At 61.7% G+C, this 54,803-nt stretch carries 52 protein-coding genes (1 of these 52 cut by a window edge); 20 read left to right on the top strand and 32 right to left on the bottom strand.

Annotated features, from left to right (window positions below):
- Positions 1–358, bottom strand: partial view of a cyclin-dependent kinase inhibitor 3 family protein gene (locus AB5Y83_RS08960; protein WP_368175044.1) — the 5' portion only. 161 nt of this gene lie to the left of the window's left edge; only the first 358 of its 519 coding nucleotides appear in the window; the start codon lies at positions 356–358; its stop codon lies off the left edge, out of view.
- Between the two features lie 143 nt (positions 359–501).
- On the opposite strand from AB5Y83_RS08960, the gene AB5Y83_RS08955 reads away from it, so the two are divergent.
- Complete coding sequence (locus AB5Y83_RS08955) at positions 502–972, top strand: Lrp/AsnC family transcriptional regulator (protein ID WP_005336001.1); 471 nt, start codon at positions 502–504, stop codon at positions 970–972.
- A 91-nt stretch (positions 973–1,063) separates the two neighbouring features.
- On the opposite strand, the gene AB5Y83_RS08950 is transcribed toward AB5Y83_RS08955, so the two are convergent.
- Positions 1,064–3,028 (bottom strand): LTA synthase family protein, encoded by a 1,965-nt coding sequence (locus AB5Y83_RS08950; protein WP_368175043.1) that lies wholly within the window; start codon positions 3,026–3,028, stop codon positions 1,064–1,066.
- 258 nt (positions 3,029–3,286) lie between these two features.
- Here AB5Y83_RS08950 and AB5Y83_RS08945 point away from each other — a divergent pair, with 258 nt between their 5' ends.
- Positions 3,287–3,544 (top strand): DUF2442 domain-containing protein, encoded by a 258-nt coding sequence (locus AB5Y83_RS08945; RefSeq protein ID WP_005335997.1) that lies wholly within the window; start codon positions 3,287–3,289, stop codon positions 3,542–3,544.
- Here the strand turns inward: AB5Y83_RS08945 and AB5Y83_RS08940 are convergent.
- A complete protein-coding gene (locus AB5Y83_RS08940) occupies positions 3,541–3,801 on the bottom strand; it encodes a hypothetical protein (protein WP_201996373.1) in 261 nt (86 codons plus the stop codon). The genes AB5Y83_RS08945 and AB5Y83_RS08940 overlap by 4 nt on opposite strands.
- On the opposite strand from AB5Y83_RS08940, the gene AB5Y83_RS08935 reads away from it, so the two are divergent.
- Together AB5Y83_RS08935 and AB5Y83_RS08930 are read left to right on the top strand one after the other, a co-directional pair.
- Complete coding sequence (locus AB5Y83_RS08935; protein ID WP_368175042.1) at positions 3,790–5,757, top strand: TonB-dependent copper receptor; 1,968 nt, start codon at positions 3,790–3,792, stop codon at positions 5,755–5,757. The two genes, AB5Y83_RS08940 and AB5Y83_RS08935, sit on opposite strands and share 12 nt — an antisense overlap.
- A gap of 109 nt (positions 5,758–5,866) precedes the next feature.
- The gene (locus tag AB5Y83_RS08930; RefSeq protein WP_368175041.1) at positions 5,867–7,495 is read left to right on the top strand and encodes an alpha-amylase family glycosyl hydrolase; all 1,629 of its coding nucleotides are present in this window, start codon (positions 5,867–5,869) and stop codon (positions 7,493–7,495) included.
- Between the two features lie 74 nt (positions 7,496–7,569).
- On the opposite strand, the gene AB5Y83_RS08925 is transcribed toward AB5Y83_RS08930, so the two are convergent.
- Together AB5Y83_RS08925 and AB5Y83_RS08920 are read right to left on the bottom strand one after the other, a co-directional pair.
- Positions 7,570–8,109 carry an MgtC/SapB family protein gene (locus tag AB5Y83_RS08925; RefSeq protein ID WP_042032827.1) on the bottom strand — a complete coding sequence of 180 codons (540 nt, stop codon included), beginning with the start codon at positions 8,107–8,109 and terminating at the stop codon, positions 7,570–7,572.
- 27 nt (positions 8,110–8,136) lie between these two features.
- Positions 8,137–9,579: a RimK family protein gene (locus AB5Y83_RS08920; protein WP_368175040.1), complete on the bottom strand. Its 1,443-nt coding sequence runs from the start codon at positions 9,577–9,579 to the stop codon at positions 8,137–8,139.
- 186 nt (positions 9,580–9,765) lie between these two features.
- Between AB5Y83_RS08920 and AB5Y83_RS08915 the strand changes: the two genes are divergently transcribed.
- The 3 genes from AB5Y83_RS08915 to AB5Y83_RS08905 are packed head-to-tail and all read left to right on the top strand — an operon-like array spanning position 9,766 to position 11,291.
- Complete coding sequence (locus tag AB5Y83_RS08915) at positions 9,766–10,245, top strand: GNAT family N-acetyltransferase (RefSeq protein WP_033115555.1); 480 nt, start codon at positions 9,766–9,768, stop codon at positions 10,243–10,245.
- Positions 10,242–10,487: a DUF3624 domain-containing protein gene (locus tag AB5Y83_RS08910; protein ID WP_108573586.1), complete on the top strand. Its 246-nt coding sequence runs from the start codon at positions 10,242–10,244 to the stop codon at positions 10,485–10,487. Before AB5Y83_RS08915 ends, AB5Y83_RS08910 begins: the two co-directional genes overlap by 4 nt.
- 57 nt (positions 10,488–10,544) lie before the next feature.
- Complete coding sequence (locus AB5Y83_RS08905; RefSeq protein WP_368175039.1) at positions 10,545–11,291, top strand: SDR family oxidoreductase; 747 nt, start codon at positions 10,545–10,547, stop codon at positions 11,289–11,291.
- A gap of 61 nt (positions 11,292–11,352) precedes the next feature.
- Here AB5Y83_RS08905 and AB5Y83_RS08900 read toward each other — a convergent pair whose 3' ends face one another.
- The gene (locus AB5Y83_RS08900; protein WP_368175038.1) at positions 11,353–12,825 is read right to left on the bottom strand and encodes a C69 family dipeptidase; all 1,473 of its coding nucleotides are present in this window, start codon (positions 12,823–12,825) and stop codon (positions 11,353–11,355) included.
- A gap of 465 nt (positions 12,826–13,290) precedes the next feature.
- Here AB5Y83_RS08900 and AB5Y83_RS08895 point away from each other — a divergent pair, with 465 nt between their 5' ends.
- Positions 13,291–13,746, top strand: a complete 456-nt coding sequence (locus tag AB5Y83_RS08895) for a hypothetical protein (protein ID WP_033115559.1) — start codon at positions 13,291–13,293, stop codon at positions 13,744–13,746.
- A 143-nt stretch (positions 13,747–13,889) separates the two neighbouring features.
- Positions 13,890–15,041 carry an iron-containing alcohol dehydrogenase gene (locus tag AB5Y83_RS08890; RefSeq protein WP_368175037.1) on the top strand — a complete coding sequence of 384 codons (1,152 nt, stop codon included), beginning with the start codon at positions 13,890–13,892 and terminating at the stop codon, positions 15,039–15,041.
- 89 nt (positions 15,042–15,130) lie between these two features.
- Here the strand turns inward: AB5Y83_RS08890 and AB5Y83_RS08885 are convergent, their stop codons facing one another.
- From AB5Y83_RS08885 to AB5Y83_RS08875, 3 genes are all read right to left on the bottom strand, one after another.
- Positions 15,131–15,589, bottom strand: coding sequence for a methylglyoxal synthase (locus AB5Y83_RS08885; RefSeq protein ID WP_005363178.1), 459 nt, complete (start codon positions 15,587–15,589; stop codon positions 15,131–15,133).
- A gap of 171 nt (positions 15,590–15,760) precedes the next feature.
- Positions 15,761–16,237, bottom strand: a complete 477-nt coding sequence (gene bfr, locus AB5Y83_RS08880; protein ID WP_005354959.1) for a bacterioferritin — start codon at positions 16,235–16,237, stop codon at positions 15,761–15,763.
- A 144-nt stretch (positions 16,238–16,381) separates the two neighbouring features.
- Positions 16,382–16,588 (bottom strand): bacterioferritin-associated ferredoxin, encoded by a 207-nt coding sequence (locus AB5Y83_RS08875; RefSeq protein WP_005335965.1) that lies wholly within the window; start codon positions 16,586–16,588, stop codon positions 16,382–16,384.
- Between the two features lie 136 nt (positions 16,589–16,724).
- On the opposite strand from AB5Y83_RS08875, the gene AB5Y83_RS08870 reads away from it, so the two are divergent.
- Both AB5Y83_RS08870 and AB5Y83_RS08865 read left to right on the top strand, forming a co-directional pair.
- Positions 16,725–17,036, top strand: coding sequence for an HlyU family transcriptional regulator (locus AB5Y83_RS08870; protein WP_139735494.1), 312 nt, complete (start codon positions 16,725–16,727; stop codon positions 17,034–17,036).
- Positions 17,033–19,099, top strand: coding sequence for a tRNA(Met) cytidine acetyltransferase TmcA (locus AB5Y83_RS08865; RefSeq protein ID WP_368175036.1), 2,067 nt, complete (start codon positions 17,033–17,035; stop codon positions 19,097–19,099). The genes AB5Y83_RS08870 and AB5Y83_RS08865 overlap by 4 nt, the downstream gene beginning before the upstream one ends.
- On the opposite strand, the gene AB5Y83_RS08860 is transcribed toward AB5Y83_RS08865, so the two are convergent.
- The gene (locus tag AB5Y83_RS08860) at positions 19,086–19,805 is read right to left on the bottom strand and encodes an SDR family NAD(P)-dependent oxidoreductase (RefSeq protein ID WP_368175035.1); all 720 of its coding nucleotides are present in this window, start codon (positions 19,803–19,805) and stop codon (positions 19,086–19,088) included. The two genes, AB5Y83_RS08865 and AB5Y83_RS08860, sit on opposite strands and share 14 nt — an antisense overlap.
- A 201-nt stretch (positions 19,806–20,006) precedes the next feature.
- Here AB5Y83_RS08860 and AB5Y83_RS08855 point away from each other — a divergent pair, with 201 nt between their 5' ends.
- The 3 genes from AB5Y83_RS08855 to AB5Y83_RS08845 all read left to right on the top strand — a co-directional run bounded on the left by AB5Y83_RS08855 (position 20,007) and on the right by AB5Y83_RS08845 (position 22,310).
- Positions 20,007–21,023 (top strand): chemotaxis protein, encoded by a 1,017-nt coding sequence (locus AB5Y83_RS08855; protein WP_005335957.1) that lies wholly within the window; start codon positions 20,007–20,009, stop codon positions 21,021–21,023.
- Between the two features lie 175 nt (positions 21,024–21,198).
- Complete coding sequence (locus AB5Y83_RS08850; RefSeq protein WP_005354955.1) at positions 21,199–21,678, top strand: hypothetical protein; 480 nt, start codon at positions 21,199–21,201, stop codon at positions 21,676–21,678.
- A 17-nt stretch (positions 21,679–21,695) separates the two neighbouring features.
- Positions 21,696–22,310, top strand: a complete 615-nt coding sequence (locus AB5Y83_RS08845) for a superoxide dismutase (protein WP_058059387.1) — start codon at positions 21,696–21,698, stop codon at positions 22,308–22,310.
- A gap of 83 nt (positions 22,311–22,393) precedes the next feature.
- On the opposite strand, the gene AB5Y83_RS08840 is transcribed toward AB5Y83_RS08845, so the two are convergent.
- From AB5Y83_RS08840 to AB5Y83_RS08800, 9 genes are all read right to left on the bottom strand, one after another.
- Positions 22,394–23,341, bottom strand: coding sequence for a vancomycin high temperature exclusion protein (locus AB5Y83_RS08840; protein WP_236354921.1), 948 nt, complete (start codon positions 23,339–23,341; stop codon positions 22,394–22,396).
- Between the two features lie 187 nt (positions 23,342–23,528).
- Entirely contained in the window at positions 23,529–26,288 is a 2,760-nt protein-coding gene (locus tag AB5Y83_RS08835; protein WP_368175034.1) for a collagenase, read from the bottom strand.
- A 218-nt stretch (positions 26,289–26,506) separates the two neighbouring features.
- The gene (gene menE, locus AB5Y83_RS08830; protein ID WP_368175048.1) at positions 26,507–27,934 is read right to left on the bottom strand and encodes an o-succinylbenzoate--CoA ligase; all 1,428 of its coding nucleotides are present in this window, start codon (positions 27,932–27,934) and stop codon (positions 26,507–26,509) included.
- The gene (gene menC, locus AB5Y83_RS08825; RefSeq protein WP_199416205.1) at positions 27,927–28,856 is read right to left on the bottom strand and encodes an o-succinylbenzoate synthase; all 930 of its coding nucleotides are present in this window, start codon (positions 28,854–28,856) and stop codon (positions 27,927–27,929) included. Before menC ends, menE begins: the two co-directional genes overlap by 8 nt.
- Positions 28,856–29,704, bottom strand: a complete 849-nt coding sequence (gene menB / locus AB5Y83_RS08820) for a 1,4-dihydroxy-2-naphthoyl-CoA synthase (protein ID WP_268844056.1) — start codon at positions 29,702–29,704, stop codon at positions 28,856–28,858. The genes menC and menB overlap by 1 nt, the downstream gene beginning before the upstream one ends.
- Before the next feature lie 4 nt (positions 29,705–29,708).
- Positions 29,709–29,834 carry a hypothetical protein gene (locus AB5Y83_RS08815; RefSeq protein WP_265114016.1) on the bottom strand — a complete coding sequence of 42 codons (126 nt, stop codon included), beginning with the start codon at positions 29,832–29,834 and terminating at the stop codon, positions 29,709–29,711.
- Positions 29,827–30,624, bottom strand: a complete 798-nt coding sequence (menH, locus tag AB5Y83_RS08810) for a 2-succinyl-6-hydroxy-2,4-cyclohexadiene-1-carboxylate synthase (protein ID WP_368175033.1) — start codon at positions 30,622–30,624, stop codon at positions 29,827–29,829. Before menH ends, AB5Y83_RS08815 begins: the two co-directional genes overlap by 8 nt.
- Positions 30,584–32,341: a 2-succinyl-5-enolpyruvyl-6-hydroxy-3-cyclohexene-1-carboxylic-acid synthase gene (gene menD / locus AB5Y83_RS08805; RefSeq protein ID WP_368175032.1), complete on the bottom strand. Its 1,758-nt coding sequence runs from the start codon at positions 32,339–32,341 to the stop codon at positions 30,584–30,586. The genes menH and menD overlap by 41 nt, the downstream gene beginning before the upstream one ends.
- Positions 32,342–32,373: 32 nt before the next feature.
- A complete protein-coding gene (locus AB5Y83_RS08800) occupies positions 32,374–33,696 on the bottom strand; it encodes an isochorismate synthase MenF (RefSeq protein WP_368175031.1) in 1,323 nt (440 codons plus the stop codon).
- A 208-nt stretch (positions 33,697–33,904) separates the two neighbouring features.
- Between AB5Y83_RS08800 and AB5Y83_RS08795 the strand changes: the two genes are divergently transcribed.
- A complete protein-coding gene (locus tag AB5Y83_RS08795; protein WP_005363134.1) occupies positions 33,905–34,810 on the top strand; it encodes a 1,4-dihydroxy-2-naphthoate polyprenyltransferase in 906 nt (301 codons plus the stop codon).
- A 73-nt stretch (positions 34,811–34,883) separates the two neighbouring features.
- On the opposite strand, the gene AB5Y83_RS08790 is transcribed toward AB5Y83_RS08795, so the two are convergent.
- Positions 34,884–36,278, bottom strand: coding sequence for a PepSY-associated TM helix domain-containing protein (locus tag AB5Y83_RS08790; protein WP_368175030.1), 1,395 nt, complete (start codon positions 36,276–36,278; stop codon positions 34,884–34,886).
- Between the two features lie 268 nt (positions 36,279–36,546).
- Here AB5Y83_RS08790 and AB5Y83_RS08785 point away from each other — a divergent pair, with 268 nt between their 5' ends.
- Positions 36,547–36,954, top strand: coding sequence for a hypothetical protein (locus tag AB5Y83_RS08785; protein WP_064339341.1), 408 nt, complete (start codon positions 36,547–36,549; stop codon positions 36,952–36,954).
- A 27-nt stretch (positions 36,955–36,981) separates the two neighbouring features.
- Here AB5Y83_RS08785 and AB5Y83_RS08780 read toward each other — a convergent pair whose 3' ends face one another.
- A complete protein-coding gene (locus AB5Y83_RS08780) occupies positions 36,982–37,272 on the bottom strand; it encodes a YkgJ family cysteine cluster protein (RefSeq protein WP_058059358.1) in 291 nt (96 codons plus the stop codon).
- An 89-nt stretch (positions 37,273–37,361) separates the two neighbouring features.
- A complete protein-coding gene (dbpA, locus tag AB5Y83_RS08775; RefSeq protein WP_128834241.1) occupies positions 37,362–38,741 on the bottom strand; it encodes an ATP-dependent RNA helicase DbpA in 1,380 nt (459 codons plus the stop codon).
- 542 nt (positions 38,742–39,283) lie between these two features.
- On the opposite strand from dbpA, the gene AB5Y83_RS08770 reads away from it, so the two are divergent.
- Positions 39,284–40,489 carry a NupC/NupG family nucleoside CNT transporter gene (locus tag AB5Y83_RS08770; RefSeq protein WP_005363118.1) on the top strand — a complete coding sequence of 402 codons (1,206 nt, stop codon included), beginning with the start codon at positions 39,284–39,286 and terminating at the stop codon, positions 40,487–40,489.
- Positions 40,490–40,553: 64 nt separating this feature from the next.
- Here AB5Y83_RS08770 and AB5Y83_RS08765 read toward each other — a convergent pair whose 3' ends face one another.
- Positions 40,554–41,054 carry a metal-dependent hydrolase gene (locus tag AB5Y83_RS08765; protein ID WP_064341727.1) on the bottom strand — a complete coding sequence of 167 codons (501 nt, stop codon included), beginning with the start codon at positions 41,052–41,054 and terminating at the stop codon, positions 40,554–40,556.
- 125 nt (positions 41,055–41,179) lie between these two features.
- Positions 41,180–41,629 (bottom strand): YaiI/YqxD family protein, encoded by a 450-nt coding sequence (locus tag AB5Y83_RS08760; RefSeq protein WP_005335916.1) that lies wholly within the window; start codon positions 41,627–41,629, stop codon positions 41,180–41,182.
- A 140-nt stretch (positions 41,630–41,769) separates the two neighbouring features.
- On the opposite strand from AB5Y83_RS08760, the gene zntB reads away from it, so the two are divergent.
- Together zntB and AB5Y83_RS08750 are read left to right on the top strand one after the other, a co-directional pair.
- Positions 41,770–42,735 carry a zinc transporter ZntB gene (zntB, locus tag AB5Y83_RS08755; RefSeq protein ID WP_005341467.1) on the top strand — a complete coding sequence of 322 codons (966 nt, stop codon included), beginning with the start codon at positions 41,770–41,772 and terminating at the stop codon, positions 42,733–42,735.
- 13 nt (positions 42,736–42,748) lie between these two features.
- The gene (locus tag AB5Y83_RS08750; RefSeq protein ID WP_005335914.1) at positions 42,749–43,261 is read left to right on the top strand and encodes a mechanosensitive ion channel domain-containing protein; all 513 of its coding nucleotides are present in this window, start codon (positions 42,749–42,751) and stop codon (positions 43,259–43,261) included.
- Positions 43,262–43,322: 61 nt separating this feature from the next.
- Here AB5Y83_RS08750 and AB5Y83_RS08745 read toward each other — a convergent pair whose 3' ends face one another.
- From AB5Y83_RS08745 to lpxL, 7 genes are all read right to left on the bottom strand, one after another.
- Positions 43,323–43,571 carry a hypothetical protein gene (locus tag AB5Y83_RS08745; protein WP_005363113.1) on the bottom strand — a complete coding sequence of 83 codons (249 nt, stop codon included), beginning with the start codon at positions 43,569–43,571 and terminating at the stop codon, positions 43,323–43,325.
- A gap of 64 nt (positions 43,572–43,635) precedes the next feature.
- Positions 43,636–44,208 (bottom strand): DNA-J related domain-containing protein, encoded by a 573-nt coding sequence (locus AB5Y83_RS08740; protein WP_323892962.1) that lies wholly within the window; start codon positions 44,206–44,208, stop codon positions 43,636–43,638.
- Positions 44,205–45,992, bottom strand: a complete 1,788-nt coding sequence (locus AB5Y83_RS08735; protein WP_323892959.1) for a sodium:proton antiporter — start codon at positions 45,990–45,992, stop codon at positions 44,205–44,207. The genes AB5Y83_RS08740 and AB5Y83_RS08735 overlap by 4 nt, the downstream gene beginning before the upstream one ends.
- Before the next feature lie 190 nt (positions 45,993–46,182).
- Positions 46,183–46,704, bottom strand: coding sequence for an MltR family transcriptional regulator (locus tag AB5Y83_RS08730; RefSeq protein WP_005335907.1), 522 nt, complete (start codon positions 46,702–46,704; stop codon positions 46,183–46,185).
- Positions 46,705–46,837: 133 nt separating this feature from the next.
- The gene (locus AB5Y83_RS08725) at positions 46,838–47,983 is read right to left on the bottom strand and encodes a mannitol-1-phosphate 5-dehydrogenase (protein WP_368175029.1); all 1,146 of its coding nucleotides are present in this window, start codon (positions 47,981–47,983) and stop codon (positions 46,838–46,840) included.
- Between the two features lie 37 nt (positions 47,984–48,020).
- Positions 48,021–49,943 (bottom strand): PTS mannitol transporter subunit IICBA, encoded by a 1,923-nt coding sequence (locus AB5Y83_RS08720; protein WP_021231686.1) that lies wholly within the window; start codon positions 49,941–49,943, stop codon positions 48,021–48,023.
- A 626-nt stretch (positions 49,944–50,569) separates the two neighbouring features.
- Entirely contained in the window at positions 50,570–51,493 is a 924-nt protein-coding gene (gene lpxL / locus AB5Y83_RS08715; RefSeq protein ID WP_368175028.1) for an LpxL/LpxP family Kdo(2)-lipid IV(A) lauroyl/palmitoleoyl acyltransferase, read from the bottom strand.
- A 204-nt stretch (positions 51,494–51,697) separates the two neighbouring features.
- Here lpxL and hldE point away from each other — a divergent pair, with 204 nt between their 5' ends.
- Positions 51,698–53,125: a bifunctional D-glycero-beta-D-manno-heptose-7-phosphate kinase/D-glycero-beta-D-manno-heptose 1-phosphate adenylyltransferase HldE gene (gene hldE / locus AB5Y83_RS08710; RefSeq protein WP_368175027.1), complete on the top strand. Its 1,428-nt coding sequence runs from the start codon at positions 51,698–51,700 to the stop codon at positions 53,123–53,125.
- Between the two features lie 116 nt (positions 53,126–53,241).
- Here the strand turns inward: hldE and tolC are convergent, their stop codons facing one another.
- Positions 53,242–54,561, bottom strand: a complete 1,320-nt coding sequence (tolC, locus tag AB5Y83_RS08705) for an outer membrane channel protein TolC (RefSeq protein ID WP_368175026.1) — start codon at positions 54,559–54,561, stop codon at positions 53,242–53,244.
- Positions 54,562–54,803: the final 242 nt, after the last annotated feature.

The following is a 54,803-nucleotide window of genomic DNA, read 5'->3' as shown; positions in this document are numbered from 1 at the left end:
CGCTGCCCCCTTTGCAGTGGATGACCAGATGTTTGCCATCCCCCAGCAGCTCGCGCAGCTGTGGCAGCGCCTGTTGCCAGGCAGCCTCGAAGTCGGCATCGGGGGCCAGATCATCCTCGATGGGCAGATGGAACCAGCGCATCCCTTCGTGCTCGACCTGTTGGCCGAGCTGCGCCAGTTTGAGTCGGATCAACTCGGCGCTTGTCATCAGGGTCACCACCCCGTGGGCACCGGCCAACCGCAGTTGATCGAGCGCCAGGGTCAGCGGCACCTGCTGGGTGCCGGGGCAGGGGGTCAGCAGCAGCTGACCGTCGACACGGGGAACCTCAAGGCTCCAGAAGGGGTGATACGGGTGCATGGCGGATCCTCGCGTGGTGGCCGCAGGGCTGCGGCCGGTGAATGGCGCCAAGGATAGGCGGGGCAGGGGGGATGTCAATGGCCGTTGTGTTTGCCCCGGTTTACGGGCAGAGTCTAAAAAATTGAGCGGTTCAAGGAGTTAAGATGAGAAACCTGGATCAACTGGATTTGGATATCCTGGCCCATCTGTTTCGGGATGCGGGCATGACCAACAAGGATCTGGCCGCGCTGGTGGGCGTTGCCCCCTCCACCTGTCTGGAGCGGGTGCGCAAGTTGCAGCAGGATGGCGTGCTCAAGGGGGCACACTGCGAAGTGGATTATCAGGCCCTCGGGGGTCACATTCAGGCAATGGTCTCCCTGCAGCTGGCCCGCCACAGCCGCCAGATCATCGATGCATTCCGCGATGCCATTCTGGCGCTGCCCGAAGTGATCAGCCTGTTCCACATGGGGGGGAAGGATGATTTTCTGGTGCACCTCTGTGTCTCCGATACCGAGCACCTGCGCAACTTCGTCTTCGATCACTTCACCTCCCGCGAAGAGGTGGTGCACCTCGAAACCTCGCTGGTATTCGAGCACAAGTTCAGCCGCTCCCTGCCCTGCTTTCCCCAGCCATAACGGCCTGTGGGCCGACGGTATGGATAGATGGAAAAAACCGCCAGCTGGCGGTTTTTTCCATTCTGCTATGGGTTGAAGCAGCACGAGCGGCTCAATTGGCGGCGGTGCGTTCATCCTTGGCCGTCTGATAGAGACTCTTCTGATAGGCCATGCTGCCCCACAGGGCAAGACCAAGCGCATCCTCCTTCAAGGCGTCCGGCTGCGCTGCCAGGGTCAGCTTCTCGTTGGCATTGTCGTAGACATAGCCCTCTGCCGCCCGTTCCGGTTGCAGGATCACCACATCCTTGCCGCGCATCAGGGCGAAGTTCTTGTCGTACTGCATGATGGCCCGACCCGGCCAGTCGGCGGGCATGCGGGTCAGATCCTTGCCGAGCATGGGGTAGTCGGCACTGATCCCCATCAGGGAGAGCAGGGTCGGCGCCATGTCGATCTGGCTGACGATGCGCGGATCCTTCCTCGGTGCAATGCCGTCACCCACAATGATGCCGGGGATATGGAAGCGGGGAATGGGCACCAGACTGGCGCCACCGACCCGGCTATCATGGTCGGCGATGACCAGGAACAGGGTGTCCTTCCAGTATTCGGACTGTTTCGCCCTCTTGAAGAACTCGCCGATGGCGTAATCCGCATACTTGGCCGCGTTGTTGCGGGTCTGCTTGGGCTGCTCGAACAGTTCGATGCGGTTGTCCGGGAATTCGAACGGATCGTGATTGCTGGAGCTGAACACCAGACTGAAGAAGGGTTTACCCTCCTTGTGCAACGCCTTGAAGGTCTCGTCGGCCTTGGCCATCAGATCCTCGTCGGAAGCCCCCCATGACCCTTTGAACACCGGATTGTCGAAATCCTTCTGCTCGACGATGGTGGTGAAGCCATTGCCGAGGAAGAAGCTGCGCATGTTGTCGAAGTGACTCTCGCCGCCATAAATAAAGCTGGTGTCGTAACCCCGCTGCTTGAGCAGATCAGCGATGGTGAAGAAGTTGGTCTGGCTCTTGCCGAGTTTGACCACCGACTGTGCCGGGGTAGGCGTGAAGCCGGTCAGTACCGCCTCGATACCACGCACCGAGCGGGTGCCGGTGGCGTAGAGCTGCTCGAAGGCCCAGCCCTGCTGCGACAGGGCATCGATGTTGGGGGTGAGCGGCAGGCCGCCGAGGGAGCCGACAAACTGGGCGCCCAGACTCTCCTGCAGCAGGATCACCAGATTCTTCGGTTTACCCTGGAAGCTCGCCTCATTGAAGGTCTGGCTGGGCAGCAGAACGGAGTTGAAATCACTGGCCGGACGGCCACTCTCCTTGCGCATGACCTCGAGCACCTTCTGCTCCGTCATCTCGCCGTAAAACTGGCCGGCATCCTCCTCGGCGCCCATCTGCTTGATGGCAAAAAAGAGGGAGTAGGCGGAGTTGACGGTGAGCGAGTTGACCAGCGGATCTTCGGCAAAGGCGACCATGGCCGGGTTCAGGGCGCGGTGGCCGAGACTGGAGCGGGCACCGAGAAAACCTATGGCCAGAATGAGCAGGGCGAAGGCAGGACGCAGATACCAGCGGGGGAAGCTGAGGCCACGCACCAAACGGCCGCTCAGCCACCAACCGCCGGCCAGCGCGGCGCCACTGAAGAGTAAGGCCAGCAGCAGCTCGGCTTTGCGGCCCGCCCACAGCATGGCGAACACCTCTTTCGGATAGATGAGGTACTCCACATAGAGGCGGTTGGGACGCACGCCATACTCGGTGACAAACGAGGGGGTGGAGATCTCGAGGAACAGCATCAGCCAGAGTCCGACGGTCAGCCAGACGCGCATCAGTTGCAGCCAGCCTCGGCCGATGGCATGGGGGCCTGCCAGCAGCAGAGTGAGCATGGCGGGGACACCCCAGACCCAGCAGAGGGTCGCAAAGTCGACCCGGATCCCTTGCAGCAGCATCTCCTGCCAACCGGCCACGGCATCCACCCGTTCCAGTTGCCAGAGGCCGAGGGCGATTCGGCTGAAAGAGAGAGAGAAAAGCGCGAGCGCGCAGAAGATGGCGAAGGGCCAAAACGGGCCGAGTCGCTGTTTTAGAACTGTCATGTTTGTTCCTGAATGAGACTGTAAGCGCCTGTCCACAGACGTTTTTTACTTGTTGTGAGGTTATGACAGATCGAACTGGTTAAGGTTGCATTCAATTTTGTTAAAAGCCGGAATTAACACATTTATCATCTAAAAATGTGATGTCGCGCGCTTAATGAGCACAGCATAACCTGCTGGATAAAATGTGAGCCACAGCGCGTATGGATGGGGGATGGGTGTTTATAATTGCCGCGAATTATCTCAATCGGAGCCGAAGGGATGCCGGTCTTTATCGATGTCGAGTATGTGCGGGGATGGCGCCTGTTTCTGGTGTTATCGGATGGCACCACGGGGGTGCTGGATCTGACCCCCTGGCGAACCCAGCCGCTGTTTGCAAAGCTGGAGAGCGAGCGTCATTGCGCCCGGGTCTTCATCAACCGTCACCACCAGCTGGAGTGGCCTGTTGGTTGCACGCTATCCGCCCATGAGGTCTATCACCTCATCTCTCCCATTGATGAGCGGGAAGCCTTCAGCTAATCCCCATTTTTTGTGAGCCAACGCCAGATTCCTGTTGCTGGAATGTTTGTCCGTTTGCCTTTCTGAGCCAACTTGGGTAAAACCTGCGCAACATTTTGCCAACTTGCCTTCGCTTCACCTGACAGAGGCTTGCCGCTTTCGCGCCGCAGGCCTTTTTTGCGGCCTGACGGCAAACCTTTCCCTTGCTGAAAGGTTTGGTTGGTTGAATGAAAATAACAAAACAAACAAATACATAAGGAAAATGTATGGCTTGTCATATGCGCACACCTCTTGCCCTGCTGGTTGGTGGACTCGCCTGTCACGGCGCTGCCGGTCAGGAATCGGTTCAACAGCTGGATCCCATGGTGGTGGTGGCAACCCGCCCCGCCAGCACCCTGGAGGTGACACTGGATCCCAAGAAGCCCGGTTCCCCCATGCCCGCTGCCGACGGCGCCGGTTATCTGAAGAATGTCACCGGCATGAGCATGGTGCGCAAAGGGGGGCTCGGTGGCGACCCTGTACTGCGGGGGATGGGGATGTCCCGCCTCAACGTGCAGATGGATGGCGGCATGTTGGCCGGTGGGTGTGGCGGCCGGATGGACCCGCCCACGGCCTATGTGTTCCCCCAATCCTTTGACCGGATCCGGGTGCTGAAGGGGCCGCAATCCCTGGAGCAGGGTGCCACCTTGGCGGGAACCGTGCTGTTCGAGCGTGACAGGCCCGAGTTCACCGCACCGGGCCTCAAGGCCGATGCCTCGGCCCTCTATGGCAGCTTTGGCCGTGATGATCAGATGGTGGATATGACGGCGGGCTCGACCGACGGTTATCTGCGCAGTCAGTTCACCCACTCCGATAGCGACGATTACCGCGATGGTCACGGCAACGAGGTGCGTTCTTTCTATCGCCGCGAGAACGGCACCGCCCAGCTGGGCTGGACGCCGGGGGAGCACACCTGGCTGGAACTCACCGCCGAGCGCAGCAATGCCCGCGCCGCTTATGCGGATCGCTCCATGGATGGCCCCATGTTTGACCGCGAATCCTTCGGGCTGAAGCTCAAGCAGGAGCAGATAACCCGCTACTGGCAGCGCAGCGAGCTGACCCTGTGGGACAACTACATAGACCACATCATGGACAACTTCAGCCTGCGGCAAAACAGCACCACCAAATCCCTGAGCAACCCTGATCGCCGCAATACCGGCGGCCGCTGGGCCAACGATATCGCCCTTCCTGCCGACTGGTTGTTGACCGCCGGGCTCGACAGCAACCGGGATCAACACAGATTTCGCAAGGATCTGGATTATGCAGACAAGCCACGCCAGCGCACCCTGCGTTTCGAGCAGCAGGGCGGCTTCGCCGAACTGGGTCGTCAGCAGGGGGCTCACAGCTACAAGGGCGGTTACCGTCAGGATAGGGTAGAGACCACCCGCTATGGCGCCGGTGAACAGACCCTCTACAGCGATACCCTGAGTCTTAACAGCGGGTTTGGCCGCTACGAATATCAGTGGTCGCCACGCTGGTCCAGCTATCTGGCCTGGGGGCAGGCAGAGCGGGCGCCGGATTACTGGGAGCGTAACAAAGACGTTACCCCCTTTACCCTCAACCCGGAGCGCAGTCGCCAGTGGGATGCGGGGCTGGCTTTGCGCAGTCGCGAGCTGGACCTGACCCTCTCTATCTTTAGTGCCGATATCAAGGACTACCTGCTCTACAACAGCAAGTCGAACAAGGTGCGCAATATCGATGCCCAGACCCGGGGTGGCGAGCTGGAGGGGCGCTGGCAGTTTGCCGAGCAGTGGCGTCTCGATGGTGGTCTGGCGGTGGTCTACGGCGAAAACCAGAGCGACAACAAACCGCTGGCCCAGATGCCACCGCTCGATGGCAAACTGGCGCTGGGCTGGCAGCCGGACGAAGCGCTGAGTTTCACCCTGCTGGGGCGCGCCGTGGCGGCGCAGGATCGGGTGGATGTGGGCTCCGGCACGGTCGCCGGCCAGGATCAGGGCGAGACCCCGGGCTTCTTCACCATGAACCTGAGCGGCGCCTGGCAGTTTGCCAAGGGGTGGCAGCTCTCGGCCGGGGTGGACAACCTGTTCGACACCTTCTACTACGAGCACCTCTCCAAGTCGGTGCACGCCAGTCAAGCAGGGCTGGGCTACGAGCAGAGCGGCCGCATCCCCGAGCCGGGCCGTTCCTACTGGCTCTCTGTCAACTACCGTTTTGCCTCGGCAGGGGTGCTCTAACCAGTTGAGTCAGATAACGTTTTCAGTCACAGACACCGCTGTGTGAGCATCGCTATCATGGTGAAAAACAGGCGTATCAGACGCCTGCTCTCACAGCGGGAACATAACAATGAAACAGGGAACGTTACGCTATGGCGGCCTGCTCGGGGCCGCCCTGTTACTTGCGGCTTGCGGCGGCAGCGGTAGTTCAGGTGGGGAGAGTTCTCCCCCCGTCGTCAATCCGCCGGTCACCCACCCTCCGGTCGCCACGGCCAGTCGTGCTTGCTATGGCGACGATCAACTCGCCTGCAACCTGCGCATCTATCAGGTAATGGTGGAGTCGTTTGCCGATGGTGACGGCAGTGCCAACTACGGCGTCGGCTATGGCCCCTCCCAGCACAACGGCGATCTGCAGGGGATCATCGACAGCCTCGATCACATCAAGAGTCTCAACGTCAACGCCATCTGGCTCACCCCGGTGTTCGACTCCTGCGCGGGGCAAGGCGGCGATAACAAGCTCGATGCCACCGGCTACTTCGCCTGCGACTTTTTCACCGTGGACCCCAACTTCGGCAGCAATGCCAAGCTCAAACAGCTGGTGGATGGGGCGCACCAGCGCGGCCTCTATGTCTTCCTCGACGGGGTGTTTGGCCACGTCAACAAGGTGGGGGTGAGCAAGCCCTCTCCAGAGGGGCGTCTGCCAGCCCTCACCAGCGGCGGTGCGGGTTATCCCGGCCAGCTGGTGGATTACAGCAAGCCGGAGAGCCTCGCCTACTTCAAGGAGGTGGCCCGCTACTGGATCGAGCAGTACGGTATCGACGGCTGGCGCCTCGATCAGGCCTATCAGCTTGGGCTGGATGATTGGCGCGCAATTCGCAGCGAGGTGGAGCAGGCCAGCGCAACGCGCAAGGCGGCAGGGCAGCAGTGGGGCACCCTTGGCTATATGGTGGGCGAGGTGTGGAAGGGGGCTGACGATATTCGCGCCCAGGCTTACGGCAGCAGCGACAATCCGGCGCTCTCCTCGGCCTTTGACTTCCCGTTGCGCTACGGCATCGTGCAGGCGCTGGCGGTCGAGGAGTCTGGCAAGGGCGGGCAGGGGGCCAGCGTGCTTGACGCCAGCTGGAACAAGGTGGAGAACTACCCGAATCACGCCATGCCGAACCTGATGCTGGGCAACCATGATCTGGTGCGTTTTGGCGATCTGCTGGAGCGCGGCAACTTCAAGCCGGCCGAGTACTGGCAGCGCCACAAGGCAGCCTTCAGCTTTATGGCGGCCCGCTCCGGCCCCATCACCTTCTACTATGGCGAGGAGTTTGGCGACGAGGTGCCGGGCTTTGCCGCCAAGGTTGGTGGTGACTGTGCGGCGCAGGGCTTGTGCGACGATCATGTGGCCCGCAGCGACGGCAAGGTGCCCGCTGTCACCGGTTTTGTGCCAAGTAGCGAACAGGTCGAGCTGAAAGAGTGGCTGGCCCAGCTACTGGCGATGCGTGCCGCCCACCCCGCTCTCTATCAGGGGGAGCGAGTCAAACTGGTGGCCGAGGGCAGTCTCTATGGTGACATCAAGCAGACGGCGGGGGAGCAGATAGTCTACCTGCTCAACCTCTCCACCACGGCGCTCAGCTACAACCTGCCGACGGGCAAGTTGCGCAGCGGCAGTGCGCTGGTAGACCTGCAAAGCGGCGAGAGTCTGGCCATTGGCGGCAGCAGCGTAACGGTGGAGTTGCCACCCCTCACCGGTCGCTTCCTGTTGCTGCAATAGCGTGACCACGCCCCAACGCAAAGGGCTCCATAACGGAGCCCTTTTTTCATGGCGATGCCCGTTGCGACGTCGTCCTACTTCTCGATGCCGCTGCCGAGCTCATCCGGGCGGGGAGCGGCTGGCGGGTGACCATTGCCGTTGCCATTGCGCCAGCTCTCCAGCCGGTTGTGCACCCCGCGGCGCAGGCTCTTGAAGCTGGTCTCCAGATAGTCGACACCGACCAGAATGGAGAGGGTGACACCGGTGAGCAGCAGCGCCTGATGGAGCATCTGCATGCCGATGAGGGCGCCGAGGGCGGCCAGCATCCAGACGGTAGCGGCGGAGGTGACCCCCAGTACCTGACCATCCCGGGTCATCATCACCCCGGCGCCGAGAAAGCCGATGCCGGTGATGAGCTGGCCCAGCACCCGCGCCTGATCGGCGCTCTGGGGGCTGAGGGCTGCGCCGATGGCGAGAAAGCAGTAGGTGCCGAGGATGATGAGCGAGGAGGTGCGGATGCCGACCGGCTTGCCGCGCAGCTGGCGCTCCAGCCCTACCAGAGTGCCGCACACCAGACAGACCAGGATGTTCTCCCAGCCAAGGGGCGCAATGTCCCACCAATCAGTCGTCATCATATCCACCTCTGCAATCGATGCTTGTTGTTATCCGGCCGCGCTCTGCCCCCGGTTCTCCAGCCGCTGGCGGAAGGCGCGGGCGAGGCGCTCGTAGAGGTCCTTTGCCTCTCTGTCCTCAATATCGCCACGTATCCAGGGATTGTCGATGATTTCCAGCAGCACGCAGTCGCGCCCCTGCTGGCGCAGGTCGACTCCGAACAGGCCGTTGCCGAGCTGATGCACGGCACGGCGAGCGGTCTGCAGTACCCGCTCCGGCACCTCGTTGAGTGGCAGCGCCTCGATCCGGCTCATGTCGAGAGGGTGCTTGCGGCGGCGGATGCGGTTGCCGGGGTCGGGGCGGAAACGGCGACAGGCGAACAGCGGCGAGCCGTCGAGAAAGCCGATGCGCCAGTCGAACTCGGCGGGGATCCGGCTCTGCACCAGCAGCAGGGCGGAGCGGCCCAGCCCCTCGTCCAGCAGGCGGGCCAGCTGTTGCTCGTCGCTGGCCATGGCCAGATCCCGTCCCTGCGCCCCGTCGGGCACCTTCACCATCAGCGGCAGGCCGAGCCGCTGCACCAGCTCATCCACATGGTGGCGGCCGCGGCGGGTCACCACCATGGTGGGCGGCATGGGCACGCCGCTGCGCACCATCAGCTCGTAGAGATAGAGCTTGTTGCTGCAGGCGAGGATGGCGCGGGAGCTGTCGATCACCGGCATCTTGAGCTGTTCGGCACGGTGGGCAAATTCGAAGGTGTAGTGGCCGACTGCGGTTTCGGCACGCAGCCAGAGGGTGTCGAACTCCGGCAGCCGCTCGATGGCTGACGGTGGCAGGATCTCGGCCCGGATGCCCTGGGCGGCGGCAGCCCGGATAAAGCGCTCCAGCGCCAGCCCGTCACTGCTGGCACGGCCATCATCGGGGTCGACCAGAATGGCGAGCTGGTAGAGCGGCGCCGCTTGCTCCTCATCACCGGTGCCCACCAGCGCTTGGGCGTGGTGCAGCATCAGTTCTTTCTCGCTCGGGCTCAGCTCCAGCGGTGACAGGCTCTGCTGCTGGCGTACCGACCAGCCGTGGCGGCCGCGCTTGAGGGTCAGCTCCTGCAGCGGCAGCTGGCTGAGGCCGTAGTAGTAGCGGGCCAGTCCCGCCAGCTCGCTCTGTTCGCACTGGCCGAAGATGGCGCGCACTCTAATCCGATCCTCGCTCTGCTGGGCCAGCCACCCCTGTGCCTTGCGCCACAGCTTGGCCGGTGGCTGCTGGGGTTGCAGCTGGCTGATGGCCTGCAAACCCGGCAGACAGTGGTGGCCGCGAGCTTGGGCCAGCAGTGAGCAGTAGTAGCCGGCGCTGAGGTGTTCCAGATTGCGGCAGAGGTTGATGATGCGGGGGCGGCCGCCGGTGGTGGGCACCCCGTGTTGCAGGTAGGTGCGGGCAGTCAGCAGATAATCGGCATGGCAGGGCCAGTCGCCCAGCTCTTCGACGATGACGTAGGTACTCATATTTTCGGCTCCACAGATGAAACTGCCTTAAGCGGCAGGATCCCCAGTGGGCTTCGATGCACCGGAAAGCACGACAATGGCGCGAGGGGAAACAAGAGGTTACAGTGCCTAATATTCTGCCTTGGTAACTTGTGATACAAGTCGCATTTTTGGTGCTGAGGATAAATAACCGAACAAGGACTCCCCGTGTTGACCGTCCGCGCCGCCCGACCCAACGATTTGGGCGCCATCGTTAAACTGGAACGCTACTGTTTTCCTCCCGAGGTCGCCTTTGGCCGCAGTCGCTGGCACTATCTGCTCGCCCAGGCCAGAGGCCGCACCCTGCTGGTGCTGGATGAGAAGGAGCAGCTGATGGGCTATCTCTGCCTGCTGGAGCACAAGGGGTGGGATCGCCTCATCGTGCAGACCCTCGCCATTCGCTGGACCATCCGCCGTCAGGGCTGGGCGCGGCGCCTGCTGGAGCAGGTGATCCGCGAAGGACAGGAGGCTGGCTGGGGGGCGATCCGGCTGGAGGTGGCGGATGCCAACGCTGAAGCGCTGGCGCTTTACCGTGGGCTGGGGTTCAAAGCCACCCAGCGGCTGCCGGACTACTATGGCCTGGGTCAGCATGCCCATCGGCTGGTGCTGAAGCTGGCCGGAGAGAGGAGAGAAGAGGAGAGGGGATGAGCTGCGACAACTGCCTCGCCACCGCCATCAGGGCCAAGCTGGGGCGCTGCCCGCTCTGCGCCGGCCAGACCTTTGCCATCGGCCTGGTCGGCTGGCTGGTCTGGTGGTGGTGTGGCGCCGACACCTCGGTCAACGCCCTCACCGGTCTGCTGTTTGCGCTGGGGGGATCGGGCCTGTTGCTGCTCCATCTGGTGGTATTTGTCTGGCGCAAGGTGACCGGACGTGAATTGAGCGATGAATAAATCAGATTGGTTTCAACAACATAAATAACAATATCGGTTGAGATAATGGAGGTTCAGATGATAGCAATGGTAACGGGCGCCTCGTCCGGTTTTGGTGAGTCCATCAGCCGTCAGCTGGTGCAGGCGGGCTACAAGGTGATCGGTACCGGTCGCCGCGCCGAGCGGCTGGCCGCGCTGGCCGACGAGCTGGGCGCGCAGTTCCTGCCGCAGGCGTTCGACGTGCAGGACAAGGCGGCCACCCGCGCTGCCATCGCCGCTCTGCCGGCCGAGTGGCGCGAGGTGGATCTGCTGGTCAACAACGCCGGTCTGGCGCTGGGGCTGGAGCCGGCCCACAAGGCGGATCTGGAAGATTGGGAGCAGATGATTGCCACCAACATCAGCGGTTTGACCCTGCTCACCCGCCTGCTGCTGCCGGGCATGGTGGTGCGCAATCGCGGCCACGTCATCAACATCGGCTCCATCGCCGGTACCTACCCCTATCCGGGCGGCAACGTCTACGGCGCCACCAAGGCGTTCGTGAAGCAGTTCAGCCTCAACCTGCGTGCCGATCTGGCGGGCACCGCCATCCGCGTTACCAACGTGGAGCCGGGCCTGTGCGGCGGCACCGAGTTCTCCAACGTGCGCTTCCACGGTGACGATGCCAAGGCGGCCTCCGTCTATCAGGGGGTGGAGGCGATCCAGCCGGAAGATATCGCCAATACCGTGCTCTGGGTGAGCCAGCAACCGGCCCACGTCAACATCAACAGCATCGAGATCATGCCGGTGGCGCAGACCTTCGGCCCGCTCAATATCAGGCGTCGCTGATCGCTGCATTGGCTGAAACGAAAGAGGCTCCCGTGGGAGCCTCTTTGCGTTGGCGAGCCGGTCACAGGCTCATGATCTTCTTGAACTCCTCCGGCGAATACTTCTTCTCGGTGCGCTTGGTGAGATCCGTCATCAGCTTGTAGCGCAACTCTTTGGCCATCTGATAGGTCTGCTCCAACTGACCGTAGGAGTAGTCGGCAGCCAGCCCGATGGCGGTAGCCTTGTCGCTGGCATAGGCCTGTTTCAGGCTCTTGTCGAGGACGGCGACCTCCTTGTAGAGCTTGCTGCTCTCCTTGCTCCAGACGCCGCGCAGCAGCGGCAGGTACTTGTCCGGATCGGCGCTGGCCAGTGCGGTCAGGCTGCGGAACTGCCAGTAGGCGGAATAGTCGGAGTAGCTGTCGCTGCCGGTGCGATAGGGCAGGGGGTAGGATTCCAGGGTGTTGTAGAGCGGCACCATCACGGATTCGGCCAGCACGCCGTAGCTCTGCCAGATCAATCCCTGCAGCTCTTTGGGCATCTCCTTGCGCAGCTGGATGACGTGGGATTCGAGTTGGCGATCGATACGGATCGGCCGCTCCGCTTTGCCCGCCAGCGGCGTGCCGTCATAGGTGGCGCTCAGCAGTTTGGCTACGTCCGGCACGGCGATAGGGGCATCCGGCTTCATAAAGAGCGGATATTGCGCCTGCCGGGTCAGCTGCGGGTGGCTGGCGGTCAGCATTTTCTGGCCGAGCCACTCCCGATCCACGTTATACGGGTCAGCGATGACCCCGAACGCCTTGGCGAAGTTGAACTCTTTCGGATCGGCGTTATCCAGCAGTTTGTGCTCGCGTACAAACTCCAGCAGTTTGGGCGAGTGCAGCACATCTGCGCTGTCGAGATTGACGCCGTGGATGCGCAGGCCGTTGGCCACCATGGCGTAGCTGTCGTCCGGCACCCGCACTGCGATCCAGTGGTGGCCGGAGCCGATCTCCATCAGCCAGGCCTCGTTCACATCCGCCAGATAGAGGCTGTTGCCCTCACCGGCGCCATATTGCTCCACATAGCGGCCAAGCAGCTCGACCCCCTCTTTGGCCGTTTTGGCCTGCGGCAGGATCAGGGTCGGGATGATGGCCTCGATGACCCCCTTCTCAATCAGCGGATCCGCTTTCTGGGCCTTGTCGTTGACCTCGGCACTGGTGGTGGCCGAAATGGCGACGTTGAACTCGTTGATGCCGCGCTCCTCGTAATACTTGCCGTCCGGGTCGCTGGTTGTGGCATCCCAGTCGTGGATGGCGGAGTAGGCGAAAAATGCTTTGGGCATCGGCACTTCCAGTCCGTTGCCCAGCTTCCAAAGTTTGCCCTCGTTCTGCTGCGCGGGCCGGAAGGCGAGGTACTTGTTCCAGTTGTTGACGCCAAAGTCCTCGTTTCTGGCGATCATTACGCTGCCATCGGCACTGGCCCCCTTGCCGACGATAAGGCCGGTACAGGCGTCGGCACTGGTGCCAAGCAGGGTGAGCAGGGTGGCGGAGAGAAGACTCAAGGTGTGTTTTTTCATAGTTATGCCCGAAAGGTTGCGGTAGATGCGCGTCAGGGGGCGGGAGAAGCGGCCGGGAGTAACCGGACTGGGTCGGAGATCCGACGGTAGACAGGTCTGCATCTGGTTGAATTCGCAAACATATCATCCATAACGCTGCTTGCTTGCCCGATGGTGCGCCAAAATTGTATGCCTCGCTGGTTGTTTGTTTTGTGATCGACGGAGCGTTCCTGCGGTTTATATGGTGCAGCGTTTTTGAGGCAGCGGTATGTGTCGGAAATCGGGGTAAAAGCAGCGGATGAGTCATGATTCTGACGCCGCATTGGGGCTGTAACCGCTGGCAAGCTCGCCAGAGCGGGGATCTCGCCCAATCTGACAAGTTGGCCTGTAACTTGCTGGTTTTCTTGTCAAAGGTGGGGCCAGACCCCATACCGCCGCATTCAGTCGGCCCGCTTCGGCGGGTCGGCACACAGAACGGGAGTCTTCATGGATATCAAACCCTACAGCCAGCAGCTTGCTCAGAGCGCCTCCAACAACCGCGCCCTCGCCACCCTCAACAGTGCCAGTAGCGGCGGTCAGGGTGGTGGCTGGGAGGAGATGGTCAGCCTCTCCACCCAGCGCATGACCGGTCAGGCCCAGCAGGTGCTGACCTACGAACATCTGGCCAAGAACAGCAAGCTGCCGCCCGCACTCGATATGAGCTCCGACAAGGGGGGCGTGGTACAGCAGTTGGTGGACAAGGCGCTCGGGTTTGATCGCAAGAAATTCAACGAGATAGAAGACAAGCTCAAGGCTATCGCCGATAACAAGAAGCTGACCCCGGAAGAGCGGGCGGAGCAGAGCAAGCCGCTCAACGAGCAGAAAGATGCAATGCTCAAGGAGGCGATGGATCGCCTGACCGGCAAGAAGAGCTCATCCAAAGATGAGGCCAAAACCGCCTGATCCTGCCACAGTTGTGCTCGCTACCCGGTCGACACCGATGGGCCAGTGTCGACCGCCGATGGGCAAGCTTCTGCCACCTATTTTGACCTCACCTCCCCACAGGCGCACAATGTCCGCGCATTGAGCCAGTCGAGGAGTCCGCCGTGTACAACTTCCAATATGCCAATCCGACCCGCATCTGTTTCGGTGAGGGGCAGATCGCCTGCTTGCCCGATCTGATCCCGCCCGGCAGCCGGCTGCTGGTGCTCTACGGTGGCGGCAGCATCAAGCAGAACGGGGTGTATGAGCAGTTGACCCGGGCGCTGGAGGGGGTGACGTGGCAGGAGTTTTCCGGCATCGGCGCCAACCCCAGATTCGAGTTGTTGATGGAGGCGGTGGCGCTGGTGAAGCGCGAGCGTATCGACTTCCTGCTGGCGGTCGGTGGCGGCTCCGTGGTCGATGGCACCAAGTTTGTCGCTGCCGCCGCCTGCTACGAGGGGGATGATCCCTGGGATATCTGCGGCAAACAGGCGAGCGTGCACAAGGCGCTGCCGATGGGCTGCGTGCTGACCCTGCCGGCGACCGGCTCCGAGAGCAATCCCACCTCGGTAGTGAGCCGGGGGGATGTGAAGATCTCCTTCAGAAGCCCGCTGGTGCAGCCGCAGTTTGCGGTGCTCGACCCGACCACCACCTACAGTCTGCCGCCGCGTCAGACCGGCAATGGCGTGGTGGATGCCTTTGTCCATATCGCCGAGCAGTACCTCACCTTTCCGGTGGGGGGTGAGGTGCAGGACAGACTGGCGGAGGGGCTGCTGCAGGTGCTGGTGGAGAACGGCCCCAAGGCGCTGGCGGAGCCGACCAACTATCAGGTGCGGGCCAATCTGATGTGGGCGGCCAGTCTGGCGCTCAACGGCCTTATCGGTTGCGGGGTGCCGCAGGATTGGGCCTCCCACGCCATCGGCCATCAGCTGACGGCGCTTTACGGGCTCGACCACGGCCAGAGTCTGGCAGTGGTGCTCCCCGCCCTGCTGCGAGAACGGGCAGCGCAGAAGCAGGAGAAGCTGGCCCAGTTTGCCGAGCGGGTGTGGCACTCCAGCCGCGAGGATTATGCCCTGCGCATCGAAGAGGCGATCATCCGCACCGAGCAGTTCTTCCAGCAGATGGGGCTTGGCACCCGGCTCTCTGACTATGGTCTGAGCGAAAGCTGCATTCCGGCGGTCTGCTCCAATCTCAAGCGGGTCGGGCGCACCGCGCTCGGGGAGCTGCAGGATATCGACCCGGATCAGGTCGCGCGCATTCTCGCCCGCGCGCTATAAGCCGGCGCCGGTTTGTGTCCCTGGCTGATTCATTTTCCCAATTAAAGAGGGCCGCTTGTTGCGGCCCTCTTGCATGACGGGTTAGCCGATCACTCGGTGCGCGCCTTGAGATAACCGGCGTAATCCGGGATCTGTACGCTGAACGCCTGCCGCATATGGGGGCTGTCCATGATGAAATCGGCGGTCGCCTCGTTGGTGGCGACCGGGATGTTCCAGACTGCCGCGAGGCGCAGCAGCGCCTTCACGTCCGGATCGTGCGGCACCGCATTGAGGGGATCCCAGAAGAAGATCAGCACGTCGATCTTCCCTTCGGCGATCAGGGCGCCGAGCTGCTGGTCGCCCCCCATGGGGCCGGAGAAGAGGCAGGTGATGGGCAGCTGCGCCTTCTTGCCGAGCATGGTGCCGGTGGTGCCGGTCGCATAGAGATGGTGGAGCTTGAGCTCCTCCTTGCGGCGCATCACCCAGTTCAGCAGAGGGGTCTTCATGTTGTCGTGAGCCACCAGTGCCACCCGTTTGTGGGGCGCCATCTCGCGTGCAATCTGTTCCATGGAAATCGTCCGTAGCATTGTTATTGGAAGAGAGTCGTATCCTAATCGAAAGCCATGACAGATGCTGTGTCGGGCGTATTAACTGTGATCCTGTCGAAAAGTTTTCGGGTCATGGCTGCTCAAATGAAGAGACCCGCGCTGGCGGGTCTCTTTGCTTGCTGACCTGCTGGCTCAGGAGCCGTGGTGCAGTTGCGACTGCTGGTAGTTCTCCAGCCCGATGCGATCGATAAGATCGAGCTGGGTCTCCAGCCAGTCCACATGCTCCTCTTCATCTTCCAGGATCTCCTGGAACAGGTCGCGGCTGATGTAGTCCTGCACCGACTCGGCGTAGGCGATGGCTACCTTGAGGTCGGGGATGGCATCCATCTCCAGCGAAAGGTCGCAGCGCAGCATCTCTTCGACGGTCTCGCCGATGCGCAGCTTGCCCAGATCCTGCAAATTGGGCAGCCCTTCGAGAAACAGCACGCGCTTGACCAGCTCGTCGGCGTGTTTCATCTCATCGATGGACTCGTGATACTCCTTGTGCCCGAGCGCCTTGAGGCCCCAGTCATCGTAGATGCGGGCATGCAGGAAGTATTGGTTGATGGCAATCAGCTCATTGGCCAGTACCTTGTTGAGGTGGGCAATGATCTTGGGATCTCCTTTCATCGACAGTGCTCCTTGGTTCGTGCCTGAGGCTTCGATCGTTAGAGCTTAGTCCAGAAAAGTGACAACAAGAGGTCCGGCGAGCCAGCTCGCCTGAGAAAAGGGGTGACCCTGTTGGCGGGTCGCATCAGAAAAGAGGTGTCCGGATCAGGCCACTTCGTAGTAGAGCACGGGTTGCTCCTGCTCCATCTTGTCGAGCTCGGCGGCGATGATCTCCATGGTCATGCGCACGCATTTGCCACATTGGGCGCCCACCTCGAGCGACTGCTTGAGCTGTCGGAATTCGCTTTTACCTGACTGCACCGCTTTGCGGATCTGGGTATCTGTGATGCCGCGGCACAAACAGACGTACATGATGGTCACCTCTTGTGGAATGAGATGAAATCTAAATGAGAATGGTTCGTAGTGCAAATAACCATTGGTAATAAGATCCCCTGCTTGCCACTGTGCAACCCCTTGGGGACAATGCTGGCAATCAGAGGAGATCACCATGCTCAAGAAACTGTTCAGCGCCCTGTTCGGGGGCGAGCCGACCAAGGTTGTGGAAGTGACCCCGACCGAATATGCCGGCTATCTCATCTATCCGGAACCCATGGCAGAAGGTGGCCAGTACCGACTGGCAGGGCGCATCACCAAGGAGCTGGACGGTGTGCTGCAAACCCACCGTTTCATCCGCTCCGATCTGTTTGCCAATCCGGCCGATGCCGAGCGTTTCATGGTGCAGAAGGCCCACACCTTTATCGATCAGATGGGAGATCGCATGTTCGAGCCCCGCAAACCGGCTGACAGCCAAGCTTCATGACACTGCAAGAGGTCACCCTGCAGCGCGAGGCGCTGGCCCGCGCCGGTGAGCGGCGCCTGATCTGGCTGGAGGGGGAGGAGGCCGACTGCATTGCCCGCGCCCAATCCCTGCTCGGCGAGACAGTCTTCTGGCTGGGCGCCGGGCCCGAGAGTTATGCCCCGCAACCCGCTGCCAAGGCGCTGCAGCGGCTCGGTCAGGAGTGCGACACGCTGGTGTTCAACGCCTTCAGCGGCTTTCATCCCGACGCCTTCGGGGCGCTGGCGGGCACTCTATGCGCTGGTGGCTTGCTGTTGCTGCTAACGCCGCCCAGAGCACAGTGGCCTGCATGGCCGGATCCTGACCGGATCCGGCTGGTGGCCCAGCAGGAAGAGGCGGGTCGGGCCGGTCACGGCTTTATCGCCCGGCTGGTACGGTTGCTGGAAGGTGATCCCGCCCTCTCTCTGGAGCCGCCGGTTTGCTCGCAGCCGTGGCAACCGATTGGGCCGGAGCGCAGGCTGAGCAGCGATCAGGCACGGGCACTGCCCGCTATCCACAAGGTGTTGCACGGCCATCGTCGTCGTCCGCTGGTGCTGAGCGCCGACCGTGGCCGTGGCAAGAGTGCGCTGCTGGGCCTGGCTGCCGCCGAGCTGCTGCGCCAGCAACCCTCGCTGAACATAGTGGTGACGGCCCCCTCGCAGGCAACGGTGGCGACCCTGTTTGCCCACGCCGCTCGCGGGCTAGATACTACGCCGGACCAGCTGGCTGGGCTGAGCTACTGTTCGCCGGATCGGCTGGTGCACGAGGCGATGAATCCCGATCTGCTGCTGGTGGATGAAGCGGCCGCCATTCCGACCCCGTTGCTCGAGGCCATGCTGGCCCGCCACAGTCGCATCGTGTTTGCCACCACCGAGCACGGTTACGAGGGGACGGGGCGCGGTTTTCACCTGCGCTTCAAGCGGGTGCTCGATAGCCAGACCCCGGAGTGGCAGGAGATCCACCTCTCTGAGCCCATTCGCTGGAGTGAGGGCGATCCGCTGGAGCCGCTGATCTTCCGCCTGCTGGGGCTCGATGCGGAAGTGGCGGCGCCTATGTCGCCGACCAGCCCGAGCTGGCGTCTGGTCAGCCAAGAGGCGCTGGCGAGCGACGAGGCGTTGCTCAACCAGCTGTTCGGCCTGCTGGTGCTGGCTCACTACCAGACCACGCCGAGCGATCTAAGGTCCCTGCTGGAGAGCCCGGATCTCGATATCCATCTGCTGGAGCAGGATGCGAGCCTGCTGGGTGTGGCCTTGGTGGCGCGGGAAGGGGAGATAGAGCCCGAGCTGGCCGAGGCGATCTGGGCCGGGCGTCGCCGTCCGCGCGGCCATCTGCTGCCCCAGTCGCTGCTGGCTCATGCCGGTTTCAAGACTGCGGGGGGGCGCAGCTACGCCCGGGTGATGCGTATCGCCATCCATCCCGAGCTACACCGCCACGGGTTGGGGTCGCTACTGCTTGGCAGGCTTGAAGAACATTATCGTCAGGCGGGGATCGATTACCTTGGCTCGGCTTTTTCGGCCAGCGCCGACCTGCTCCCTTTCTGGCGCAAGGCAGGGCTGGAGGTGCTGCGCATCGGCTTGCAACGGGATGCCGCCAGCGGATGCCACGCAGCCCTGCTGCTCAAAGCGCTGAAACCCGAGCATGAGATCGAGTTGAATCAATGGCAGCAGCGTTTCGTACGCCAGCTTCCGACCCTGCTGGCGGGCGAGCTGAAAGGATTGGAGCCCGAGCTGGTATGGCAATGTCTGCAAGGCAGTACCGTCACCGCAGCGGAGCTTGGCGAGTTCGAGCGCGATGAGGTTGAGTGCTTTGCCCTGCATCACAAGCCGTTCGAACTGAGCCAATCCAGCTTGCAGCTGTGGCTGGCGCGCAATCTGGCTGTGCTGGGTTCACTGACCCCTGACGAACGTGCTCTGCTGATTGCCCCCATCTGGCAATATGCCGATTGGGGAATGCTGGCTGCTAGGTTGCAACTGGCTGGCAAGCCCGCCGTGATCAAGAGTTTGCGGGCGCTGCTGGCGCGGCTCTTGAGTTCCTCTACCACTCGATAGGTTTGCCCTGCCAGTCGAGAAAGCTCAGCTCGCCATCCGGTTGCAGCCGGTTCATCAGGTTAATCAGATGGTCGGCTACCAGCTCGGGACTCTGCACATTTCCCGCCGGTACATTGGCGTGAAACGGGCGGGAGAGTTGGGTATCCACGGTGCCGGGATGGAAGGCCAGCAATTTGACGCCGGGGGCCCGCCGGGCCAGCTCGATGGCGGCACACTTGAGCAGCATGTTGAGGGCGGCCTTGGATGCACGATAGCCATACCAGCCGCCCGCTCGGTTGTCACCAATACTGCCGACCCGGGCGCTGAGAACGGCCAGAGTGCAAGGCTCGCGGCCAAACAGCGGTAACAACTGGCTGATCCAGCGCAGCGGCAGCAAGGCGTTGGTCTGGTAGAGGCGGGTCATGGCATCCAGATTGATTGCTTCGAGCCGCTTCTCTGGCTGGATTTCCCCCTGATGCAGTATGCCGTTGCAGATCACCACCCGATGTGGTCTCGGTGCCAACTCCGCGATGCGCGCCACCACTTCTGTCATCTGCTCATCGCTGTAATCACAACATAGCCAGTGCAGACCCGGCGATGAGAGGCCAGCAGGTGCGGGCTGACGGCTGATGGCAATTACTGGCCCGACACCCGCCGCCAACCAGTGTGTCACCAGAGCCGCCCCGATACCGCCAGAAGCGCCAATCACGACGATGCCTTCACTCATCTCAGGCTCCTTGTGAGTACATGATGGATTTCACCATCCGCCAATGTTGTCCTGATTGGCAGATACGCTCCCGCCAGCGTGCGGGATCAAGCGGTTAACGCTGCAATCTTGCCGAGATCCGAGCCGTTGGGTGAATTCCATTCCTATACTGAGGGAAAACCGCAGCGGTCTGCTGCCCGCGCAACCAGAATGAGAGTCACCATGATGTCCAAAGATGGGGAAGAGCGTAAATCTATCCTGACCGAAAGTGGCACCAACGAGCTTGAGATCATCGAGTTTCACCTCAAGAAGCAGCTACCGGACGGCCGTGAAAAAACCGCTTATTACGGGATAAACGTCGCCAAGGTGCGCGAGGTGATCCGGGTGCCTGAGACCACCGATTACCCCAATGCCCAGCGCCATATGGTGGGGGTCTTCTCCCTGCGGGATCGGCTCATCCCGCTGGTGGATCTGGCGGGCTGGCTCGGCATCAAGACCAACCCTGACCCCAGCCACAAGGTGGTGATCGTCACCGACTTCAACAAGATGGCCAACGGTTTTCTGATCGATAGCGTCAGCAGGATCCACCGGGTCTCCTGGGAGGATGTGGAGTCACCCAGCCAGTTTCTGGAAGCGGGGGAGAACGACTGCGTGGTGGCCGTGGTCAGGCGCGATGGCAACCTCATCATGATCCTCGATTTCGAGAAGATCATCGCCGACATCAACCCCGAGCTCAGCATGGAGAAGTACGACGTCACTCAGGACCGCAAAGTGCTTATCGACGATCGCATGATGGCGCTGCGTCAGGGCAAGACCATTCTGGTGGTGGATGACTCGGCCTTTATCCGCAAGATGATCGAAACCACCCTGCGCACCGCCGGTTACAACGTGATCACGGCCAAGGACGGGGGAGAGGGGCTGGAGATGATGACGGATTTCGATCGTCTGGCCCAGGAGGAGAGAATGCCGGTGACCGGCTTCGTCAATGCGGTGATCACCGATGTGGAGATGCCGCGCATGGATGGCATGCACCTGCTCAAGCGACTGCGGGATACCCCCTCCTACAAGGAGATGCCCATCGTGATGTTCTCCTCCCTGATGAGCGATGACAACCGCCAGAAAGCGCTGCAACTGGGGGCCAACGATACCATCACCAAGCCCGAGATAGGGCGCATGGTGGGGATGATGGATCACATGCTGCTGGGAATTGCCCCGCCTTCGCCCGCCAACAACATCTGACCTGCCATTAACTTGCCATTGGCCGGTCGAATTCACTGACCGGTTGCCTCAAGCGGCCACTCCTTGCCAGGGAGTGGCCGCGCTGTTTTGACTGTTTACTGCGATCCCGACGCCCCTTGTCTCCCGGATATGATTCATGTAATGATAATTATTATCATTTGTTGGTGTGAAGCATATGACAGCAACCTGGGTGAAGGGGTGGGTCGAGTCGACCGAAGGTGGCAGCAGCATGAGTCACTGGAAACAGCAGACCCGAGAGGGCAACCGGCTGTTTGACTGCGGCGAGTATCATCAGGCGCTAGCTCATTATCAGCAGGCGCTCTGGCTGGCTCGTCAGCAATTGGTGCAGTGGCATGACGCCGATGAGGCGGTGGCGGCGCTGGTTGTGGCTCACCACAATCTGGCGGATCTGCTGGTGGCCATGACTCTGCCCGATCGCGCCGCCGACCTGCTCTGCTATGTGCACGACTGCCTGCTGGCGACCTGTCACTCCCCCGCTTGCTCCTCTCGCCTGCGAGAGGCTGCTTTGCGCCATACCCGCACAACCCGTGCCGAGTTGCTGACGTTCGTACAGCGCCACGGCAGCCACGCCGGGATCATGCGTTCGCTCGGTCACTGCCTGTGTCAGAGCGAGCCCTCATCCCGGCTCCATTAATCCGAACAGAGGTCATCATGAGCCATACCCTGCCAGCCCTGAACTATGCCTACGACGCACTGGAACCCCATATCGATGCACTGACCATGGAGATCCACCACAGCCGTCATCACCAGACCTATATCAACAACCTCAACGCCGCGCTGGAAGGGGCGCCAGAGCTAGCCGCAATGCCGGTAGAGGCTCTGCTGCGCCGCTTCGATACTCTGCCTGCCACCTTGCAGGGGGCAGTACGCAACCATGGCGGCGGCCATGCCAACCACTCCCTGTTCTGGCTGGTGATGAGCCCGCAGGGGGGCGGTGAGCCGGGTGGTGAACTGGCTCTGGCCATCGAGCGGGAATTGGGGGGATTCGATGCCTTCAAGCAGGCTTTCACTCAGGCTGCCCTGAGCCGCTTTGGCAGCGGCTGGGCCTGGCTGGTGGTGGACAAGGCGGGCAGATTGCAGGTGGAGAGCAGTGCCAATCAGGATAGTCCCCTGATGCATGGCCATACCCCGATCCTGGGGCTGGATGTGTGGGAGCACGCCTACTATCTCAAGTACCAGAACAAGCGTCCTGACTATATCGCTGCCTTCTATCAGGTGGTGGATTGGGCCGAAGTGGCCCGCCGCTATCAGGCGGCGCGAGGCTGACCTGTCGCTGGGTATGGGTGTGCAGGCTCACCGTCACAACCTGCGCTGTAATAACAAGACCCGCCAGTTGGCGGGTCATCTGTTTATGGTGCGGCTGTGCTGGAGCTGGCGGCTGAAGGGGTCATCGGCATTGTGGGCAAGGCCGCGCTGGGCATCTCGGCGGCGGTTTCTGCCGCGGATTTGGCGGGAGTGACCGGCTCAGTCGTTGCCGCTGCGGATGCAGCAGGAGTGACTGGTTCCGTCATGGCCGAGGCTGATGGAGTGGCTGACTCGGTGGCAATAGCGGCAGAGACTGCCGCTGGCTTGGCCTCATCCGCCGCAGGTTTGGGCTGTTTGAGGCAGGGTTGCAGGCTGCCGATGGTGCTCAGTGACTGGCAAGGCACAGGCAGGCCGATGGGGACCGGTGCGCCGAGGAACTTGGGTCCCTTGTCCAGTACATAGAGGTCGAGCAGCCCCATCAGGCGGGCAAAGACTTCCCGCACCCGGGTGCGGATCCCCTGATAGGCGCTGGGATCCTCGGCATTGAAGCCGACCGCATCGATACCGAAATGGCGGGCGATGAAAATGGCCCGCTCGTTGTGAAAGCCCTGGGAGACCACGGTAAAGCGCTCCTGGCCGAACACCTCCTTGGCACGAACCACTGAGTCGAGGGTGCGGAATCCGGCGAAATCCATATAGATGGCGGAGGCGGGGATACCCGCCTTGATCAGGGCGCGGCGCATCTGGCGTGGCTCGTTGTACTGCACGGTGGCGTTGTCACCGGAGACGATGATGAAGTCCACCTTGGCATTGTTGTAGAGCTCGGCCGCCGCCTTGATGCGGTATTTGAAGTAGTGGTTGGGGCCGCCACCGGAGAGATATTTGGAGGTACCCAGCACCACCGCAACCCGGTTGTAGGGCACCTTGTCCACCTGATCGTAGGTGTAGTGACGGGCATCCGAGACGATCCACTCGCTGTAGCCCAGCAGCATGGCAATCAGTGCCAGCAGCAAAACGAGGCAGGCGAGGAGGATCTTGGCAAACTTCTTCATGCGCGGTGCGGTCAGGGTCTGAAGTTGGGAGTGGCTATCGGCATTCTATTACAACTCGGCCGCTGGCGTCAGGCTTGATAACGGGTGGGCGCCTCATTCGGGCAGAGGTTGTCGCAGCAGAGGCCGGGAGAGCGGGAGGATAAAGAGAGGGGCTGCAATGGCAGCCCCTCTGGTAGGTGAAGGTTTATCAGTGGGCGGAGTCGTTACCCTTACAGGCGTCTGACTCCTTGTTTGCTTGCCACCAGGGCAGCAGATCCCGGGCGAGCCACGCCTGATAGGCGTCGCTGTCGTTGGCGATCAGCCGGTCCAGCTCCCCTTCGAAGTCGCTCATCGCCTGCTGTCGATCCGGATTGCGCAGCGCCTGTGCCAGCGCCAGCCAGCTGGCGCCGCGACCGGTGTCGTTGAGGAAACGGTGCACGGTATAGGACCAGGAGTAGACCATCTCGCCACCCTGGTCGTAGTCAAGGTGGAGGATCGCCGCCAGTGTCGGGCGCTGGTTGGCGGGGCGGTTTGCCACGTTATCCAGACCTCGGGCAAAGCACTGACCGTGGGCGATGTACTCTGCAATCCCCTCGGCCCACCAGGTAGTGCGGTTGAGCGGATAGTGTCCGAAGCTGCCGTACTGGTTGAAGCGACCATCCAGATAGTGAACGTACTCGTGGCGCAGGTTCCACACCTGGAAGGCGGGGCGTTTCCACTCCGCCTCATAGGCGAAGAAGCGGGCCTGATTGCCGGGGCGAGCCGGATCCCCCTCGATATAGATGCCGCCATTGTCGGTGGAGACACCAAACAGCGCGCTGCCGTAGCGGCCCCAGTCGGCGGAGGAGTTGAAGATCACCAGCTCCAGCGCCTCGTTGTGATCATCGGCCACCGGTTGCCAGCCTGTCTCCATTTGCTGGTGGAAGCGCTGCTCTTCATCACCCAGCTCGCGGCAGATCCCTTCGGCCTGAGCCTGAGTCAGATCCTGGGCGCGCAGACGCAGGGTGGGTGAGCAGGTGTGCTCGAACGGCAGAATATCTTCCATGCGGATCGGGGTACAAAGCCCGGCGAACTCGCCGCTGACACAGGCTTCGCTGGTGCGATCCGTGTAGGTGAGGTAGTAGCTGGAGAGGGTCAGGGAGACCTCTTCCAGCATGGCAGCCGGATGCTGTCCACCCGGGATCAGCCCCTGCTGGCGCATGATGGCGATGACATCGCGATCCAGCTGTTGGCGATAGGCAATCGCCTTATCCGGGCTGGTGTGATGGAGGTAGCGCATCATCTGGTAGAGGCGGCTGTGGGCATCGAGGATGTTGTTGAAGATAAACAGATCCCGTGAGCCATCGCGCTGTTTCCAGAGGGCCAGCTCGCTCAGGCCCAGTTGCAGCAGGCTCTGGCGCAATGCCGCCTCCTGTTGCAGCACAGCTGCGCTGAAGTCTGCCTGCTGACCGTAAGAGGCGCTCTGATCGACCAGATTGAGCAGCTCGAACAGGCCATCGGCCCAGGGTTTGTGGCCATTGATCTGTGCCGCATGTTGCACCGCATAGCCGAGCGCCTGGTTGAGTTGGGCCAGCATGGGGGCGGCACTCTGGCGGAAGGCGGCTTGGCCAAGTTGTCCCTGCGCTGCCACGCTCCAGGCTTCCAGCACTGTGCCAGCCTGCTCCTGTGGTTCAGCTCCCAGCAGCAGGGGATGGTTGAGCAGATCAATCATTACCCCGGCCAGTGCCCGGGCGACCTGATCACTCTCTTTGCCAACGCCGCCGTGGTAGTTGTGGGCGCGCACATAGTAGAGCAGCTTGTCCATTGCCGGATGGGTCGGCTGGTTGGCCGCCAGCAGAGCACGCATGCCGCGCACCACCGCCATCAGCTTGGCGTCATCGTGGCCGTAATCCGCCTGCCAGGCAGGACTGTTCTGGCCGCTCACGTCGGCTACCAGTTTGGCTGCATCGCTGTCGAGCAGAGCCACATCGGGTTGCTCTGGCTCGGAGCAGAGACGACCGTTGGCGCGGCGACACTCCAGCAGCTCCTCCTTGCTGGCCAGCACGATGGGGCGATTGAGCACCCGGCTCTCCTGCCACTCTTTGCTCTCTGGCAGGGGTTGCCACTCGCCGCCGGCGACCGGGTATTGGTAGCCGCTATCTTGCAACGTTACTTGAACCTCGCTGCCAGCGGGGATCACCTGACGGCAGATGCGATAGCGGATGGTGTTGCTCCCCTCCTTGCGCTCCTGCGGCTCATCACACTCCTGCTGAGGCGTGAGCTGATCCAGCTGCCACTGATAGCGGCGCCAGACATGGATCTCGCTGACCTGAGCGGCAGCCTGACTGCCTGCCACCGGCTGCAGGCGGAAGAAGATCTGCTCCAACCGGCCATCCCGCTCACTCGGGGTCTCTTCAAGTACCTGCAACTGCTGCCAATCCTGCGGCTGATAGTGCCACTCCGACTCTGCGCAGCGGCCTTGTGCGTTGAGTTCGCAGCGATCCAGCTCCCTTTCGCTCTGACCCAGGATGATGGCTTGTGGCAGTGGCAGACGATCCTGCCGCTGGGCGGTCGGCGTGCCCGCCAGTTGCTCCCAGCGACCCTGCTTGAGGCCATAACCAAAGTCATAACTGCTGGCGGGAATGAGCTTGCCCGCTGGAATCCGATCTTCACAGCGCACGAAGCGGATCTGCCAGCCCGCATCTACCTTGAGCTGCGGCTCGCCACACTGCTGTTCGGCCAGTGCAGCGAGATCGCTGCTCTGCCAGTCGAAGCGACGGTAGACCCTGAGCTGCTGATAGGGGGCGTTGCTGCTGCGCGCCTTGAGCTCGTAAGTGATCTCGGTGATGCGAGCGGCCAGTTGCCGGCTCGATTCGCCAGTCAGCTGATACTGTCGCCAGTCATTGGGGGAGTAGTTGGCTTGCGCCGAGGATGTAGCCAAAAGCAGGGGGCCTGCCAGCAGCAGCCACCCGGTACCTGAACGGTTCATTTTTATCCCTTTGTTCTTGTTTGTGTATTGTCTTGCGAGTAATCGCAAGGTAATTTAAACAGTTCCAAAGGGATATCAATTGCCAATTAAAAATCAGATAAATCAATAAGATGGTGACTTTTTGAGTCTGATCGAATTATCGTGGGTTGGCGCCGCAGTAAGGACTCACATGTTTCTTTTTTGTTTTCAAAGAAGATCAGTAAATTGTGAGTCCGATCTCATTCAGCTTGTCGTGCCCGAGAGGTTTGTTGTCGGGCTACCTTGCCCAGCAGTTGGCGGGAGGGTTTGAGATTGCCGCCAAGATCGGGCCAGGGGAGCCAGTGGTCGGGCACCATAAAGCCGGGCAAGGCGCTGCGGATCCAGGCTGCCAGTTCGGAGTCGGGAACTGGCTCGCCGTGCCAGTCGATAAAGGCGGCGGGGCGTTGCCCCCACTCGTCGCTCGGCACCGGCACCACCAGCGCCTGGGCGACAGCGGGATGATCTACCAGTCGCTGCTCTATGGTTTCTGGCTGGATATTCTCCCCGCCCGAGATAAAGAGGTTATCGAGCCGTCCCTCTACCAGCAGTTCCCCTGCCGCAGTGAACCTCCCCTTGTCGCGGGTATGAAACCAGCCTTCGTCATCGAGGGGCAGTTCCAGCTCGCCATCTCGGTAGTAACCGGCAAACAGGGTGGCGCCGCGCACGCAGATCTCCTGCTCCCGGATGCACACTTCCCGTCCCGGTAGCGGTTTGCCAACTACACCTGCATCGCCGGGGATAGCGGTGCAGACCTGGCTCCCCATCTCGGAGAGACCATAACTCACCTTGGGTTCGAGCCCCATGGCGCAGAGGCGGCTCACCAGCGGCTGTGGGATGGCGGCGCCACCGAGCAGCAGCTCGCGCAGGCGGGTACGGGCGGGAGCAAAACCCTCTGCCAGCAGGCGCCAGAGCTGGGTTGGCACCAACGAGAGGTGAGTGATGGGCTGGCACTCCAGCCGCTCCTTGAGGGAGCGTTCACGTTGATCCAGTACCAGAGTTGCACCCGCCAGAAAGACCCGAAACAGGATGGCGTAGCCGCCCACATGGAACAGCGGCAGGGAGAGCAGCCAGCCGCAGGCCTCATCAAGGGGAATGAGGGTGGCAGAGCCGCGTGCCGAGGCAAGGTGGTTGCAGAGCCGGTGCGCCACCGCTTTCGGCGTACCGCTGGAGCCGGAGGTGAGGATCATGTTGTTGAGCTGGGTCGATTCCAGCGGCCACGCTTCCTCGCTTGCCGGCAGTTCGCGCGTGAAGTCGAGCTGCAAGGGCTGCCAGTTGTCTGCCGGGATCTCCCCTGCCGACCAGAAGGCATCGGCATCGAGTTGTACCGCCAGCTCGCGCTGTTTTTCGAGAGGAAAGGCGGGATTGAGTGGGCAGAACACCACGCCGCTGCGCACGCAGGCCCATGCCAGCAGCACATCTTCCAGCGCACCGCGCACCACCGCCGCCAGATGAGCACCACGATGCACTCCGGCTTGTTCCAGCTGTTGGCACAGGCTGTTGAGGCGGGCATCGAGCTGGCGATAATTGAGGGGCGAGGCGGTGTGGATGGCAATGCGGTTCGGGGCTGTGATTGCCCGGTGGCGTACCGGGCACGGTGTCTGTTCGGATGAGCGGGAGGGGTCAATCACGGTAATACAGTTGCTCCAGTCGGCTAAGATCCGGTTTGCCATCTTCCCCCAGCAGATTGCCCGCCATCCAGCGGCGGGTATCCAGACCCGGCGCCTGCTCGGGAGCCCATTCGCCCGCCAGATGAAAGAGCTGGTTCAGGCCCAGATCCGATTCGAAGCAGGAGGAGATGATCAGCTTGAGCCGCAGTTCGCGGGCGCGGGCGATCAGCGCTTCGCAGTTGGCGAGTGAACCGAGCAGGGTAGGCTTGAGCACCAGCGCGCGCAGTTGCGGGATCGGCTCCCACGGCTTGCCTTGTGCCAGCAGTTCGTCCAGCGCCACCGGCATGCCGGTGCGGTTGGCGACAAAGGCGATGTCGGCAAAGTCGGCGCAAGGGTCTTCCAGATACTCGATGCGATTCGGGTCGAGGTGGCCGCAGAAGGTCCACGCCTCCTCGCGAGTCCAGCCCTGGTTGGCATCCAGCACCAGCTTGAGGGAGGGGATGCGGTCGCACAGCAGGCGGATCAGCGCCAGCTCGTCACGCATCGGGTAGCGTGCCACTTTCAGCTTGGCCTTGCCGGGCGTGCGGTGCAGCCACTCTTTCCAGTTGCGCAGCAGCTCCTGGGGGGAGCCTTGAATGAGGGGATAGGGCTCCGGCAGCGGGTTGCGCTGCTCGGGCCATGTCCGGCGCGCGCAGTCGAGGCCAAATTGCACCGACGGCAGCACGGGGTTCGGGGTGTCGCCGGCGGCCAGTGCTGCCAGCGTGGCAAGAGCTTCTGCCTCTGCCTGTTGCAGGCTCTCTTTCGAGAAGCCGGGCAGGGGGGCAATTTCCCCCCAGCCGTCGTTGATGCGCACCAACAGCCCCTCTCGCGCCACCTCCACCTTGCCGTGAAAGGTCAGGGGCTGGGTAAAAGGCAGTTGATAGCGATACAGGGCGAGTGTCATCAGGGGTTCCGCTTGTATTTGGAGAAGTCGGGGCGACGCTTTTCGTTGAAGGCGTTGCGGCCTTCCTGACCCTCTTCGGTCATGTAGAACAGCATGGTGGCATTGCCCGCCAGCTCCTGCAAGCCCGCCTGACCATCACAGTCAGCGTTGAGCGCCGCTTTCAGGCAGCGCAGCGCCATCGGGCTGTTTTGCAGCATTTCGCGGCACCAGCGCACGGTTTCGCGCTCCAGTTCCGCCAGCGGCACGACAGTGTTGACCAGACCCATGTCGAGGGCTTGCTGGGCATCGTACATGCGGCAGAGGAACCAGATTTCGCGGGCTTTCTTCTGGCCGACGATACGAGCCATGTAAGAGGCGCCCCAACCGCCGTCGAAGGAGCCCACTTTCGGGCCGGTCTGGCCAAACTGGGCGTTGTCGGCGGCGATGGTCAGGTCACACATCATGTGCAGCACGTGGCCGCCACCGACTGCGTAACCGGCCACCATGGCAACCACAGGTTTCGGGCAGGTGCGGATGTCGCGCTGGAAGTCGAGCACGTTGAGGTGGTGAGTCCCCTCGTCATCACGGTATCCACCGTAGTCGCCACGGATCTTCTGGTCGCCACCGGCGCAGAAGGCTTTCTCGCCAAAACCGGTCAGGATGATGGTGCCGATCTGATCGTCATAACGGGCATCGGCCAGCGCCTGCAGCATCTCTTTGACGGTGCGGGGGCGGAAGGCGTTGCGCACCTGGGGACGGTTGATGGTGATCTTGGCAATGCCATCGTTGGACTTGTGATAGAGGATGTCCTCGTAATCGGCGGAGCAATCCTGCCACTCAACCGGAGCGTACAGTTCCGCTTCCGTCATTGCTTCAATCATGGTTTTTTCCTTCTGATCTGGGAGAGTGCAGTTGAGCACCGAGTTGAACACGGAGTTGAGCAATCCCGGCATGTTGAACAGGTGCATACAGTTCAGCTTCCGTCATTGCTTCAATCATGACTCGTCTCTTCTTGTTGGTTGACCCACTCCGCGATGAGTCGGGCAAAGTTATCAGGCTGATGGGCGTGCAGATTATGGCCGCCATCCAGCACCAAGTGGTTGATTCTGCGATCCTGGTTCGCCAGCTGGCAAGCCAGCTGATGGAATTTGTGATCCCGCTTGCCACTCACCCAGGTGACCGGCAGCTGGCTCGCCATGAGCCAGGGGGCGAGATCCGGCTGCTTGCCTAGCGAGGTGGCGCGCAGCATGGTGGCGATGCCCTGACTGTCGTTGCCAAGGCGGCGGGCGATCTGGCTGGCCCGGGCCGCATCGTCAAGATCGGCAAACACCCCTTGCCGGTACCAGTCTGCCAGCACGTCAGCCAGTGGTTCCTGCTCAAAGCGCCGCGCCCACTGTTCATCGTGCTGGATGCGGGTGGCCCGTTCACAGGCCGGTAACCCCGGGTTGCAGTTCTCCAGCAGCAGCCCCCGCAGCCCGGTGGGCTCGCGGCTGGCGTGGTAGAGGGCCAGTCGCCCACCCAGCGAATAACCCGCCAGCAGATAGCGTTCAATGTTGCGGCTGGCCAGCTCGGCGACCAGCCACTGGTGGCTCTGCTCAAAGTCGCTGACGTTGAGAGCGCTATGCTGGCCGTGGCCCGGCAGGTCGAGGGCAATGCAGCGGATGGCGGGCAGCCGGTCGATCACCGGTTGCCAGTCGCCGCTATCCCCCAGCAGGCCGTGCAGTAGCACCAGCGGCACATTGACATCTTTATTTGCCACGGATGGCGGCCCCCAGCGCCTTGAGATCATCGGCTACCTGCTCGCTCGGTACCCGGATCTCGATCAAGGTAACGCCATGTTGGAGGGCGGCGCGGTAATCGCGTTCGAACTCGGCCAGGGTGGTCGGCGCCCGATAGGCGAGACCAAACATGGCGGCAGCATGTTCAAAACTGAGGCCGTGGGGCAGCCGGTAGTAGCTCTCCAGCAGCTCCCCTTCGGTGGGCACCGGCAACATACGAAAGATGCTGCCGCCATCGTTGTTGAGCAGGATCACCACCAGCGGTCGACTCGCCTTGCTGAGCAGGGCGAGGCTATTGAGATCGTGCAGGGCGCTGAGATCCCCAAGCAGCAGGGTGGTGGGCTCATCACTGTCCTGCTCGATTGATTGGGCAAACCCGTAGGCGGTGGCGATCAGACCATCGATGCCGGAGGCGCCGCGGTTGGTCATCACCCGGCTCGGCCCCTTGCCCGTTTCGCCGAGCATATCCATCAGTCGGGCTGGCATGCTGTTGCCGACAAACAGCTGTCCTTCGATCAGGCGGTTGAGGCGATGGCAGACTCCGAGCTCGGAGAAGTGCTCGCAGGCCGCGGTGATCTGCTGGCTGGCGTTGTGTTGCAGCTTGGCCAATGTGTGCCAAGGGGCTTGTGTGGTGACCGGATGGGCCGCAGTAAAGGCGCTGGCACTGCAGAGCAGCCGGTTGCGCAGCCGGTAGTCGGGATCCAGCCGCGCCGGTTGCGGATCCACCAGCCAGTAATCCTGCCATGAATGCTGTTTGATGAATTGGCCAAGCCGCTTGGAGACAAGCCGCGCGCCAAATTGCAGCAGCACCTCGGCGCGGCCGAGCTCGGCGACGAATTCAGGGTCGTTGAGCGCCAGATCCATGTGGATGAGGTTGCGACTATCGAAGCGGATCTGGCTCTGCAGGTCCGCCAGCAGCGGCCAGCCGAGTTGCTCTGCCAGTTCGGCGACCACCTGTGCCTGTTCGGGGTCAGTGATCCTGCCGGCGACAATAATGCCGCGCTGTTGGCGAAAGGGTTCCCACTCCGCCTGAGGTGGGCAGCTCGGCTCGTTTTGCTGCCACGGGCTCCATGGCTTGCGCGAGCCGAGCCAGTCACCGAGGGGGGCCAGATAGTCGGAGAAATCCTGATAGTGCTCGCCCGGGTAGAGGGGCTCGGGGTACATGCAGTTGAAGTGCACTACCCCGGGGGTGAGCGCCTGTTTGGCCAGCGCCTGATCCACCGAGCTCAGCACAAACGCCGCCGGAATGGTCGGGGTGGGGCTCGGCAGGTTCTGCTGATAGACGGGGTAGCGGCCGAAGATCCCCTGCTGGTCGATCGCCTGATTGGCGCCGTTGTCGATTAGCTCGTGAGGGCGATCGGCGGAGAGAATAATCAGCGGCACGCCGGTGAGCTGGGCCTCTGCCACGGCGGGCCAGAGGTTGGCTACCGCGGTACCCGACGTCATGATCACCGCCACCGGCCGGTTGCTCCCCTTGGCCAGCCCCAGCGCCATAAAGCCGAGACCGCGCTCGTCAAAGTGCAAGTGACGACGAAAGCCCTGATGGGCCGCGGCGGCCATGGTCAGCGGCGCGGAGCGGGAGCCGGGGGCCAGCGCGATGTCGCGCACCCCGAGGCGAAAGAGCTCCTCCAGCAAGAGGGAGGACCAGACGTGGTTGAAGGTGGCGTGCTGGCTCGAAAACGGGGGGCAGGCAAACTCTTCGCTGGCAGGCTCTTTACGGGTGGGCATAGGGGCTCTCGTAGCGTGAAAAGGGTGAGTGACTATCCCAGCAGGGAGAGCACATTGGCGATCTTGTTGTCGAGTTCGGCCCACTCGGCGACAGGCTCGGAACCGGCGACAATGCCGGCACCGGCAAACAGGGTGACGCTGCCCGGCTGAATGCGGGCGCTGCGAATGGCGACCGAGAACTCGGACGTCTCTCGGCTCAGCATGCCGCAGGCACCGGCGTACCAGCCCCGATCGTAGGGCTCGAACTCGCGGATAAAGGCGAGCGCTGCCTCGCGCGGAGCGCCGCCCACTGCCGGCGTCGGGTGGAGGGCGTCGAGCAGCTGCCAGTCGCAGACGCCGGGCTTGAGCTTGGCTTCGATATCGCACTTGAGATGCTGCAGCAGCCGCAGTTTGAGAATGCGCGGCTCGGTCAGGGTGGCATCGTGGGTCAGTGGCGCCAGACGGCTGAGGATGTCGGCATGTACCAGCCGGTTCTCCAGCCGGTTCTTGCTGTCGGCCAGCAGTTCGGCGGCCAGTTGGGCATCCACCTCTTCATCGCCGGAGCGGCGAATGGTGCCCGCCAGCGCCTCGGTAAAGAGGTGGCGATCTTCCCGGCGGTAGAGCCGCTCGGGAGAGCAGGCGATAAAGGCCTGCTCGGGGGAGAATTGAAAACCGAAGTGGAAGCAGTCCTGGGCATGGCGGGCCCACTGGTCGAGCATGGCCCAGGGATTGATATCCGCGTCATGGTTCGGACTGGTCAGCACGCTCTCCCGCGATAGCACCACCTTGGGAGTGTGCGCCTGAAAATCGGGGGCGGTGACGCGCTCCACCAGTGTCTGCCACTGGGCGTGGCCGGGGCAATCCTGTCGCTGCCAGGGCTGCTTTTGCAGGGCGGGCAGCGGGGCTTCCGGGTGCAGGGCATCGAGGGCGGCTTCGGCTGCCTGCAGTTCGGCCTCGAGATTGTTTTCATCCAGCCAGAGGTTGAGGCAGAGACTGACGCACTCGCCACGGCGCACCAGCTCGATGCGGGGCAGCACGAAACGGCAGGGGCCAAACCCTTGCCAGCCGGACTGGGCAGGATCGAACGCCAGTCCGCCATAGTAGCGAGGGCTGTCGTCATGATGCTGGTTGGCTGTGTTAGTGCACACCTGCTTGATGGCGTGCGGTTCGGTCAGTTCATGGATGGCGCCCAGCGCGACATACTCGGGACGAGCTTCTCCACGGGCCTGCCAGTAGATGCGGGGATAGAGGGTTTGCGCCGAGAGCCAGCCCAGAAAGGAGCGGATTTCGATCGCCACTCGCAACCGTACGAAGCCGCTGACGTTGCTGTGACGCAGGGCGTCCAGTTGTTGCTTGATATGGGTCTGAGCCAACATGGATTCTTTTCTGAGCCGGGTAATAACGAGCGATCCGGTAGCTGGATGCCGTAGGTTTATGCCAAAGGGCGATGATTTCCTATATATTATCTGCCCATTCGTCCATGTAAATCGCCCGCGGGAGCTTCACTCTCCGGGGCCAAGTATACCCAAATCCGGTTCGATAACCCTTAACACGATCAATATCCGATTGTTTGGCCATCACAAAATGACAAATACCTTCTCTGTTTGGTTGCTGGCGGCGCGTTTGCGAACATTGCCGCTCGCCTGCTCTTCCATCCTGCTGGGCTCGGGGCTGGCTGCCAGTCGTGGTGCCTTCGATGGCACCATCATGGCGCTCTCCCTGCTGACCGCCATCTTGCTGCAGATCCTCTCCAATCTGGCCAACGACTACGGCGATGCGGTCTCCGGCGCCGACAACGGCGAGCGGATCGGCCCGCAGCGGGCGGTGGTCTCCGGTCTTATCACCAAAAAGCAGATGTGTGTGGCGATGGGGCTGACCGCGCTGGCGGCGGTGGCCAGTGGCCTGCTGCTGCTCGGCTGCGCCTTCGGCGGCCAGTGGCTGCAGATTTTGGCATTTGTAGTGCTGGGTGGTGCGGCCATTGTTGCGGCGGTGACCTACACGGTCGGCAAGACTCCCTACGGCTATCGCGGGTTTGGCGATATCTCGGTGTTCTTATTCTTCGGCCTGCTCGGGGTGCTCGGCTCCTACTACCTCTTCACCAAGACGCTGGAGTGGGATCTGCTGCTGCCCGCCACCGCTTGTGGCCTGCTGGCCACAGCCGTGCTCAATATCAACAATGTGCGCGATATCGAGACCGACGCCGCCAGCGGCAAGATCACCCTGGCGGTGCGCCTTGGCCGCAACCGCGCCATCGCCTATCACTGGGTGTTGCTGGGGGCGGCGCTGCTGGCCACCATCGCCTTTATCCTGATCCAGCCCGCCAGTTTCTGGCCGTGGATCTTCCTGCCCGCCATGAAGCCTCTCAGCGATGCGGCCAAGACTCTTCGCGAAAGCTACGATGGCGAGGTGCTGACCGGTTCCCTCAAGAAGACCGCCATCAGCGCCTTTCTGTTCAGCCTGCTGCTCTCCATCGGGTTGGCGCTATCCTGACGGGGGGCGCAAACGCCAAGGCGAACAATGAAAAGGGCTCCCGAGATGGGAGCCCTTTTTGGTTTTGGCCGGTTTAGCTGGCGCGCGCCACCTTGAGCGTGCGGCGGGAGAAGAGCAGGGTATCCAGCAGCCAGATGGCGACCATGGAGGCGCCGACCAGCGGGAAGGCGATCCCCAGCAAAATGAGCAGGGCGATGGCACCGCGCATCGGCGGGAGTTTTGCAGGCAGCGGCGGCGCGGCGAGACGGCCCTGCGGACGACGGCACCACCAGATCCACAGACCACTCACGGCGCTGGCCAGCACCATCAGGCAGATAAGCAGCATGGCCAGCTGATGGGGCCAGCCGTAGAGCTTGCCCATGTGCAGCATGACGCCGCTCTCCACCGTCTTGGCGACCAGGCCGTAATCCTGCCAGCGCACATCGGCCAGCACCTTGCCGCTGTATTGATCGATATGCAGGGTGGCATCGTTGCGTGGATCGTCGGCAAACAGGGCGATGGTGTAGACGCCGGTGGCGCCGACCGGCGGGGTGATGCTGTAACCCGGTTGGACTCCCCGCTCATGGGCGATCTCGACCACCTGTTGCAGCGGGATCCGCTGGCTGGCCATCACCACTCCCTCGTGCTCGCCGTGGTTCATGGCGCCGTGATCGTGCGCTTCATCGATCGGCTGCGAGCTGGGCATGGGGGTATTCTCCACCGCCCAGGGGACGGTCTGCTCGTGAGCCTGATTCAGGGTGCGGGCCAGCGGTGCCGATTTGGGCACCTCGTTCCACATGGCGGCGGGGAAGCGGTTCCAGACCGCAGCAAACTGATCGCCCCAGAAACCGGTCCAGGTCATGCCGCTCAACAGCAACAGCAGCAGGAAACCGGCGCCCCAGAAGCCGACCACGGCGTGCAGATCCCGCCACCAGAGGCGTCCGCGCTGGCTCACTCTGGGCCAGAGGATGCCGCCCACCCCGGGCCCCTTGCGTGGCCACCAGAGGTAGAGGCCGCTGATGAGCAGTACCAGCCCCCAGCCTGCCGCCAGTTCGATCAGCCGGTCCCCCGTGGTGCCGAGCAGCAGGTCGGCGTGCAGGGAGCGAGCCACCGCTTGCAAATTCCACTTGTTGTCCATGGTGCCGAGCAGGGCGCCGCTGGCGGGATCCATAAACAGAGTCAGCTCGCGATCCCCCTGATTGACGATGAACTGGGCGCTCAGGTCGGGAGCGGCAGGCGGCAGGTACTTACGCAGGCTGGCACCGGGCATGGTCATCATCGCCTTGGCCAGCAACTGGTCGGCACTCAGGGTCTGGCTGGCGGGGGCGACCTTTATCAGCTCGGGGTACATCAGGTTGTCGAGCTGGGGTTTGAACAGATAGACGATCCCGGTCAGTGACAGCAGGATCAGGAAAGGGGCGACAAAGAGACCGGCGTAGAAGTGCCAGCGCCAGATCCGTTGGTAATGACTCGAGTCCCTGTTTTTCATTGCACATCCTTGTTGAGGTGCTAAACCTTTCTGCTGGTGGAATGTTTGTGGCGGCGCGGATAATAGCAGTAACGTTTCGTTAACTGCAATCACACATCTTGAGATCGGTTCGGTGCGGGATGTCGGTAACATGAGGTGCCGACGGTTTGCTGGATAGGATGACCACGCTTTGGGGAAAGCCTGTTTGCTGCTGGACTTTTCCTTATAAATTATTACCTTGTGGTAACAATTTGCAGGCGATGGTGGTGGTAACGGAATGGGAGCAGTCATGCAGCCACATGGGCAATTCGACATGGAGCGCAGGGGCCAGATGCTGATCTGCCGCCCGAGTGGCCCCTTTAATCTGGCAGGTGCCATGGCCTATGAGGCGCGTTTTCGTCACGAACTGGTCGGATTGATGGATGGCCCCTGGGGGATTGTCGAGGTCGCGACCGAGTTTGAAGCGGCCGGGCCCGAGGTGCTGGCCCGTTTTCGTCGCCAGTTTGGCTGGTGTGCCGAGAGTGGCTGTCAGTTTCTGGCGGTGGTCTTCGTGGGGGGCTTCAAGCGCTATCTGGCGGATAACATTTTCAAGGGATTGCCCTTTCGGGCGGTACGTTACTTCGAGCAGGAGGCAGCGGCCATCCAGTGGCTGGGGGAGCAGCTCAACACAGCTCCCTGTGAACCTGCGAGCGCTTGACCACCCCGCTCCCCGCGTGGACGGGCTTCACTCCAGCTTGATAAACCACTTATCCCGCTCGTCAACGCAGTCTGGTTCACCCATTTCGAATTCGCGGCAGATCAGCGGCCGCACCTCGTAGATACGGCACATCATGGTGTTGCGGTCGAGGGCGGCGCACCAGCCATCGTCCAGCCGGCGCATGACCGGTATCTCGCCTTCCCGTTCCAGTACATAACGGTCCGGCACGCCGGTATCGGTAAAGAGCATCACTTCGAGGCGGCAGCAGCAGGCTTCGCAGTTCTGGCAGCTCACATCGGTTTGGATTGCTTGGGTCATGGTGCCTGTCTTGCCGCATGGCGGCATCGGAGATATGAAACAGGCGCCTGTCAGGCGCCTGTGGTCTGGCTAACGGTTTGCAAAAAACCTTAGCCCAGTTTGCGGGCGCGGTAGCTGCGACCCTTGATCTTGCCTTCCTGCAACCGCTTGAGGGCGGCGCTCGCCACGCTGCGCTTCACCGCGACGTAGGAGTACTGTTCGGAGATCTGGATCTTGCCGACGTCGGCGCCGGCAATGCCGCCTTCACCGGTCAGGGCACCCAGAATGTCACCGGCCCGCACCTTGGTCTTGCGGCCTGCATCGATGGAGAGGGTCACCATCTGCGGCGCGATCGGCTTGATGTCACGGCCGATGCTGTCGAGATCACCCAGCGGCATCGGGGCCTGCTGGTACTCTTCGATAAAGTTGACGCGCTGGGCCTCGTTCGGCTGATAGAGACTCAGGGCCAGACCCTGCTGGCCGGCACGACCGGTACGGCCGATGCGGTGCACGTGCACTTCGGGATCATAGGTGAGCTCGTAGTTGATGACGGCGCCCAGTTCCTTGATGTCGAGGCCGCGGGCCGCCACATCGGTGGCCACCAGAATGGTGGCGCTGCCGTTGGCAAAGCGCACCAGCACCTGATCCCGCTCGCGCTGTTCCAGATCGCCGTTCAGCGCCAGCGCCGAGAAGCCCTTGGCGGCCAGATGGTCGGCCACGTCGTTACAGGCGCGCTTGGTGTTGCAGAACACCACGCAGGAGCTGGGCTGGTAGTGGCTCAGCAGCCAGGTGAGGGCGTCGAGGCGCTGACCGGCAGGCACTTCGTAGAGCTTCTGTTCGATGGCGCTCCCCTCGTGCAGGGACTCCACGCTCACCTCGACCGGATTGCGCTGCACGCCTCGGCTCATCTGGGCGATCCCTTCCGGATAGGTCGCGGAGAAGAGCAGGGTCTGGCGGCGCTCGGGGGCATAGCTGATGACCCGGTTGATATCTTCGCCAAAGCCCATGTCCAGCATGCGATCCGCTTCGTCCAGCACCAGCGTCTTGAGGCCGGAGAGCTCCAGCGTGCCTTGCTCCAGATGCTTGAGAATACGACCCGGGGTGCCGACGGCGATGTGGGCACCAAAGCTCAGGGTGGCGGACTGCGGTGCGGTCGGGGTGCCGCCGCACAGGGTGACCAGCTTGACGTTGGGCAGGGCGCGCGCCAGACGGCGGATCTCGGTGGCCACCTGATCCGCCAGTTCGCGGGTCGGGCAGAGTACCAGCGCCTGCACTTCGAGGCGGTTGACGTTGAGCTTGGCCAGCAGGCCGAGGCCGAAGGCGGCGGTCTTGCCGCTGCCGGTTTTTGCCTTGGCAATCAGGTCTTTGCCATCGAGCACCAGGGGCAGGCTCTGGGCCTGGATCGGGGTCATCTGCAGGTAACCCAGGCTGGTGAGGTTCTCTTGCAGGGCGGGGGAGAGATTGAGGCTGCTAAATTCGCTGTTGTTCACAAAAGGACTCTATTTCGGAGAAAACGGGGATGCGCGAGCGCTAAGGCCGCGCATCATACCAGAATGTGGCGCCGGATGTGGCGGATTTTTGAACGGCTGGCCACGAGGGGCCATGAAAGGTTCATTTGTTGCCAAACCGATCGCGGACGAGCACCGACAATGCGATAAGGACTATTTTTCAAACACTCATCTAATTATTTATTGCGGATAAACGTTTTCTATTTTCAGTGTTTTAATATAATGGCTGGAAAATATTCCACGAGTAGTTATTGCGCCATAGGGAATGTTGCAAAAATGCTGATGAAATATTTTCAAAGAACATGAAAACGGCGCCAACCTTACCCAGTGCGATGTTTTTAAAGGAATTTATATTTCCATGTTGCGCGATTAATATCAGTTCATTGCACAATTAATTTAAAAACGTTTGTATTATCCTGCCTCCATAATATTGCGCGGGATTGTGATGGCTATCTGATTTTTAAATGTGCAAATGTCTATGATGGCGCCGGTCAAAAATTACAATTTACTCAGGTGCTACAGGTATGGAATACGTTCACTTTGTGCTCGGACTGGTGATGGTCCTCGCTCTCTCTCTGCTGGCTAACCGCCACAACTGGAAACAGATCAAACTGCGTTATATCGGCCAACTGCTGGTGGTCGAACTGGCGCTGGCCTGGTTCATGCTGAACTCGGAAGTGGGTCTGGCGGTGGTGGGTGGTTTCGCGGCCGGCTTCACCAAGTTGATGGAGTTTGCCAAACAGGGTACCGACTTCGTGTTCGGTGGCTTGGTCAACGAAGGGGCCTTCTCCTTCTTCCTGATGGTGCTGATGCCCATCGTTTTCATCTCCGTGCTGATCGGTATTCTGCAGTACATCCGTCTGCTGCCGCTGGTGATCCGCGGTATCGGTACCGTGCTGGCCAAGATCAACGGCATGGGCAAGCTGGAATCTTTCAACGCCATCAGCTCGATGATCGTCGGCCAGTCCGAGAACTTCATCGCCCTCAAGAACATCCTGCCGCACCTGAACGAGAAGCAGATGTACACCCTGGCTGCGACTGCCATGTCCACTGTATCCATGTCCATCGTCGGTGCCTACATGCAGCTGATCGAGCCGCGCTACGTGGTTGCCGCGCTGGTGCTCAACATGTTCAGTACCTTCGTGGTGCTGTCGCTGATTAACCCCTACGAGCCGGATAACTCCGTGACCGACATCAAGGCCATTGCCGAAGGTGACGAGCACCACACGCCGAAGAAAGAGAACTTCTTCGAGATGCTGGGTGAGTACATCATGGCCGGTTTCACCGTTGCCGTTATCGTGGGTGCCATGCTGGTGGGCTTCATCGCGCTGATTGCCCTGATCAACTACCTGTTCGAGATGGCATTTGGCGTGAACTTCCAGTTCGTCATGGGTTACCTCTTCTACCCGATCGCCTGGATCCTGGGTATCCCGAGTGGTGAAGCGCTGCAAGCGGGCTCCATTATGGCGACCAAGCTGGTGACCAACGAGTTCGTGGCGATGATGGATCTGGGCAAGGTGGCTGCCGAGCTCTCTCCGCGTACCGTCGGCATCCTCTCCATCTTCATGGTCTCTTTCGCCAACTTCAGCTCCATCGGCATCATCGCCGGTGCGGTAAAAGCGCTGAACGAAGAGAAGGGCAACATGGTTTCCCGCTTCGGTCTGAAGCTGGTCTACGGTTCTACCCTGGTCAGCCTGCTCTCTGCTGTTATCGCAGGCATTATGATCTGATCCTCTGGCGGCTCCCGCCACGGTTTGAGCCCCTGACTTTGTCAGGGGCTTTTTTGTTTCTGGCTTACAGCTGCCAGCCGCACCACCAGCCGGCAACCAGCAGGGTGAGGGTGCAAAAGCCGGTTTCGATGGCGCCGCCACTGCGCAGCGGCCAGCCCGGCAGGCGGTAACGGCGTTTGATGGGCCAGAAGAGCGGAATGCCCGCCGGGGTGAGCCAGTCCCCCAGCAGATGGCTGAGGTAGCCGACGATCAGCGCATCCTTGACCCCCATGGGCAGGGTGCCCGGCGGCAGGCTCTGGTTTAGCCCCCAGACAGCGGCGGCGACCGCCAGCAGACTGTGGGTGAAGCCGCGATGGCCGAACAGTCGCGACAGAGGTTTCGAGATCCACGGCAGGCGCTGCCCCAGCACCGATTTGGGGTGGTCGAGGTCGGGCAACAGGGCGCTGGCCAGCGCGGCAGGGATGGTCTGCCACAGGCTGGCATCGGCCAGTGCCGGAGTGAGCTGCAGTTTGTGGGCGATCAGGGTGCAAGTAACGGAAAAGAGCAGGTGCCCTTGGGCGGTCATGATGATTACGGCGTGGACAAGATGGCGGCGCATCTTACCAGCCTGACGGTTGTGGTCAGCTCTTATTTTAAAAATCAGGATGTTACGGCGAAAAAGCGCCCATGTTGGGCGCCTTTAGGGTCTCTTTATAGCTTGCCTTTGACCAGCCACTTGTCGAGGGCGTTGGCGAAGCGCTGTTTGTCGGCGGCATTGAAGGGGGCCGGGCCGCCGGTCTGCACGCCGGCCGAGCGCAGCTCTTCCATAAAGTTGCGCATGCCGAGCCGCGCCTTGATGGTCTCGCGGGTGTAGATCTCGCCGCGAGGATTGAGCGCCTCGCCGCCGGCATCGATCACCCAGGAGGCGAGGGGGATGTCACCGGTGATCACCAGATCGCCGGGCTGAACCTGCTGAGCGATGACATGATCTGCCACATCGAATCCCTTCTCCACCTGCTGGGTTTTGATGAAAGGCGAGGGAGGCACCCGCAATCCCTGATTGGCCACCAGGGTGGTGACGACCTGGGCGCGGTGGGCGGCGCGGTAGAGGATCTCCTTGACCGGAATGGGACAGGCATCGGCATCAACCCAGATGGGCATGGCATGGTTTCCTGTAGTGAAAGCGGATAGAAAACGAGAGCGGCCATGTTAACACAAGCCTCCCCTTCCAGGCACGGGGCTGAGTCGGCCCCGCCTTTGGTGTAAGCTGGGGCCAGCACATGAAACGAGAAGGAGACGAGATGGATCGGGTGCCCGGTGAAGTGATTTATGCCCTGACCCTGGATGGCAAGGGTGGCATGGCGCCGCTGACGGCGGGAAGCGAAGTCCCGGCGGCGCATCCCGGCTGGCTGCATCTGGATTACGGCAATCCCGATTCGGCGCGCTGGCTGTTGCAGACCCCCTTGCTCAGCGAGGCGGCCAGGGAGTCGCTGCTCGGCCAGAGCAATCGTCCCAAGCTGGTGCGGATGGGGGAGACGGTGCTGCTGATCCTGCGCGGCATCAACCACAACAAGGATCACAGGCCCGAAGAGATGGTGGCGCTGCGCATCTTCATCACCCCGGATCTCATTATCAGCAGCCGTCGTCGTCCGCTGCTCTCCGAGCAGGATGTCTTCAACCAGCTCAAGCTGGGGGGCGGCGCCGATACCCCGGCCGACTGGCTGGTGGAGATCTGCGATGCCCTGACCGATCGGGCGGGGGAGTTTGTCGAGGAGCTGCACGACAAGATCCTCGATCTGGAGGAGATGGTGCTGATGCGCGACATGCCCGCCAATGGCCGCTTGGCGCTGATCCGTAAGCAGCTCATCATGATCCGTCGTTACCTCTCCCCCCAGCGGGATCTGGTGGCGCGGCTGGCCAACGAGAAGATCAGCTGGCTGGATGAGGATGACCGCCGTCGTCTGCTCGATATCGCCGATCGGCTGCGGCGCTGGCTCGACGACCTCGATGCCGGAGTAGCGCGCACCGCTGTGCTGGCAGACGAGATCAACAATCTGATGGCGGAGGCGACCAACCGCCGCGCCTACCAGATGTCGGTGATGGCGCTGCTCTTTTTGCCCGCCAGCTTCCTGACCGGTCTGTTTGGCATCAACCTCGGTGGTATCCCCGGGGCCGAGAATCCGACCGCCTTCTGGGTCTTCTGTGGTTCGCTGGTGGCGCTGGCAAGCGGGCTGGCTATCTGGCTCAAACATCGGCGCTGGTGGTAAGGAGGCATAACCCATGTGGCAATCAATTGGCCTGACCCTGCTGCTGTTGCTGGGGCATACCCTGATCCGGCGGCTTATTCACAAGAGTCTGCTGGCGCTCGGCCAGAGCAGGCAGGTGAGCGAGAACCGGGTGCTCTACGTGGCCCATGTGTTCCACTTCCTGCTCGGCTGCGCCACCCTGCTGGTGCTGGCCGGGGTGTGGGGGCTCGACTTCTCCCGACTGGTGGTGCTCGCCTCCTCCTTCTTTGCAGTATTGGGGGTCGCCATGGTGGCCCAGTGGTCGATCCTCTCCAACATCACCGCCAGCATCACCATCTTCTTCGCCTTCCCCTACAAGATTGGCGACCGGATCCGCATCCTCGACAAGGATGATTCGGTCACCGGCGTCATCACCGAGATCGGCCTCTTCTATGTGCGGGTGCGTGATGACAACGGCGATCTGGTCACCTATCCGGCCAACCTGATCCTGCAAAAGCCGGTCAGAAAGCTGGAGGGCAAGGTGGTGGAACCACTGCAACCGGAATAGAAAGCAACCGGAATAACAAAAAGGCTCCCTCGGGAGCCTTTTTACTGTGCGGTGGGTGGCGCTAGCGCTCGAAGAAGCGGTAGAGGTGCTCCACCTGAACCGGGCAGTCGGCCACCTGATGCAGATGTTCGCGGGCCTGCTCGACGGTGCCGAAACTGACCGGGCAGCCGAGGGTGTCGGTCAGCTCGTAGAGGGCGCCATCCTTGCCTCTGAATTCGATGAGCCAGCCGGGAATGGCCACATCGTGGAGTATTTCAGCCTCTTGCAGGATCTGTTGCTGATAGAGCTTACGAAGTTCACTGACTGTCATGATGCTCTCCTGTGGGGAATATCCAGCTCCAGTCTATGCCTGCCCTTTATATGCGGCAACGGGATCATCCCCGCAGGACCTCCCATGCCCAGCGGATGCGGATAAAGGTCTCTGCATTGCCGCCCCGATCCGGATGGTGCTGCAATGCCAGCTCCCGCCAGCGGCGGCGGATCGCCTCCTGACTCGTTCCTTCATTCAACTCGAACAGGGCCAGCGCCTCGGCTTTGTGCCCCTCCCCGTCATAAGCGCGCCAGAAGCGGTTGAGCAGGGCCTCAACTTCAGCACGGTCGGTCTGCCAGAACACCTGCCAGTCGAGATAGTAGCTACGCAGATTTTCGCCAACAGTAAAGCCGTGGTTGGCCTCCTGATTCCCGGCCAGCGGTTCGAGCCGGATATCCAGGGTGCTGATCACCAGCCACCATCCCTCTTGCCAGAGCTCGGCCTGCAGCTGGTAGAGGGCGTTCATGATCAGGAAGTTGACCCGAAACAGCTGTAGCTGCTCGTCGTCGGCCAGCCGAGGGATCTCCCCCTGCTGGCGCAGAGCGGCCATCAGTTCATGCACCTTGTAGCTTCCCGCCGCCTGTTGCAATAGCACCAGCAGCGGGGCGATCAGCGGATTGTGGTTGGCTTCGCTCATTCGGCGCTCTGTTCTTTGGGCGGCTGCAGGGCGATCAGCAGCTCACCCGCCTGCGGGGTGACGGGGCCGGTAACGATCTGGGGCTTGCCCTTGCCATCCATGATGAAGAGCGGGATGGCGCCGGGATTGGCGGTCTGATACTGGGCCCAGTCGAACGCCTCGCTCAGGCGGGTCGCCTTGATCTGGCCGCCCCGGCTCAGCAGGCTGCTCAGCCTGGCATAGTTGATGTCGGGGCCGAACAGGTTCTGGCGAGCGCGAAAGGTGGCGCTCTCCCGGTTGGCCTTGCCGTGCTGCTCGCTGGAGCGCAGGGAGTAGACCTGCTCCTCGCCGTAGAGGTGGGCAAAGTGCAGCACCCCGAGGGCGTTGTTGTGGCGGTTGGGGGAGAGTGCCAGCACGGTACTGATGCTGGTAAGCGGCAGGTGCAGCTCGGCATGTTCCGACTGGGGGTTGCCGAAGTAGCAGGGCAGGTTGCTCATCCGCGCCTGTTTGCAGAACTCCCAGGCAGGATCGCAGAGCTGCACTGGCACCCCCTGATCCGCCAGCGCCCGGCCGATGGCCCGCGCCACCGAGTTGGCCCCTATGATGAGCCAGGTGTTGGGGGCGCTCTGGCGCATCTTGAGCAGGCTGGCCAGCGGGGCCGAAGTGAGGCTCTGCAACACCACGGTGGAGATGATCACCGCAAATACCAGCGGCACCAGCTTGTCGGCATCAGGGATCTCGGCCTGATGCAGGCTGATGGCAAACGAGGCACTGACCGCCGCCGCGACTATGCCGCGCGGGGCGATCCAGCTTAGCAGGGCGCGAGCCCGCCAGGAGAGATCCGAGCCCCAGGTTGAGACCAGAATACAGAGCGGGCGCGCCACGAACTGCACCACGCAGAGCAGCGCCAGCACCATGGGGCCGAGCTGCCAGAGCTGGGCCAGATCGAGGCGCGCCGCCAGCAGGATAAACAGGCTGGAGATAAGGATGACCGCGAGATCCTCCTTGAACGCCAGCACCTCCTCCAGATCCAGCCCCTCCTGATTGGCGAGCCAGATGCCGAACACGGTCACCGCCAGCAGGCCGGACTCGTGGCTGAGCCAGTTGGAGAAGCTGAAGGTGACCAGCACCAGCGCCAGCACCCCGAACTTGTGCAGGCTGACCGGTAGCCAGTCCTTGCGAATGAGCAGGGTGGTGAGCCAGCCCGCCACTACGCCGATCAGAGAGCCGACCCCCACCGTTTTGGCCAGAGCCAGCAGGGTGTGGCCGATGAGATCCCCCTGACTGCCGAGGCGTACCGCTTCGAATACCAGCACCGCAAACAGGGCGCCGATGGGGTCGATGACGATCCCCTCCCAGCGCAGGATACGGTCCACCTCCCGGGTGGGGCGGATCACGTTGAGCATGGGGGCGATCACGGTAGGGCCCGTTACCACCAGTACCGCGCCGAGCATGGTGGCGACCCGCCAGTCCAGCCCCAGCAGGAAGTAACCGGCGCTGCCGATGACGGCGAAACTGACCAGCATGCCGGTGGAGCAGAGATTGCGCACCACCTTGCCGATCCCCTTGAGCTCGGCCAGATGGAGGGTCAGCGCCCCCTCGAACAGGATGATGGCTACCGACAGGGAGACCAGCGGAAACAGCAGATCCCCGAGCAGGGCATCGGGGTCGAGCAGGCCGCTGACCGGGCCCAGAGTCAGGCCGGTGAGCAGCAGAAACAGGATGGCGGGTACCCGCAGCGACCAGGCAAGCCATTGGGCCAGCACGGAGACCAGGGCGATCCCGGCCAGAGAGAGGGCAATCATGCAGACCTCGATTCAGGCAGTGAGTATGGAGCTAGTGTAGTGGCTAAGTTGGTCAGATTGACACCCGAAGGAGCGGGCGTCATGGCCGGGATGGGGAGATGTGCGACAGTCGGCGTCATGGTGGCTGGCGGTTGTGTGCAGGGCGCCAGCCAGACGCCAACCGTGGTGATGGGGTGGCCTTGGGGCCGGATTAGATGGGGCTCTCCTTGTGGAGCTCGCCGACACAGTCGGCCAGCGCCAGTACCAGTGCGGAGCGCACCATCTGATCGAGCCGGTTGAGCTGCATCTGGTAGAAGGCCCAATCCTCTTCGCTGGCGGGAGGCTCCAGCTTCATCATGCCGCCCTGATTGACCCCGTGCAGGCGGTCGAGCAGATCGCGGATCGGCTTGTCGCTGAAGCGGTAATCCTTGGGGTCGCGCACCAGAAAGTCGCGGATCTTGATATAGGCTTCGATATCCTGATAGCGCTCGAGTGAGATGAGGCCGAGGGCGAAGATGAGCTTGAGGCGCACCTCCAGCTGGCCGAGGGGGCCGCTCTGGTTGAGCAGGGGTTCGATGGCGTATTTGACGGCATACTCCTCCTGACGGAACGCGCGTCGCATCAGGGAGTCGACCGCCTCTTCCAGGATGGTCACGGCTTCGAGAAAGAAGCCGCGGGGGCCATCCTGCTCGTTCAGTCGTTCCAGTACTTCATCTTCCTGGTGTGTGGTCATAGGTGCATTGGGTCCAGCTGACAGGGAGAGAGTGGGCCTCTCTCCCGGTTTCTATCATATGGGGCACATTCCCTTGCCATTCAAGCGCTTGGCGCGCTATCAGTGGTGGCTGAATGCGCCGCAAGCAGGGTCATTACAGGGTTTCGTAACGGGCGACGATGGTGCGAACCACCTCGCTCTCTTCATCCAGTCCGGTGACGCGGGCCAGCGCTTTGGCCGGGCCAAGCTCCGCCAGCAGCTGTTGCAGCTCGACCGCCTGCGGGTCATCGGCATTGCGATAGTGGAGCGCCGCGGCGATCCCTTCCTGCAACTGCTCGTTAGGCAGGCCGTACTCCAGGGTGCCCAGCAGCGGCTTCACCAGTCGATCTCCCGCCGCCAGCTTGCGCAGCGGCTGACGACCGACCCGGTCAATCTCGTCCACCAGATAGGGGTTGGCGAAGCGGGCCAGGATCTTCTCGATGTAGGCGGCGTGCAGACGCGGGTCGAAGCCGTAGCGTTTCACCAGTACGGCACCGCTCTCCTCCATGGCGCGGCGCACCTTGCTGCGGATCACCGGATCTTCGATCGCCTCGCGCACTGTGCGGTAGCCCCGCAGTTTGCCGAGGTAGGCGGTGACGATGTGGCCGGTGTTGAGGGTGAACAGCTTGCGCTCGACGAAGGCCATCAGGTTGTCGGTGGGCTCCATGCCCGCCACCTGTGGCAGCTCCCCCTTGAACTGGGTCTGATCGACGATCCACTCGCTGAAGCTTTCGACCGTCACTTCCAGCGGATCATCGTTGGCAGCCGCGGCGGGCGGCACGATGCGATCCACCGCCGAGTCGACGAAGCCGATACAGGATTCGAGCGTGGCATGATACGCGACCGGCAGGCACTTGAGTACCTCCCGCTTGAGGTGGCTGGTGCCGCGCACCATGTTTTCGCAGGCGATGACGTTGAGTGGTGTCAGGTTGCCGGCATCGAAGCGAGCTTGCAGCCCCTTGGCCAGGGTGCTGGCAATCTTGTCCAGAATGTTGGGGCCTACTGCCGTGGTGACCAGATCGGCGGTGATGATACGTGCGATCACCTCGTGACCGGCGGAACTCACCGCCGCCACGTTGCGCACCACGTCCAGCTTCTGATCCGCCCCTACTACATGGACCTTGTACTCCTGACGGTGGTTGAGCTGGTCGATCAGGGTGTCGTTGACGTCGGCGAAGGTGACCTGATGGCTGGCATCCGCCAGCACTTTGCCGATAAAGCCGCGACCGATGTTACCAGCACCAAAATGCAATGTTTTCATGATATTAACCTCTTAAACCAAAGACGATGAAAGATGATTACGCAGCCTGTTCGGCACCCAGAAGATCCAGGAAGGCCTGGGGATCCGTGGTGCTGGCCAGCCGGTCGATGAGACCGGGTTCATCCAGTGCATTGGTCAGGCGGGTTATCACCTGCATGTGTTCGTCGTTGCGGGCGGCGATGCCGATCACCAGCCGCGCTACCTCATCGGCAGCCTCGCCAAAGGCGACCCCGGCCGGGTACTGGCAAATGACGATGCCGGTACGCTTCACAAACTCCTTGGCGGCGATGGTGCCATGGGGCACGGCGATGGACTCGCCGAGGTAGGTGGAGACCAGCTGTTCCCGCTCCAGCATGGCGTTGACGTAGTCGGGCGCCACGTAGCCGCGCTCGGCCAGCAGTCGGCCAGCGGTCAGGATGGCGGCCTCCTTGTTGTCCGCTTTCAGTCCTAGATGCACGTCATGACGGCTCAGGGTAAAGACTTCGGCTGCCTGCGGCTCGTAGCTGTCGTCGTTGGCGGCCACCAGCAGCTGCGGGTTGGCAACGTCATCGTTGGCGGCGCGGCTCAGGCTCTGTACCAGCTCCTGATAGAGGCCGTTGTCGAGGAAGTTGGTGAGCGAGATATGGTGAGCGTTCGGCGCATGGCGACGGGCCCGCTCGGTCAGATCCTTGTGAGTGATGACCCAGTCCACCTGATCATCGAGCTGATCGATGGCGCGGTTGGTGACGCTGATATCGAGCCCGGCGGCTTGCACCCGCTTGCGCAGCATGCCGGCGCCCATGGCGCTGGAACCCATGCCCGCATCGCAGGCGACCACGATATTGCGTACCGCCATCAGTTCGCCGCCCGGCTTCTTGGCCGCTGCAGTTTCTGGCTTGCCGCCCTTCATGGCTTTCATCTTGCGAGTGGCTTCACCGAGGGCATCGGCCTCGTCAGCTTCCGGCTGCTGGGCGCGAACGAATACGGCGGCGACCAGGAAGGAGACCAGAGTGGCGCTGATGATGGAGAGGGCGACCCCGATCAGGGAGGCTTTCGGCGTCATCAACAACACGGCGAAGATGGAACCCGGTGAGGCAGGGGAGACCAGACCGGCGTTGAACAGGGTCAGGGTAAAGACCCCGGTCATGCCACCGGCGATCACCGCCAGAATGAGGCGCGGGTTCATCAGCACATACGGGAAGTAGATCTCGTGGATGCCGCCGAAGAAGTGAATGATTGAGGCGCCAGCCGCGGACTGCTTGGCCGCACCACGACCGAACACCATGTAGGCCAGCAGCACACCCATGCCCGGGCCCGGGTTCGCTTCAATCAGGAAGAAGATGGAGCTGCCGTGCTCGGTCGCCTGCTGGATCCCCAGCGGCGAGAAGATGCCGTGGTTGATGGCGTTGTTGAGGAACAGGATCTTGGCCGGTTCGACGAAGATGGAGGTGAGCGGCAGCATGTGGTTTTCCACCAGGAAGCCGACGCCACCGGCCAGCAGGCCGGAGAGCACCTTGACGAAGGGGCCAATCACGAAGAAGGCGAGGATGGCCAGCAGCATGCCGATAAGGCCGGCGGAGAAGTTGTTGACCAGCATCTCGAAGCCGCTCTTGACGCGACCGTCCATCGCCTTGTCGAAGCGCTTGATGGCCCAGCCACCGAGCGGGCCGACCATCATGGCGCCCATAAACATGGGGATATCGGTTCCCACGATGACACCCATGGTGGTGATGGCACCGACCACGCCGCCGCGCTCACCGCCCATCAGTTTGCCGCCGGTGTAGCCAATCAGCAGCGGCAGCAGGTAGGTGATCATGGGGCCGACCAGCTTGGCCAAGGTTTCATTGGGCAGCCAGCCGGTGGGGATGAAGAGGGCGGTGATAAAGCCCCAGGCGATAAAGGCGCCTATGTTGGGCATGACCATATTGGACAGGAAGCGTCCAAAATTCTGTATCTTGACTTTGGTATCCGGTGATAACATGTCGGGACCCCGTTTTAAGCCTGTTTGATTAAAAGTGGTAGTCGGGATGGCCGGTTTTGCCGAACCTCCATCCCGGTCGTCTAAGCAACTTCAATCTACCAGCTTGATATCAAATTAGGCTGAAAACGGGGTGTCTTGTGATCCAGCTCTCAGATACCCAGCCATACCCCCTCCATAATCAGTGATCCACATCACATACCCATGCTGTAATTCGGCTACATTTCGATCTTTTCTGTTTTGAATGACCATTTTTTGTGGTTTAGATCACCAATTCAGCTTTGCCGCTCCTTCGCGCAAAGGTGATTTGCATCACAAATTCAGTTTTTGTATTCGAATGGGACAAATCACTCAATTACTCATCAGCGGGTGGTGACGATGGATCTATCGAAACACTCCATTGTTTATCAATGAATCAATAAATTTGTAACCCGCTTTCAGTTTTTACGGTCGGTGATGAGGGCTCTTTTGCTGCTGGCTGGTGGGAATGGGCGCCAACATGCAGGATGTTATCGAGCGGCAGATGTTCGGGGCGCTTGTTTGCCGCGCAGGTCAGATTGCAGATAAAAACAAACCGCCAGCAGGCGGTTTGTCAGTTTTTGCGATCTGGCCCCTGTCGGGGCTGCGGCTCAGTAGAAGCCGGCATCCTCGGGAGAGGGGCGGGTCTTGAAGCGGCGATGGAGCCACATGTACTGCTCCGGCGCCTTGCGCACGGCGGCTTCAATCTCGCGGTTGGCGCGGGCGGCATCGACCATGTCATCCCCGCTAGGGTAGTCGGCAAGGGGCGCGCTGATATGCAGGGTGTAACCCTCGCTGGTGCGGATGTTGTAGCAGGGCAGAGTGACGGTGTTCTTCACCCGCGCCAGGGTGGCTGTGCCGGTGATTGTGGCGGCCTGCTCCACCGCGAAGTAGGGCACGAACACGCTGGCGTGGGAGCCGTAGTCGTGATCCGGCGCGTACCAGAGGGCGTCGCCGTTGCGCAGCGCCTTGATCATCCCCTTCACATCCATCCGGTCCACCAGATATTTGTTGGAGGCGCAGCGACCGTGGTACTGGGCATACTCCAGCACCGGGTTGGTGTTGGGTCGATAGACCCCGACCCCGGGGCGCACCAGCCCGAAACAGCGGGCGTTGAGTTCCAGCGTCAGGAAGTGGCAGGAGAGCAGCAGCATGCCCTGACCTTTTTCCATGGCGGCGATGACGTGCTCTTCCCCTTCCACCTTCATCAGGTTGCGCATCCGCCAGTCTGGCCAGAACCAGGCGATCCCCACCTCGAACACGGCGCAGCCCACGCTCTCGAAGTTTGCCTTAAGCAGTTTCTCCCGCTCATCCCGGGTCAGCTCCGGCATCGCCAGCTCCAGATTGCGACGGGCAATCTTGACCCGGGACTTCAATATCCTGGCGGCGAGACGACCGAGCTGACGGCCCAGCCACATCTGACTGCGCCACGGCAGCAGGGTCAGCAGCCAGAGCAGGGCAAGGCCGAACCAGCTGGCCCAGTAACGGGGATGAAACAGGCGGGGCTCCAGGCGGGGAGCGTTGTCATGGGCCATGGCTAATCTCTTGTTCGCAAATACAATCGGGGGATTCTAGCCGAAAAGGGGGGGCGGGGGCGAATGGCTGTGTGCTGGTCAGAGGGGTGGTCTGCGTCCGGTTCGCGTGACAGCGGCGGCAACTGTGGTCGGCTTTTTCTACACCGGATAAAAGAGTGTGATAAAATCGCCCGCTGATTTTTCAGGTTTTGAGAGTCGATACAGATGAAGATCACCCTGCCCGATTTTGAAAAAGCCCGCGTTCTGGTCGTTGGCGATGTCATGTTGGACCGTTACTGGCATGGCCCTACCGGTCGGATCTCCCCCGAGGCGCCGGTGCCCGTGGTCAAGGTTGAACACATTGAGGAGCGTCCCGGTGGCGCAGCCAACGTGGCCCTCAACTCCGCCGCCCTTGGCGCTCATGCCGTGCTGCTTGGCCTGACCGGTCAGGATGAAGCGGCCGATGCCCTGGCGGGTCAGATGGCTGGCGTCAAGGTGGCCTGTGATTTCGTTCGTCTGGCCGACTTCCCGACCATCACCAAGCTGCGGGTGCTGTCCCGCAACCAGCAACTGCTGCGTTTGGACTTTGAAGAGCCCTTCCACTCCGTCGATGCCACCCTGCTGATGAGCAAGGTCGAGCAGGCGCTGCCGAATAGCGACGTGATGATCCTCTCCGACTACGGCAAGGGTGCTCTCAACGACGTGCCCGGTATGATCCAGCGCGCCCGTGCCGCCGGTATTCCGGTGCTGGTCGACCCCAAGGGGACCGACTTCGAGAAGTATCGCGGTGCCACCCTGCTGACCCCCAACATGTCCGAATTCGAGGCCGTGGTGGGCAAGGTGAAGAGCGAAGAGGAGCTGGTCGCCAAGGGGCTGGGTCTGGTCAAGCGTTTCGGGCTGGATGCCCTGCTGGTCACCCGTTCCGAGAACGGCATGACCCTGATCCGCGAAGGTCAGCCGGAGCTGCATCTGCCGGCTCAGGCCCACGAGGTTTACGATGTGACCGGTGCCGGTGATACCGTCATCTCGACCCTCGCCACCTCGCTGGCGGCAGGCAAGAGCCTGGACGAAGCCTGTGCGCTGGCCAATACCGCAGCCGGTATCGTGGTCGGCAAGCTGGGTACCTCTACCGTTAGCCCGGTCGAGCTGGCCAACGCCCTCTATACCGAGCAGGAGACTGGCTTCGGCGTCATGTCCGAAGCCCAGCTGAAAGTGGCGGTTCGTGCCGCCCGTCTGCGCGGCGAGAAGGTAGTGATGACCAACGGTTGCTTCGACATCCTGCACGCTGGCCATGTCTCCTATCTGGCCAACGCCGGCAAGCTGGGGGATCGCCTGATCGTGGCGGTTAACACCGACGAGTCGGTTCGCCGTCTGAAAGGGCCGGGTCGTCCGGTCAACCCGACCGAGCGCCGCATGGCGGTGCTGGCTGCGCTGGGCGCGGTGGATTGGGTTGTGCCATTTGGTGAAGATACCCCGCAGCGCCTGATCGCCGAGATCCTGCCGGATCTGCTGGTCAAGGGCGGTGACTACAAGCCGGAAGATATCGCCGGTTACGCCGAGGTGACCGCCAATGGTGGCGAGGTGCGAGTTCTCAACTTCGAGGATGGCTGCTCCACCACCGACATCATCAAGACGATCCGCGAGCGCGGCTAACGCGCTGCTGGCCCCGCAATCTGGCGGGGCTCACTATCGGCGGCTGCAATCCGACCGAAATACGGATAACAAAAAGGCGACCTTGCGGTCGCCTTTTTCATGTCCGATAGCGGCTATCAGCCCTTGGCTTTTGCCGTGGCTGGCATCAGACCCTGGTTCACTTCCACCAGGTCCTGCGCTTCCAGAATACCGGCAGCCTGTTTCAGGCTCAGGATATTGAGGATGTAGTTGTAACGGGCTTCGGAGAGCTTCTGCTTGGCCTCGTACAGCTTGCGAGTGGAGTCCAGCACGTCGACGATGGTACGGGTACCCACTTCGTAACCGGCTTCGGTCGCCTTCAGGGCGCTGTCGGCGGAGACCACAGACTGGCTGTAGGCACGTACCGAGCCGATGCTGGCGTTCACGTTGTTGTAGGAGGAGCGTACTGTGCTCTGCACCGAGCGGAAGTTCTTCTCCAGCAGTTCGCTGGCCGCTACGTAGTTGTATTGAGCCTGCTTCACCTTGGAGCTGGTGGCGCCACCGCTGTAGATGGGCAGCTTGAAGGTCAGACCGATATTGGCCTGATTGTCATTGCCGCCTGGAATGCTATCCAGCTTGTAATCGGTATTGCTGGTTTGCAGTCCGGCACCCAGATCCAGAGTCGGCTCATGGCCGGTCTTGGCCAGATCGATCTGCTCCTTGGCAATGTCCTTGCTGATGCGGGCACTGTGCAGTTGCAGGTTCTTGTCCAGCGCCAGCTCCAGCCACTTGTCGGAGCCGAAGGCGGTCTTCTGCGGGCTGAAACGAGCTGTGTTCAGCACGTCCAGATTGCGGTGATCGATACCGGTCAGCTCGCGCAGGGTCTCGTAGCTGTTGTCCAGAGAGTTTTCGGCATTGATCTCGTCAGCCAGCGCCTGGTCACGGGAGGCTTCTGCTTCATGGACGTCGGTGATGGCGGTCAGGCCCACTTCGAAACGCTGCTGGGTTTGCTCCAGCTGACGCTCTACCGCAACCTTGTTGGCACGGACGAACTCCAGGGTATCCATCGCCTTGAGCACATCAAAGTAGGCTTTGGCGGTGCGCACCATCAGGTTCTGGATCTCGAGGTTGTAGGCGACATCTGACTGAGTGGCCTGCTTCTCGCTGATATCCAGATTGACCCAGTTACTGCGACGATAGAGGGATTGCGACAGCGTCACCTCACCCTTGGCGTTGGTATTGCTCTGGGTATCGTTCTTGTTTTGCAGATAATTGAGCCCGGCACCCAGATCGATCTGGGGCAGCAGAGGAGCACGGGATTCGTTGATCTTCTCGAAGGCCTGGTCGCGAACGGCTTTGGACTGCAGCAACTGCGGGTCTTTGATCTGGGCTTGCTGGTAGATGTCGAGCAGGTTTTCGGCATGGGCACCGGCACTGACGCCCAGCAACACCATGACTGACAAAAGTGTTCTTTTCATAGATCGTTTTAACCTTATGTAGTAACCCAAACTGGTTGCTGGAGAGGCAAATATTGTCACCGACCAAGCTTGATTGCAGCTTAATCACTCTACTATAAGCAAAATTTAATGCTAAGAGTCTCAGGTCCGGTGACGGGAACGTCAAGAACCGGACGCAGTTTTCTCCCCGCGCGCCTAGCCAAATGGTCTGTGGCTGCTAAAATCCACCCCTCATTACCATGGTACGCCGAGTGAATGAACGT

It is taken from the genome of Aeromonas sp. R5-4 (assembly GCF_040908215.1).
Classification (GTDB): Bacteria; Pseudomonadota; Gammaproteobacteria; order Enterobacterales; family Aeromonadaceae; genus Aeromonas; species Aeromonas veronii.
This window is presented reverse-complemented; position numbering and strand designations above follow the sequence as displayed.

What these genes read in the sequence shown, in the direction of transcription:
- AB5Y83_RS08720 (WP_021231686.1), bottom strand. Translation starts at nt 49,943, where the DNA reads ATGTTATCACCGGATACCAAAGTCAAGATACAGAATTTTGGACGCTTC.
- bfr (WP_005354959.1), bottom strand. Translation starts at nt 16,237, where the DNA reads ATGAAAGGAGATCCCAAGATCATTGCCCACCTCAACAAGGTACTGGCC.
- AB5Y83_RS08780 (WP_058059358.1), bottom strand. Translation starts at nt 37,272, where the DNA reads ATGACCCAAGCAATCCAAACCGATGTGAGCTGCCAGAACTGCGAAGCC.
- AB5Y83_RS08765 (WP_064341727.1), bottom strand. Translation starts at nt 41,054, where the DNA reads ATGACCGCCCAAGGGCACCTGCTCTTTTCCGTTACTTGCACCCTGATC.
- AB5Y83_RS08885 (WP_005363178.1), bottom strand. Translation starts at nt 15,589, where the DNA reads ATGGAACAGATTGCACGCGAGATGGCGCCCCACAAACGGGTGGCACTG.
- AB5Y83_RS08790 (WP_368175030.1), bottom strand. Translation starts at nt 36,278, where the DNA reads ATGAAAAACAGGGACTCGAGTCATTACCAACGGATCTGGCGCTGGCAC.
- AB5Y83_RS08865 (WP_368175036.1), top strand. Translation starts at nt 17,033, where the DNA reads ATGACACTGCAAGAGGTCACCCTGCAGCGCGAGGCGCTGGCCCGCGCC.
- AB5Y83_RS08945 (WP_005335997.1), top strand. Translation starts at nt 3,287, where the DNA reads ATGCCGGTCTTTATCGATGTCGAGTATGTGCGGGGATGGCGCCTGTTT.
- AB5Y83_RS08760 (WP_005335916.1), bottom strand. Translation starts at nt 41,629, where the DNA reads ATGCCCATCTGGGTTGATGCCGATGCCTGTCCCATTCCGGTCAAGGAG.
- AB5Y83_RS08940 (WP_201996373.1), bottom strand. Translation starts at nt 3,801, where the DNA reads ATGACAAGCCATACATTTTCCTTATGTATTTGTTTGTTTTGTTATTTT.
- AB5Y83_RS08870 (WP_139735494.1), top strand. Translation starts at nt 16,725, where the DNA reads ATGCTCAAGAAACTGTTCAGCGCCCTGTTCGGGGGCGAGCCGACCAAG.
- AB5Y83_RS08725 (WP_368175029.1), bottom strand. Translation starts at nt 47,983, where the DNA reads ATGAAAACATTGCATTTTGGTGCTGGTAACATCGGTCGCGGCTTTATC.
- AB5Y83_RS08750 (WP_005335914.1), top strand. Translation starts at nt 42,749, where the DNA reads ATGTGGCAATCAATTGGCCTGACCCTGCTGCTGTTGCTGGGGCATACC.
- AB5Y83_RS08745 (WP_005363113.1), bottom strand. Translation starts at nt 43,571, where the DNA reads ATGACAGTCAGTGAACTTCGTAAGCTCTATCAGCAACAGATCCTGCAA.
- AB5Y83_RS08875 (WP_005335965.1), bottom strand. Translation starts at nt 16,588, where the DNA reads ATGTACGTCTGTTTGTGCCGCGGCATCACAGATACCCAGATCCGCAAA.
- AB5Y83_RS08900 (WP_368175038.1), bottom strand. Translation starts at nt 12,825, where the DNA reads ATGAAAAAACACACCTTGAGTCTTCTCTCCGCCACCCTGCTCACCCTG.
- AB5Y83_RS08950 (WP_368175043.1), bottom strand. Translation starts at nt 3,028, where the DNA reads ATGACAGTTCTAAAACAGCGACTCGGCCCGTTTTGGCCCTTCGCCATC.
- AB5Y83_RS08920 (WP_368175040.1), bottom strand. Translation starts at nt 9,579, where the DNA reads ATGAGTACCTACGTCATCGTCGAAGAGCTGGGCGACTGGCCCTGCCAT.
- AB5Y83_RS08910 (WP_108573586.1), top strand. Translation starts at nt 10,242, where the DNA reads ATGAGCTGCGACAACTGCCTCGCCACCGCCATCAGGGCCAAGCTGGGG.
- AB5Y83_RS08860 (WP_368175035.1), bottom strand. Translation starts at nt 19,805, where the DNA reads ATGAGTGAAGGCATCGTCGTGATTGGCGCTTCTGGCGGTATCGGGGCG.
- menH (WP_368175033.1), bottom strand. Translation starts at nt 30,624, where the DNA reads ATGATCTCAAGGCGCTGGGGGCCGCCATCCGTGGCAAATAAAGATGTC.
- AB5Y83_RS08770 (WP_005363118.1), top strand. Translation starts at nt 39,284, where the DNA reads ATGGAATACGTTCACTTTGTGCTCGGACTGGTGATGGTCCTCGCTCTC.
- AB5Y83_RS08935 (WP_368175042.1), top strand. Translation starts at nt 3,790, where the DNA reads ATGGCTTGTCATATGCGCACACCTCTTGCCCTGCTGGTTGGTGGACTC.
- AB5Y83_RS08930 (WP_368175041.1), top strand. Translation starts at nt 5,867, where the DNA reads ATGAAACAGGGAACGTTACGCTATGGCGGCCTGCTCGGGGCCGCCCTG.
- AB5Y83_RS08735 (WP_323892959.1), bottom strand. Translation starts at nt 45,992, where the DNA reads ATGATTGCCCTCTCTCTGGCCGGGATCGCCCTGGTCTCCGTGCTGGCC.
- AB5Y83_RS08905 (WP_368175039.1), top strand. Translation starts at nt 10,545, where the DNA reads ATGATAGCAATGGTAACGGGCGCCTCGTCCGGTTTTGGTGAGTCCATC.
- AB5Y83_RS08895 (WP_033115559.1), top strand. Translation starts at nt 13,291, where the DNA reads ATGGATATCAAACCCTACAGCCAGCAGCTTGCTCAGAGCGCCTCCAAC.
- lpxL (WP_368175028.1), bottom strand. Translation starts at nt 51,493, where the DNA reads ATGGCCCATGACAACGCTCCCCGCCTGGAGCCCCGCCTGTTTCATCCC.
- AB5Y83_RS08730 (WP_005335907.1), bottom strand. Translation starts at nt 46,704, where the DNA reads ATGACCACACACCAGGAAGATGAAGTACTGGAACGACTGAACGAGCAG.
- AB5Y83_RS08855 (WP_005335957.1), top strand. Translation starts at nt 20,007, where the DNA reads ATGATGTCCAAAGATGGGGAAGAGCGTAAATCTATCCTGACCGAAAGT.
- AB5Y83_RS08835 (WP_368175034.1), bottom strand. Translation starts at nt 26,288, where the DNA reads ATGAACCGTTCAGGTACCGGGTGGCTGCTGCTGGCAGGCCCCCTGCTT.
- menC (WP_199416205.1), bottom strand. Translation starts at nt 28,856, where the DNA reads ATGACACTCGCCCTGTATCGCTATCAACTGCCTTTTACCCAGCCCCTG.
- AB5Y83_RS08785 (WP_064339341.1), top strand. Translation starts at nt 36,547, where the DNA reads ATGCAGCCACATGGGCAATTCGACATGGAGCGCAGGGGCCAGATGCTG.
- AB5Y83_RS08740 (WP_323892962.1), bottom strand. Translation starts at nt 44,208, where the DNA reads ATGAGCGAAGCCAACCACAATCCGCTGATCGCCCCGCTGCTGGTGCTA.
- AB5Y83_RS08850 (WP_005354955.1), top strand. Translation starts at nt 21,199, where the DNA reads ATGACAGCAACCTGGGTGAAGGGGTGGGTCGAGTCGACCGAAGGTGGC.
- AB5Y83_RS08840 (WP_236354921.1), bottom strand. Translation starts at nt 23,341, where the DNA reads ATGAAGAAGTTTGCCAAGATCCTCCTCGCCTGCCTCGTTTTGCTGCTG.
- AB5Y83_RS08955 (WP_005336001.1), top strand. Translation starts at nt 502, where the DNA reads ATGAGAAACCTGGATCAACTGGATTTGGATATCCTGGCCCATCTGTTT.
- AB5Y83_RS08845 (WP_058059387.1), top strand. Translation starts at nt 21,696, where the DNA reads ATGAGCCATACCCTGCCAGCCCTGAACTATGCCTACGACGCACTGGAA.
- AB5Y83_RS08815 (WP_265114016.1), bottom strand. Translation starts at nt 29,834, where the DNA reads ATGATTGAAGCAATGACGGAAGCTGAACTGTATGCACCTGTTCAACAT.
- AB5Y83_RS08795 (WP_005363134.1), top strand. Translation starts at nt 33,905, where the DNA reads ATGACAAATACCTTCTCTGTTTGGTTGCTGGCGGCGCGTTTGCGAACA.
- AB5Y83_RS08925 (WP_042032827.1), bottom strand. Translation starts at nt 8,109, where the DNA reads ATGATGACGACTGATTGGTGGGACATTGCGCCCCTTGGCTGGGAGAAC.
- menB (WP_268844056.1), bottom strand. Translation starts at nt 29,704, where the DNA reads ATGACGGAAGCGGAACTGTACGCTCCGGTTGAGTGGCAGGATTGCTCC.
- hldE (WP_368175027.1), top strand. Translation starts at nt 51,698, where the DNA reads ATGAAGATCACCCTGCCCGATTTTGAAAAAGCCCGCGTTCTGGTCGTT.
- zntB (WP_005341467.1), top strand. Translation starts at nt 41,770, where the DNA reads ATGGATCGGGTGCCCGGTGAAGTGATTTATGCCCTGACCCTGGATGGC.
- AB5Y83_RS08800 (WP_368175031.1), bottom strand. Translation starts at nt 33,696, where the DNA reads ATGTTGGCTCAGACCCATATCAAGCAACAACTGGACGCCCTGCGTCAC.
- menD (WP_368175032.1), bottom strand. Translation starts at nt 32,341, where the DNA reads ATGCCCACCCGTAAAGAGCCTGCCAGCGAAGAGTTTGCCTGCCCCCCG.
- tolC (WP_368175026.1), bottom strand. Translation starts at nt 54,561, where the DNA reads ATGAAAAGAACACTTTTGTCAGTCATGGTGTTGCTGGGCGTCAGTGCC.